Genomic DNA, 57,671 nt, shown 5'->3' with positions numbered 1-57,671 from the left:
GCTACCGAGCACCGCCACGACCGCAATCGCTAACAGAATGCCCGGAAACGCGAACAGCACATCGCAAATACGCATAATCAGCCGGTCCCACCAGCCTTCGTAATAGCCCGCAACCAGCCCAAGCACCGTGCCAAGCGCCGCGCCGATAAAGACGGCGAAAACACCGGCCGCCAGCGAAATTTGCGCCCCGACCAGGACGCGGCTGAAAATATCCCGCCCCAGCGAGTCCACGCCAAACCAGTGCGCCGCCGAAGGACCGTCATTCAGGCGATCGTAATCAAAGTAATTTTCCGCATCGAAAGGCGTTAGCCAGCGGGCGAATATCGCCACCAGGATCAGCAACAGCACAAATATCCCTGCGATCATCGCCACATGCTGACGGCGAAAACGCCGCCAGAATTCATGCCACGGCGTACGCACCCGGTCGGGTTTGACCAGCGGCATGGCATCTAAAACCGCCTGACGGCGCCAGTTAAATAATCGCATCCTTACTTGTACCTGATAGCCGGGTTAATGGCGGCATAGAGCACATCCACCACTAAATTGATAAGAATAAACTCCAGGGAAAACAGCAGCACTTCAGCCTGAATTACCGGATAGTCGCGCATTTCCACTGAATCAACCAGCAATCGCCCCAGTCCGGGCCAGTTAAAGACCTTCTCGACGACAATCGAACCGCCGAGCAGAAAGCCAAACTGCAACCCCATCATGGTCACAACCGGGATCATGGCGTTACGCAGACCGTGTTTCAGCACCACCCAGGTTTCGCTGACCCCTTTCGCGCGCGCAGTGCGCATATAGTCTTCACTGAGGCCATCCACAAACGAAGCTCGGGTAAAGCGCGCCATCACGGCCGCAACGGCGGCGCCAAGCGTGATGGAGGGAAGAATATAGTGCTGCCAGCTATCTGCGCCCACGGTCGGCAACCACCCCAGCTCAACGGAGAATATCTGCATCAGCAGCATCCCCAGCGCGAACGCCGGGAACGAAATCCCGGTTACCGCCAGCGTCATGCTGAGTCTGTCCGGCCAGCGATTACGCCAGACGGCGGCGATAATTCCGGCGGTCATCCCGAACAGTACCGCCCATACCATACTGGTGATGGTCAACCACAGCGTCGGCATAAAGCGGCTGGCAATCTCTGCCGATACCGGACGCCGAGACACCATCGACGTGCCGAAATCACCCTGCAACACGTTAGTCATGTAATGCCAGAACTGGACATGCAACGGCCGATCGAGACCAAGCTGCTGTCGCACCAGTTCAATCACCTGCGCGTCAGCCTCCGGCCCGGCAATCAGCCGCGCCGGATCGCCAGGCAACAGATGAACAAATAAAAACACCAGCACCGCCACAATAAACAGAGTCGGAATCAACCCCAGCAGGCGCTTAAGCACATAATTAAGCATCAGGCTCCCTTTACAAACCTTTTGCCGGATGGCGACGTAAATCCCTTATCCGACCTGCAACGAACTGCGTCGGCAAGCCGGATAAAACCATCGGGCGCGCGTTGCTTACTGCAAATCCGCGTCATCAAAACTGAAGCCAGTGTCCGGCATGATCCAGAAACCCGTCAAATTTTTACTGTGGGCTGAGACCAGTTTCTCCACCACCAGCGGAATCCAGGGGGACTCTTTCCAGAGGGTGTCCTGCGCCTCTTTATACAGGCGCGCTTTCTCCTGCGGATCGTTGGTTTTCAGCGCTGCCGCTAAGTCGTCATCAACCTGCTTGTTGCTGTAGAACGCAGTATTGAACAGCGTTGGCGGCCAGTTTTGCGAGGCAAACAGCGGTGACAACGCCCAGTCCGCCTCCCCCGTGGAAGCCGACCAGCCGGTGTAGAACATCCTCACACCGCTCTCTTTCTGCCCCTTGCCTTCCACTTCTGCCGCACGCTGCCCGGCGTCCATCGCCGTTACCTGCGCCTTAATACCGACCTGCGCCAGCTGCTGTTGCGTAAATTGCAGCACTTTCTGCGCGGTGCTGTGGTTATGAGACGACCACAGCGTGGTGCTAAACCCATTCGGATAGCCCGCCTCTTTCAGCAGTTCGCGCGCTTTCGCCGGATCGTAAGGCCACGGCGCGTAGCTCTGCGCATACGCAATGGCTGGCGGCACCACGCCCGTGGCAGGCGTCGCATAACCGGCAAAGGCCACTTTAACCAGCGCCTGACGGTTGATGGCGTAGTTCAGCGCTTCCCGCACCTTCGGATTATCGAACGGTTTTTGCGTCACGTTCATGCTGATGTAACGCTGCATGATCGACGGGCTGGCAACCAACTGTAGGTTTTTGTTTTTCTCCAGAATTGTCGCCTGCTCGTAAGGGATCGGGAACGCAAATTGCGCTTCCCCGGTTTGCAGCATTGCCGCGCGGGTGTTGTTGTCCGTTACCGGGCGCCAGGTGATCGTATCCAGTTTAGGTAAGCCTTTCTGCCAGTAATCCGCAAATTTCTTCACTTTCACGAAATCAGTCTGGTTCCAGGTATCCAGCTGATACGGCCCGGTGCCGACCGGATGGAAGCCAATGTCCTTACCGTATTTTTCCAGCGCGGCCGGAGAGATCATCGCCGTCGCCGGGTGCGCCAGAATATTGATAAACGCCGAGAACGGTTGTTTCAGCGTAATTTTTACCGTCGTCGGATCGACCGCTTCGGTTTTATCGATGTTTTTATACAGGTTGTAGCGTTTGAGATGGTTTTCTGGATCGCTCGCGCGATCGAGGTTGGCCTTCACCGCCGCTGCGTTAAAGTCGGTGCCGTCCTGGAATTTTACCCCCTGGCGCAGCTTCAGGGTGTAGATCAGGCCATCGTCGGAAACGGTGTAGCTTTCAGCCAGCACATTTTTTAGCTTCATGTCTTTATCAAGACCAAACAGCCCCTGATAAAACGACTTCGCCACCGCCTGCGATAAGGTGTCGTTCGCATCGTACGGATCGAGCGTGGTAAAATTAGAGCCTACCGCTACCACCACATCTTTAGCAGCAAACGCCGGAGATGCCGCCAGTGCAGAAGCGACGCCCAGCGCAACCAGCCAATTACGGGTTACAAATGTTGTCATATTATTCTCCTGAACCCTGCCTGTTTTATGAGATGTTATAAACGCGATAACGCATTTTCTGCCTGCGGGCGCGCGACATAATGCCCCGGCCCGACTAACTGCAATGGAGCGGGCGCGATCTCCTCCCCACGTTTACGGATGTTGCTGGGGATATCGTCCGACAGCAGCACACGCTGCGGCCTGTGCCGGGAAGGATCGGCCACCGGTACTGCCGCCATTAATTTACGGGTATAGGGATGCTGCGGATTTTCAAACACCGCCCGGCGGGGGCCGATTTCCACAATCTGCCCCAGATACATCACCGCCACGCGATGGCTGATGCGCTCCACCACCGCCATATCGTGTGAAATAAACAGATACGCGATGCCCATTTCCCGCTGCAAATCGAGCAACAGATTAATGATCTGCCCGCGAATCGAGACATCCAGCGCGGAGACTGACTCATCGGCGATAATCACTTTTGGATTCAGCGCCAGCGCGCGGGCGATGCAGATACGCTGACGCTGGCCGCCAGAAAACTCATGCGGATAACGCCACGCATGTTCCGGGCGCAATCCTACACGCTCAAGCAACCACGCCACCCGCGACGCGGCCGCCTCGCCTTCCAGCAAACCATGCACCCGCAATGGTTCCATTATGGAGTAACCCACCGTCTGGCGCGGGTCGAGCGAAGCATAAGGGTCCTGAAAAATAAACTGAATATCTCGCCGTAGCGGCTGTAACTTACCGGCAGGAAGCGTGTCGATCCGCCGCCCGTTGAAGGTAATTTCGCCAGCCTGCGACTCCACCAGCCGCAGCAGCGCCCGCCCGGTGGTCGATTTACCGCAGCCGGATTCCCCCACCAGCGAGAGCGTTTCGCCAGGCCAGAGATCAAAGCTGACGTTTTCCACCGCATGCACTTCACGGGTCACGCGGTTAAGAATGCCGCTGCGCAGCGGGAAACGCGTCACCAGGTTGCGCACTTGCAGGATCGGATCGCCTGCCACCACCGTGTCCTGCTCGGTTTGCGGTTCCACACGATCGGGATCGTTCAGTGAAATCAGCGGAAAGCGGCGCGGCAGATCGTGTCCGCTCATCTCGCCTAACTGCGGCACGGCGGCCAGCAGCGCTTTGGTATAAGGGTGCTGCGGCGCGTGGAAAATTTGCTCAACGCTGCCGGTTTCCACCGCTTCGCCCTGATACATCACCAGGACGCGGTCGGCAATATCGGCCACCACGCCCATATCATGGGTGATAAAAATCACCCCCATCGACATATCCTGTTGCAGCACTTTGATCAGTTGCAGGATCTGCGCCTGAATCGTGACGTCCAGCGCGGTGGTCGGTTCATCGGCAATCAGCACCGCCGGGCGGCACGACAACGCCATCGCGATCATCACCCGCTGGCGCATCCCGCCGGAAAGCTGATGCGGGTAACGCGATAAGATGGCCTGCGACTCAGGAATACGCACCTGGTCAAGCATCCGTTTCGCTTCCGCCATCGCCTCTTCGCGGCTCGCCCCCTGATGCAGGCGAATGGACTCGGCAATCTGCTCGCCCACGGTAAATACCGGGTTAAGCGAGGTCATCGGCTCCTGAAAGATCATGGCGATATCCGCGCCGCGCACGCGCTGCATCTGCGCATCGCTTTGCTCTCCCAGTTCAATGACCTGGCGATTACGCCGCCGAAGCAGCATCTGATCGCAGTGAACATCGCCGCCCGCCAGCTCGATCAGACGCATCAACGATAACGCCGTAACGGATTTTCCCGATCCCGATTCACCGACAATCGCCAGCGTTTCGCCTCGCTGAAGCCGAAACGACACATTGCGCACCGCGCTGACGCGTTGCTGCTCCTGCTCGAACGCAATGTTCAAATTTTTGACCGCCAGTACGTCGCTGGCGTCTAATTCGTGACTGTGTGGCACCTGTTGCTCCTCACTCCCGGTAGATCCCCGTCGTTGGCGTATCTCCGGCATATCCCCAGGCGCGATACATGCCTTCGCTGTTAAAAGGTAGGGCGACGTTGCCTTCATGATCGACGGCAATCAGCCCACCGCTGCCGCCCAGCGCAGGCAATTTCTCCATGACCACACGCTCGCAGGCTTCCGCCAGGCTGAGTCCGCCGTAGTCCATCAGCGCGGCGATATCGTAGGCCGCCAATGCGCGGATAAACACCTCGCCCGTTCCGGTACAGGAAACCGCCGCGCTGGCGTTGTTGGCGTAACACCCAGCCCCGACCAGCGGGCTGTCACCTACGCGACCTGGCAGTTTATTCGTCATGCCGCCCGTCGACGTGGCCGCCGCCAGATTACCAAACCGATCCCGCGCCACCGCGCCCACGGTGCCCATTTTGGTGGTTTCATCCAACGGCGCGCCGCTATGGTCGAGCACCGTTTCTCCGGCGTCACGCGCCGCCAGCAGTTGCGCATAGCGCTCAGGCGTGGAGAAAAGATCGGCAGAAACGCGCTCCATCCCCCGGGAAGCCGCAAACGCTTCCGCCCCGTCCCCCACCATCAGCACATGCGGGCTTTGCTCCATCACCAGCCTGGCGGCCAGCACCGGGTTGCGTAAATGGCGAACGCCAGCGACAGCGCCTGCGTTAAGCGTATTGCCGTCCATGACGCAGGCATCCAGCTCGTGGGTGGCGTCGCGCGTGTAAACCGCGCCGATCCCGGCATTAAATAATGGGCACTCTTCCAGCAAACGCACCGCTTCCGTCACCACATCCAGCGCGCTTTCGCCCGCCTCCAGCATTTTCTGTCCTGTTTCGACGATGTCCGACAGCGCCTGAATATAGCGCCGTTCCTGCTCCTGGCTCATCTGTGCGCGCGTAATTGCGCCTGCGCCGCCGTGAATAGCAATGACTGCTTTGCCCATTATTTGTCGTCCGTTAGCGGTGGCACACAACTTTCCCTATAAATATCAGAATTGTTGTGAGTTATTGATTCGATTTTTGAATATAGAAAGATGCAGGCGGCATGTAAAGGTAAAGGGCCAGCCCCTAAGTCTGAGGTGGCATACAGCCTGCCCGCATTTTCTGACATAATAGACAGATTCGATTTTGCCTCGCAGGAGTGTTTTCATGGAATTTACCGCCGGACTGATGCCGCTTGAAACGGCGCTCACCCAGATGTTGTCGCGCATTACGCCACTCACGGCATTCGAAACCCTGCCGCTGGTTCACTGTTTTGGCCGTATCCTGGCAAACGATGTGGTCTCCCCGCTGGACGTTCCGGGATTCGATAACGCTGCAATGGACGGTTACGCGGTGCGTTTGGCGGATCTGACCGCCGGTCAACCGCTGCCGGTGGCGGGGAAAGCCTTTGCCGGGCAACCGTTCCAGGGGGAATGGCCTGCTGGCGCCTGTATCCGCATTATGACCGGCGCGCCGGTGCCTGCGGGGTGTGAGGCGGTGGTCATGCAGGAACAGACGGAGCAAACCGACGAAGGCATCCGCTTTACCGCTGACGTTCGTAGCGGACAAAACATCCGCCGCCGTGGGGAAGACATCACCCATGACGCCGTGGTTTTCCCGGCGGGGACTCGCCTGACCACCGCAGAACTGCCGGTACTGGCTTCGCTGGGCATCGCCGAAGCGCAGGTCGTGCGCAAAGTGCGCGTGGCGCTGTTCTCCACCGGCGATGAACTGCAATTGCCGGGTCAGCCGCTGGGCGACGGGCAAATTTATGACACCAACCGCTTAACCGTACACTTGATGCTTGAGCAGTTAGGCTGCGAGGTGATCAATCTCGGGATCATTCGCGATAACCCACAGCAGCTACGCGCCGCCTTTATCGAAGCCGACAGCCAGGCCGATGTGGTCATCAGCTCTGGCGGCGTTTCAGTGGGCGAGGCGGATTACACCAAAACGATCCTCGAAGAGCTGGGAGAAATCGCGTTCTGGAAACTGGCGATTAAACCGGGCAAACCGTTCGCCTTCGGTAAACTGAGCAACAGCTGGTTCTGCGGTCTGCCGGGCAACCCGGTCTCTGCGGCGCTGACGTTCTATCAGCTCGTGCAGCCGTTGCTGGCGAAACTTAGCGGCAATATCGCCAGCGGTCTGCCAGCGCGCCAGCGCGTGCGTACCGCTTCACGGCTGAAGAAAACGCCGGGCCGTCTTGATTTTCAGCGCGGCATTCTGCAACGCACGGCTGACGGCGAACTGGAAGTCACCACCACGGGACACCAGGGTTCGCATATTTTCAGCTCCTTTAGCATGGGTAACTGTTTTATCGTGCTGGAACGCGATCGCGGTAACGTTGACGCGGGCGAATGGGTGGAAGTCGAGCCGTTTAACGCGCTGTTTGGAGGCCTGTAATGGCGGAACTCAACGACCAGGAGATGATGCGCTACAACCGGCAAATCATTCTACGAGGGTTCGATTTTGAAGGACAGGAAGCGCTAAAGGATGCGCGGGTGCTGGTCGTTGGCCTGGGCGGACTCGGGTGTGCGGCAACGCAGTACCTCGCGGGCGCGGGCGTTGGGCAGCTCACGCTGCTCGACTTTGACACCGTTTCAGTGTCGAACCTGCAACGCCAGACGCTGCACAGCGATGCCACCGTCGGGCAGCCGAAGGTGGATTCGGCGCGCGAGGCGCTGGCGCGCATCAACCCTTATATCACCCTTACACCGATCAACGCCCTGCTGGACGAACCGGCGCTGAATGCGCTTATCGCCGGGCACGATCTGGTGCTGGACTGTACTGACAATGTTGCCATCCGTAATCAGCTTAATGCCGGATGTTTCGCCGCCAAAGTGCCGCTGGTTTCCGGCGCCGCCATCCGTATGGAAGGACAGATCACCGTCTTTACCTGGCAGGAAGGCGAACCCTGCTACCGCTGTCTGAGCCGTCTGTTTGGCGAGAACGCCCTCACCTGCGTGGAAGCGGGCGTTATGGCGCCGCTGATAGGGGTGATCGGTTCATTGCAGGCGATGGAAGCCATCAAATTGCTGGCGCATTACGGTCAACCCGCATCCGGCAAGATTGTGATGTACGACGCGATGACCTGTCAGTTCCGCGAAATGAAATTAATGCGCAATCCGGGTTGCGAGGTATGCGGAGCACAGGTGCCGGATGGCGGCTGACGATGGTTTGTAGGCCCGGCAAGCGCAGCGCCCCGGGCATGTTGCCGGATGGCGGCTACGCCTTATCCGGCCTACGCGTCGCTCAAAGCGACGTTCGTCCGAACGCGCCCTGCCAGTCGTGCTCAAACTTCGCTACTGCGGCATCGACAGCCGGGTAACTGATAAGCTGCTGCGCGACATCCAGCGGCAGGGTGATGGATTCACACCCGGCCAACAGGCAGTCCAGCGCCTGACGCGGCGTTTTAAAACTGGCCGCCAGCACTTTGGCGTGCGGGGCGTGCATTTGCAGTAGCTGCTGCAAATCATTAACCGTCTGAATACCGTTCCCGCCCTGTGCGTCCACGCGGTTAACGTAAGGCGCAACGTAGTCGGCACCCGCCAGCGCGGATAACAGTCCCTGCGCCGCGCCGTAAACCGCCGTCCCCAGCGTCGGAATACCTTCCTCTTTCAACAATTTAATCGCTGCCAGTCCTTCGGCTGTAACCGGCACTTTTACCACGATATCAGGAATAATCGCCCGCAGCTTACGCGCATCGCTGACCATTCCTTGCGCCGTGCTCGCCATTACCTGAGCGAATAAACGCCCCTGCCCGCCCATCGCGACGTGCAATTCCGGGAGTAACACCTCCAACGGTTTTTTACCTGCCGCCACGATACTGGGATTCGTCGTCACTCCTGCCAGCGGGAATATACGCGCCAGCGATTTCACGGCCTCAACGTCAGACGTATCCAGATAGAGTTCCATAACCATTCCTCAAACTGTGAGATTTTGCATAGTTTAAGACTATCACGACAAAACCTCTCTGAGAGTTGACCTGCGTCAACATAACTTTCATTCGAAAGTTATTTAATCTTTATACGAAAGAAAGAGAGGCCGTTTATGATTTTCAATATTCAGCGCTATTCTACCCATGATGGCCCCGGCATTCGCACCGTTGTCTTCCTGAAAGGCTGCTCGCTGGGCTGCCGCTGGTGCCAGAACCCGGAAAGCCGCGCACGCGCCAGAGATCTCTTATACGATGCGCGCCTGTGCCTTGACGGGTGCACGCTGTGCGCGCAAGCCGCGCCAGAGGTGATCGAACGCGCGCTGAACGGCCTGCTTATTCATCGCGAAAAACTGACCGATGCGCATATGGATACCCTCACCCACTGCTGCCCTACTCAGGCGTTAACCGTCTGCGGCGAAACAAAGCGCGTGGAAGAGATCATGGACACCGTACTGCGCGACAAACCGTTTTACGATCGCAGCGGCGGCGGTATAACGCTCTCCGGCGGCGAGCCCTTTATGCAGCCGGAACTGGCCGCCGCGTTGTTCAAAGCCAGCCATGATGCGGGTATCCATACCGCGGTCGAAACCTGTCTGCACGTACCGTGGAAATATATCGAACCTTCCCTGCCGAATGTCGATCTGTTCCTCGCCGATTTAAAACACGTTGCCGAGGCGCCGTTTAAGCAGTGGACCGATGGCAGCGCTTCTCGCGTACTGGAAAACCTGAAAAAGCTCGCTGCCGCCGGTAAAAAAATGATCATCCGCGTGCCGCTCATTCAGGGTTTTAACGCCGATGAAGAGGCGATCAAAGCCATTACCGATTTTGCCGCCGACGAACTGCACGTCGGTGAGATCCATTTTCTGCCCTATCACACGCTGGGCATCAATAAATACCACTTACTCAGTCAGCCCTACTATGCCCCGGACAAACCACTTGATGCGCCCGCGTTGCTTGATTTTGCGCAGCAGTACGCCAGCAGCAAAGGTTTAACCGCGACTTTACGAGGATAATCCCATGACCACACTGAAACTGGATACGCTCAGCGACCGCATCAAAGCGCATAAAACCGCGCTGGTGCACATTGTGAAGCCGCCCGTATGTACGGAGCGCGCGCAGCACTACACCGAGATGTATCAGCAACATCTGGATAAGCCGATTCCGGTTCGTCGCGCGCTGGCGCTGGCGCACCATCTGGCGGAACGCACTATCTGGATCAAACATGACGAACTGATTATCGGCAACCAGGCAAGCGAAGTGCGCGCCGCGCCGATCTTCCCGGAATACACCGTCTCGTGGATTGAAAAAGAGATCGACGATCTGGCCGATCGCCCTGGCGCCGGTTTTGCGGTCAGCGAAGAGAACAAACGCGTTTTACACGCCGTGTGCCCGTGGTGGCGTGGTCAGACGGTACAGGACCGCTGCTACGGCATGTTTACCGATGAGCAAAAAGGTCTGCTGGAAACCGGCATCATTAAAGCCGAGGGCAACATGACCTCCGGCGACGCGCATCTGGCGGTAAACTTCCCGCTGCTGCTGGAAAAAGGTCTTGATGGTCTGCGTGACAAGGTGGCAGAACGCCGTTCGCGCATTAACCTGACCGTACTGGAAGACCTGCACGGCGAGCAGTTCCTGAAAGCGATTGATATCGTACTGGAGGCGGTCAGCCTGCACATCAAACGTTTTGCCGACCTGGCGCGTCAGATGGCGGCGACAGAAAGCCGTGAAAGCCGCCGTGACGAACTGCTGGCGATGGCGGAGAACTGCGATCTCATCGCCCATCAGCCGCCGCAGACGTTCTGGCAGGCGCTGCAACTGTGCTATTTCATCCAGCTGATTTTGCAAATCGAGTCTAACGGCCACTCCGTCTCGTTTGGACGTATGGACCAGTATCTCTGGCCGTATTACCGTCGTGATGTAGAGCAAAACCAGACGCTGGATCGCGAACACGCGATTGAACTGCTGCACAGCTGCTGGCTGAAGCTGCTGGAAGTGAACAAGATCCGCTCCGGCTCTCACTCCAAAGCCTCTGCGGGCAGCCCGCTGTATCAGAACGTCACCATTGGCGGTCAGAGTCTGGTCAACGGTCAGCCGGTGGATGCGGTCAATCCGCTCTCTTACGCTATTCTGGAGTCCTGCGGCCGCCTGCGTTCCACCCAACCGAACCTCAGCGTGCGCTATCACGCCGGAATGAGCAACGACTTCCTCGATGCCTGCGTGCAGGTTATTCGCTGCGGCTTTGGGATGCCCGCGTTCAACAACGACGAAATCGTTATCCCGGAATTTATTAAACTCGGTATCGACCCACAAGACGCTTACGACTACGCGGCCATCGGCTGTATCGAAACCGCCGTGGGTGGCAAATGGGGCTACCGCTGCACCGGCATGAGCTTCATTAACTTTGCCCGCGTGATGCTGGCAGCGCTGGAAGGCGGTCGCGACGCCACCAGCGGTAAGGTCTTCCTGCCGCAGGAAAAGGCGCTCTCCGCCGGTAACTTCACCAGCTTCGATGAAGTGATGGACGCCTGGGATACGCAGATTCGCTACTACACGCGCAAATCGATCGAAATCGAGTACGTGGTTGACACCATGCTGGAAGAGAATGTCCATGACATTCTCTGCTCGGCGCTGGTGGATGATTGCATCGAACGCGCGAAGAGCATCAAGCAAGGCGGCGCGAAATATGACTGGGTTTCCGGGTTGCAGGTCGGTATCGCTAACCTCGGCAACAGCCTGGCGGCGGTGAAAAAGCTGGTCTTTGAACAGGGGGCTATCGGCCAACAGCAGCTTGCCGCCGCACTGGCCGATGACTTTGAAGGCCTCACTCATGAACAGTTACGCCAGCGACTGATCAACGGCGCGCCAAAATACGGTAACGACGATGACACCGTCGATACCCTGCTGGCCCGCGCTTATCAGACCTATATCGACGAGCTGAAGCAGTATCACAACCCGCGTTACGGTCGCGGCCCGACGGGCGGCAACTATTACGCCGGAACCTCGTCCATCTCTGCAAACGTACCGTTTGGCGCGGCAACGATGGCGACGCCGGATGGCCGTAAAGCGCATACCCCGCTGGCGGAAGGGGCAAGCCCGGCTTCCGGTACTGACCATCTCGGTCCAACGGCGGTTATTGGCTCCGTCGGCAAACTGCCTACCGGCTCAATTCTCGGCGGCGTGTTGCTCAACCAGAAGCTGAACCCGGCGACGCTGGAGAACGAATCCGACAAGCAGAAGCTGATGGTACTGCTGCGCACTTTCTTCGAAGTGCATAAAGGCTGGCATATTCAGTACAACATCGTGTCGCGCGAAACGCTGCTGGACGCGAAGAAGCACCCGGATCAGTATCGCGATCTGGTGGTCAGGGTGGCCGGTTATTCCGCCTTCTTTACCGCACTGTCGCCGGATGCGCAGGACGATATCATCGCCCGTACTGAGCATATGTTGTAAAAATATGCCCGGTGGCGCTTCAATTACCAGGCCTACATATTCCCCCGTAGGCCGGATAAGGCGAAGCCGCCACCCGGCTTTCTGACTTTCATTCGAAATTAAATTTGTGCTCCCCGTCACCTTGTTATTAGAATGTTTCAAAACGCAGTGACCCAGGAGCAATGTATGACCGTTAAAGTTATCGTCACTGATATGGACGGAACTTTTCTCGACGACGCCAAAAAGTACGATCACGCACGATTTATGGCGCAGTATCAGGAACTAAAAAAACGCGGCATCGAATTTGTCGTCGCCAGCGGCAATCAGTATTACCAACTTATTTCCTTTTTCCCCGAGCTGAAAGACGAAATTTCCTTCGTCGCGGAAAATGGCGCGCTGGTTTATGAGCATGGCAAGCAGCTGTTTCATGGCGAACTGACCCGGCATGAATCCCGTATTGTGATTGGCGAGCTGTTAAAAGATAAGCAGCTTAATTTTGTCGCCTGCGGCCTGAAAAGCGCTTATGTCAGCGAACATGCGCCGGAATCTTTTGTGGCGCTGATGTCGAAGCACTACCACCGTCTGCAACCCGTGAAGGATTACCAGGACATTGACGATGTTCTGTTTAAGTTTTCACTGAACCTGCCAGACCAGCAGATCCCCTTCGTGGTTGATGCGCTGCATACGTCGCTGGACGGCATTATGAAACCCGTGACCAGCGGCTTCGGCTTCATCGACTTAATCATACCGGGATTACACAAAGCGAACGGCATCAGCCGTCTGTTGAAACGCTGGGATCTTTCGCCGCAAAACGTGGTGGCGATTGGCGACAGCGACAACGATGCGGAAATGCTGAAAATGGCGCGGTACGCTTTCGCGATGGCGAACGCCGCAGACAACATCAAAGCCCTCAGCCGTTATCATACCGATGATAACAACCATCAGGGGGCGTTAAACGTGATTCAGGCCGTACTGGATAACGCCCCGCCTTTTAACGTCTGATTCCAGATACCGGAGCGCTGCTCCGGTTTCCCCCTGCTTTTCCATTCTGCGCACCGCATCAAGTTTTTAAACTTGCATTAACTTATTTATAACTTATATTGTCATTTGTAATTAATTTAAGTTTCGAATGAAAGTAAATGCGAGGTGGTTATGGCTTTAACCTTCACAAGCGATACATTACCGGCCGATCATAAAGCGGCGATCCGGCAGATGAAGCAGGCGTTGCGGGCGCAGCTCGGTGATGTGCATGGCGTTTTTGACAGGCTCAGCGAGGTGATTGCCACACGCGTGGCGGAAATCAATACGCTCAAAGCGCAGGGCGATGCCGTCTGGCCTGCGCTGTCTTACGCGGATATCCAGTCCGGCGCCATCACGACAGCGCAGCGTGAACAGATCAAGCGGCGTGGATGCGCGGTCATTAAGGGCCATTTCCCGCGGGAGCAGGCGCTGGCATGGGATCAATCCATGCTGGATTATCTGGATCGCAACCATTTTGATGAGGTGTACAAAGGTCCCGGCGATAACTTCTTCGGCACGTTAACCGCCTCCCGCCCTGAAATTTATCCGATTTACTGGTCGCAGGCGCAGATGCAGGCTCGTCAGAGCGAAGAGATGGCGAACGTTCAGTCTTTCCTTAATCGGCTGTGGACATTTGAAAGTGACGGCAGACAGTGGTTCAACCCGGATATCAGCGTGATCTACCCGGATCGCATCCGCCGCCGCCCGCCCGGCACCACCTCAAAAGGTCTGGGGGCGCATACCGATTCCGGCGCGCTGGAACGCTGGCTGCTGCCCGCCTATCAACGGGTTTTCGCCAGTATCTTTAACGGCGAGCTGGAAAAGTACGATCCCTGGCATGCCGCCTACCGTACCGAAGTCGAAGAGTATACGGTCGATAACACCACCAAATGCTCGGTTTTCCGCACCTTCCAGGGGTGGACGGCGCTGTCAGATATGCTGCCGGGCCAGGGCTTGCTGCATGTGGTGCCGATTCCAGAAGCGATGGCGTATATCCTGTTACGCCCCCTGCTGGATGACGTTCCTGAAGATGAACTGTGCGGCGTTGCGCCAGGCCGGGTGCTGCCGGTTTCGCAACAATGGCATCCGCTGCTGATTGAGGCATTGACCAGTATTCCGCAACTGGAGGCCGGGGACTCCGTCTGGTGGCATTGCGATGTGATCCACTCCGTCGCGCCGGTGGAAAATCAGCAAGGCTGGGGGAACGTGATGTACATCCCCGCCGCGCCGATGTGTGAGAAAAACCTGGCTTACGCGCACAAGGTCAAAGCCGCGCTGGAAACGGGCGCATCGCCAGGCGATTTCCCGCGTGAAGATTACGAAACAAACTGGGAAGGCCGTTTTACGCTGAGCGATCTGAACGTTCACGGAAAACGCGCGCTGGGCATGAGTTAAGCGTCATACAGCCCTTCCCGTTCGACGGCGGTGCGTCGTTTCCCTGGACGTATCCGCCGCACCGACTCCCGCACCGTTAACGTGCCGTTCAGCAACAGCGTACCGATTGGCGCATTCGGACGAACCAGACGTTGTTGCAGCATATGTACCGCCTCCGTCCCCAGCTCATCGCGCGGCACATGTACTGCTGTTAACGGCACATCCTGAATTTCCGCCAGATTAAAGCCGTCAATACTCATCACCGACACATCCTGCGGCACGCGAAGGCCGCGCTTTTGCAACGCGCTGATGACGCCCGCCGCCATAAAATCACCGCCGACCAAAAACGCCGTCGGCAATGCCTTATCCGGCGTATTCGCCAGCCATTCGCTGACCCGCTGCTCCGCCTCTTTCGCACTGAAACTCGGCGATACCAGTAAATCCCGCTTATCGTTAAATTTCAGATTATGGGTTTGCCAGGCGTCGCGAATGCCGGCCAGACGCAGCTCCATCGTGTAGCGACGCAGACAGAGCACCGTCATCACGTCGCGATGCCCCATTGAAAAAAGATAATCAGCGGCAAGTTCGCCAATGGCGCGGTGATCGGGCGAAACGGCTGGCAAACGCATTCGCTGGTCGCGGCAATTAATCAGTACGCAGGGTTTCCCCACGTCCACCGCCAAATCGTGAATATGCGGATCGTCAATCCCTAACAAAATCGCCGCCTGCGTTTCCGCTTCGTTCATCCGCGCGAGGAAAAGCTGCGCGTCACTGTCCAGCTCCTCAAGCGCGCAATAACGCAGCCGTACTTCATACGCCGTCAGCCCTTTACTCACGTTCTGAATCACGCGGTAGTAAAAGATGTCGGACCGCTCATCAAACGCCCGCTGCGGCGCAAAGACCACCAGACTATTCAGCAACAGCCTGCCTGCCGCCATCCCGTCCATGACGCCCAGCTCCCGCGCGCACTCCAGCACTTTGTTGCGCGCTTTTTCACTGGTATTTGCCTTCCCCGCCAGCACGCGGGAGACGGTGCTGACGGAAAGCTGCGTCCGCGCGGCAATTTCGCTGATTTTGAGCCTTTTATCCATTTTGTGATCTTGCTCCATTTGCTAAATGAAAAAATTTTCATAACGCACAAACAGGGAAATAACTGGCTTAACGTCCATCTTGCCAGAGCGATACCGTTAGTAATGAGAAAACTTGCACAAAATCCACTATTGCCCGCCCATTTTCTCACTTAACCTGAACTTGTCACACAACTTACATACTAGTTGTATAGCAACTAAGAATAAATAAAAAGATAATTTTCAATGAGATAACAAAATTTGTGTGACACCAAAACGTTTGTTTCCCCTACCGTCCGTCTTGTGGAGAAAAGAAATGAGTCAGGACATCAATAACACTGTCGCCGCGAGTAAAACCCGCCGCGTCATCAAAAATTTGCGCTGGTATGTGCTGGTGCTGTTCTTACTGGGTGTGACCGTTAACTACATCACGCGTAACTCGCTGGGTATCCTGGCGCCGGAGCTAAAAGAGAGTCTGGGGATCACCACCGAGCAATACTCCTGGATTGTCGGCGCGTTCCAGATTGCCTACACCATTTTCCAGCCCCTGTGCGGCTGGCTGATCGATGTGATTGGCCTGAAGATTGGCTTTATGGTCTGCGCCGGGATCTGGGCGCTGATGTGTATCTTCCACGCGGGCGCCGGAAGCTGGCTGCATCTGGCGATTTTGCGCTTCTTTATGGGCGCATCTGAAGCGGCCGCTACGCCAGCCAACGCCAAAACCATCGGCGAATGGTTCCCGAAATCAGAGCGTCCGGTCGCGGCGGGCTGGGCAGGCGTCGGCTTCTCAATTGGCGCCATGCTGGCGCCGCCAATCATCTACTTCGCGCACGCCTCATTCGGCTGGCAGGGCGCATTTATGTTTACCGGCGTGCTGGCACTGCTGTGGGTGATCCTGTGGTGGGCGTTCTACCATAACCCGGAACAGCACCCGAACCTGAGTGAAGAGGAGCTGGAGTATATCAAGCAGGATAACGAGCCTCCGGCCGTGAAACTGCCCTTCCTGACCGCGCTGAAAACCGTGTCGAAAAATAAACGTTTCTACGGTATCGCGATCCCGGCCTTTATGGCAGAACCGGCCTGGGCGGTGCTGAGCTTCTGGGTGCCGCTGTATCTGGCGAAGGAACACGGCATGGATCTGAAGCAGATCGCCATGTTTGCCTGGCTGCCGTTCCTCGCCGCCGATCTCGGCAGCGTGGCGAGCGGCTACCTCACCCGCCTGTATACCCGTCTGTTTGGCTGCTCTCGCGTTAACTCCGTGGTGGCAAGCTCCGTGACCGGCGCGTTTCTGATGATTTCTCTCGGCATCGTGGCCATTACCCGCGATCCGTATATCACCATCGTGCTGATCTCCATCGGCGGCTTCGGTCATCAGATCATCTCCTGCATGCTGAGCGCGCTGGTCGTGGAGTCGTTTGATAAAGGCCAGATGGCGACCGTCAACGGAATGCGCGGCTCTGCGGCGTGGATCGCCAGCTTCCTCTTCTCTCTGTTAATTGGCGTTACCGCCGACAAAATCGGCTTTAACCCGCTCTTTATCGCCATGGGGTTCTTTGACCTGATTGGCGCTGTTTTCCTGGTGGCATTTATTGCTGAACGTCGCGCCAAGCGCGCCTGATAGTGGATGTATTGCGTATGAAAACCCTGAAAAACTGGATTGTAGAGAAACAGTCGGCCCATCATCTGGAACTGCTGGTCGATGGTCAACACCATCTGTGCCTGTACGTACTGGAAGAAAATCTGTTTCGCGTGCTGATCAAACGTAAAGGCGAACTGGCATTAGACAGAACCTGGAGTATCGCCCCGGCGCAGGATGTGCCGTGGGAAGGCCGCAGCCGTGAGGATGTCAGCGGCTTTAGCTGCCCGGCCTGGCAACTGACGCAGCAGGATGGCGCGCTGATTGTCGCTACTGAGCAACTGCGCGTGACCGTCCACCAGCCGCTGTGGCTGGAGTGGCACTACCGTGACGAGGCGGGCGACTGGCAGCCGCTGGTCAACGACCGCCCCACCAGCGCCTATCTGCTGAACGCTCACGGCGACGGCGTAGCGCACTATTTAAGCCGCCGTAAAGATGAACGTTTTTACGGTCTGGGCGAGAAAGCGGGCGACCTGCAACGCAACGGCCAACGCTATGAGATGCGCAACCTTGACGCGATGGGCTATAACGCGGTCAGCACCGATCCGCTGTACAAACATATTCCATTCACCATCGCCCGCCGCGATGACGTCAGCTACGGTCTGTTTTACGACAACCTGAGCAGCTGCTGGCTGGATCTGGGCAATGAAATCGACAACTATCACACCGCCTATCGCCGCTGGCAGGCGGAAGCGGGCGATATCGATTACTACATCTTTACCGGCAAGCGTGTGCTGGATGTCACCAAAGCCTTTGTGCGCCTGACGGGGAAAACCCTGTTCGGGCCGAAGTGGAGCCTGGGTTACAGCGGCTCAACCATGCATTACACCGATGCGCCGGACGCGCAAAACCAGCTGATGAACTTTATCCGTCTGTGCAATGAACACGCGATTCCGTGCGATTCGTTCCAGCTTTCATCTGGCTACACCTCCATTAACGGCAAACGCTACGTCTTTAACTGGAACTACAACAAGGTGCCGCAGCCGAAAGTGATGACCCAGGCATTCCACGATGCGGGGTTGAAGCTGGCAGCCAACATTAAACCGTGTCTGTTGCAGGATCACCCGCGCTACAACGAAGTCGCGGAAAGAGGGTTATTTATTCGTGATTCGGAAACCGACGCGCCGGAACGTTCAAGTTTCTGGGATGACGAAGGTTCTAACCTCGACTTCACCAATCCGCAAACCGTCGCCTGGTGGCAGGAAGGCGTCACCACGCAGTTGCTGGAGATGGGGATCGACTCCACCTGGAACGACAACAACGAGTTCGAAGTGTGGGATGGCGAAGCCCGCTGCCACGGCTTTGGCCGCGAAATCGCCATCAAACATATTCGCCCGGTCATGCCGCTGTTGATGATGCGCGCCTCGCTGGAAGCGCAGCAGCGCTTTGCGCCGGAAAAACGCCCGTACCTGATCTCCCGTTCCGGCTGCGCCGGGATGCAGCGTTACGTGCAAACCTGGAGCGGCGATAACCGCACCAGTTGGGATACCCTGCGCTACAACACCCGCATGGGGCTGGGGATGAGTCTGTCCGGGCTGTATAACGTGGGTCACGACGTCGGCGGTTTCTCTGGCGATAAACCGGATGCGGAGCTGTTCGTGCGTTGGGTACAGAACGGCGTGATGCACCCTCGCTTTACCATCCACTCATGGAATGACGATCATACGGTGAATGAGCCGTGGATGTACCCGGGCGTAACGCCGGCGATTCGTAGCGCGATTGAGCTACGTTACCGTCTGCTGCCCTACTTCTACACGCTGCTGTGGCAGGCGCACGCCGACGACGAGCCGATGCTGCGCCCCACTTTCCTCGACCACGAGCACGACGCGCAAACCTTCGCAGAGTGCGACGACTTCCTGCTTGGCCGCGATATTCTGGTGGCAAGCGTGGTGGAACCCGGTCAACGTGAACGCCGCGTCTGGCTGCCGGATAACGAAACCGGCTGGTACGATTTCGATAGCCACGAATGGTTCTCTGGCGGCCAGTGGATCACGCTGAACGCGCCGCTGGAAAAACTGCCGCTGCTGGTACGCGCCGGTGCAGGCCTGCCGCTGAGCGAACGGATCACCCATGTCAGCGCTGAATGCGACGATACCCGCGAGCTGAAACTGTTCCCGGTTAAAGGCGTGGGGACAACGTCCGGTCTGCTGTTTGAAGACGATGGCGAAAGCTGGGGTTATCAGACGGGCAATGCCCTGTGGGTGGAATGGGAGATGGTGTGCGATGGGGCGACCGTCAACCTGAAGATCAACGCGCGTGGCGACTATCGTCCGGCGTGGAACACGTTGCAGGTATCGTTACCGGCGGGGGAAAAACGCACGCTGCGGGTGAATGGCGTTGAAGGGAGTGAGTGGGTGCTCTGAAAATTGCCGGGTGGCGGCTTCGCCTTACCCGGCCTACAAACTGTAGCGTAGGCCCGGTAAGCGTAGCGCCACCGGGCTTTTTTTTAGCCGTCGATCCCTTTACTACGCAGATAATCTTCGTAGTTGCCGCTGAAGTCCACCACGCGCTGCGGCGTAATTTCCAGCACGCGCGTCGCCAGCGAGCTAACAAACTCACGGTCGTGAGAAACGAAAATCAGGGTGCCCTGATACATCTCCAGCGCCATGTTCAGCGATTCGATCGATTCCATATCCAGGTGGTTGGTCGGTTCGTCCATCACCAGGATATTCGGTTTCTGCATCATCAGCTTACCGAACAACATACGCCCTTTTTCACCACCGGAGAGCACCTTCGCCGGTTTTCTGATATCGTCCTGGCTGAACAACAGACGGCCAAGAATGCTGCGTACCGCCTGCTCGTCATCGCCTTCCTGCTTCCACTGACTCATCCATTCAAACACCGTCAGGTCATTTTCGAACTCATATTCGTGATCCTGCGCGTAATACCCAATGCGCGCGTTCTCTGACCATTTCACGGTGCCGTTATCCGGCGCCAGATCGCCCACCAGCGTTTTCAGCAACGTGGATTTACCCACGCCGTTAGTCCCGAGTACCGCAAGCTTTTCGCCCACTTCCAGCAGCAGATTAACGCCCTTGAACAGCGGGCCGTTATCAAAGCCTTTCGCGAGCGCTTCCACTTCCAGCGCGTTACGGAACAGCTTCTTATCCTGTTCAAAACGGATGAACGGGTTCTGACGGCTGGAGGCCTTCACCTCATCAAGCTTAATTTTATCAATCTGACGGGCACGAGACGTTGCCTGGCGAGACTTAGACGCGTTAGCGCTAAAGCGGCTGACGAAAGATTGCAGGTCTGCAATCTGCGCCTTTTTCTTGGCGTTATCGGCCAGCAGGCGTTCACGCGCCTGGGTGGCGGCAGTCATATACTCGTCGTAGTTACCCGGGTAAATGCGCAGTTCGCCGTAATCCAGATCCGCCATATGCGTACACACCATATTCAGGAAGTGACGGTCGTGCGAAATGATGATCATGGTGCTGTCACGTTCGTTCAGTACCTGCTCCAGCCAACGGATCGTGTCGATGTCGAGGTTGTTGGTCGGTTCATCAAGCAGCAGGATATCGGGGTCGGAAAACAGCGCCTGCGCCAGCAGGACACGCAGCTTCCAGCCTGGCGCGACTTCGCTCATCGGGCCGTAGTGCTGCTCAACCGGAATACCCACGCCCAGCAGCAGTTCGCCCGCGCGCGCTTCGGCAGAGTAACCATCCATTTCGCCGTATTTCACTTCCAGATCGGCCACTTTATAGCCATCTTCTTCGCTCATTTCCGGCAGCGCGTAGATGCGGTCGCGTTCCTGTTTCACTTCCCACAGCTCAACATGCCCCATGATCACTGTGTCGAGTACGCTGAACTCTTCGAAGGCAAACTGATCCTGGCGCAGCTTACCGATACGCTCGTTCGGATCGAGAGAGACGTTGCCCAGCGTCGGTTCGAGATCGCCGCCGAGGATTTTCATAAAGGTGGATTTACCGCTACCGTTGGCGCCAATCAGGCCGTAACGGTTGCCGCCGCCAAATTTGACGGAAATATTTTCAAACAGCGGCTTGCTGCCGAACTGCATGGTGACGTTGCTGGAAACTAACACTGGCGTATCCTGAAAAATATGTGACAAACCGCTTATTATGCCACAAGTCTTAAATAAGATCGCGCCTCACGGTAAGCCGCTAAAATTGTCCTCACGGGAAAAAAATGTGATTTCGTACACATCTGAATTCCCACTTAACGGGAATGCACATATAATGCGCTCCCAACATGACAGAATTCTCAACCCAATAGCCTGCCAGGCACTGAATCTCGCATAACATGAATATGAAATTAACAACGTTTTTCGCGGCGGCCCTCGCTGTAGTTGGCTTTTGCAGCACCGCCTCAGCGGTGACTTATCCTTTACCGACCGATGGCAGTCGCGTCGTTGGTCAAAACCAGGTGATCACTATCCCGGAAGGCAATACCCAACCGCTGGAGTATTTTGCGGCTGAATACCAGATGGGGCTGTCTAACATGCTGGAAGCGAACCCGGGTGTTGATACCTTCCTGCCAAAAGGCGGTACGGTGCTGAACATTCCTCAGCAGCTGATCCTGCCGGACACCGTGCATGAAGGCATTGTCATTAACAGTGCGGAAATGCGCCTGTACTACTACCCGAAAGGCACCAACACGGTGATCGTCCTGCCGATTGGTATCGGTCAGTTAGGGAAAGACACGCCAATCAACTGGACAACGAAAGTTGAGCGTAAGAAAGCAGGCCCGACCTGGACGCCGACGGCGAAAATGCATGCCGAATACCGCGCGGCGGGCGAACCGCTGCCTGCCGTCGTGCCGGCTGGCCCGGATAACCCGATGGGTCTGTACGCGCTGTACATTGGTCGTCTGTATGCGATTCATGGCACCAACGCCAACTTCGGTATCGGCCTGCGCGTCAGCCACGGCTGCGTCCGTCTGCGTAACGACGACATCAAGTTCCTGTTTGAAAATGTGCCGGTCGGCACCCGCGTACAGTTTATCGACGAGCCGGTGAAAGCGACCACTGAGCCAGATGGCAGCCGTTACATTGAAGTCCATAACCCTCTGTCTACCACGGAAGCGCAGTTCGAAGGCGGCGAGATCGTACCGATTAACCTGAACAAAAGCGTTCAGAGCGTCACCAGCCAGCCTGATGTCGATCAGTCTGTGGTTGAGCAGGCCGTTCAGAACCGCTCCGGTATGCCGGTTCGTCTGAACTGATCAAAGCAATGTGCCGGGTGGCGACTCTCGCCTTACCCGGCCTACCGCGTCGGCCCGATAAGCGTAGCGCCATCGGGCCATCACTTCAGCAACAACAATCCATATCCCACCAGCGCCGCCCAGAGCAGCATCGGCAACGAATACCAATGAAACCGCCACCAGATACGCCGATCATTTGCCATCCGCAATGCAATCAGATTCGCCAGCGATCCCGGTAGCAAACCAAAACCACCGATATTGACCGCCCAGGCCAGCAACGCGGTCGGCGGAACATAGTTGAGCAATAAAATCGTGGCGGGCACATTGCTGATAAACTGCGACAGACCGAGCGCAGTCAGCCAAAGCCCCGACGCAGAGAGCGTTTCAACATGGCGCAGTACGCCCTGCAACACCGGTAGCTGTATCAATAAATGCACGTCGATAAACATCACTATAAACACCAGCAGCAACGTCCAGTCGACGCTCAATACCACGCGGCGCGCCAGGACGATGAACCCTGCCGCCACAATCGCCAGCCCCCAGAGTTCCTGCTTCAGTTCAAGCGCGGTCAGAAACACGATATACAACCCAGAGCAGCTCCACACCAGGCGCGGTTGCCACTCAGGGGCGCGCGTACCGGTATGGTATTGCAACGCCTGCCCCGGAAAACAAAGGCCGCACAGCACCAACAGCGTCAGCATCATCACGGCGGCAAGCGGCGCCATCTGCCAGACAAAAGCCGCAAATGAAAGACCAGAACGCCCCCACAACAAAATATTTTGCGGATTGCCAATCGGCGTGAGCAGCGAACCGGCGTTGACCGCCAGCGCCTCAAAGATAATCAGCCGGTTTACCGGAATCGCACACAGTCTTTTCAGGGTAATGGTCAGCGGAACGACGATAAACAGCGCCACATCGTTGGTCAGGAACGTTGACAGCACCGCCGCCGCCAGCACCATAAACATTGCCAGACGGCGTTCCGTTTTAAAACGACGAACCATTCTGCGGCCCAGCACATCAAAATATCCGCTCAGCTCAACGCCTTTGGTCAGCAGCATCAAACCGCTCAGCGTAATAATGGTGTGCCAGTCAATTGCCCCCGGCCAGGTGCGGGGAGTAAACGGGACGAACAAACTGAGTCCGGCCCCGACAAGAAGTAATAACAGCAGGAAACGATCGCGTCTTAATGCCCGCAGAAAAGGAAAACTCATTCAGAAGGCGTTCCGTGCTTTTGCGTAAACAGGCGGAAAGCCTCAAGCGTTTCCTGGCTGACATGGTGCTCCATCCCTTCCGCATCGCGGCGTGCGATTTCCGGGCTGACGCCCAGCACCAGTAAAAAGTTTTCCACGATCTGGTGGCGTTCACGGCTTTCCTGCGCCAGCTTCTCGCCTTCTGCGGTCAGGAATACCCCGCGCCAGGGGATCATTTCGATAAGCCCTACCGACGCCAGACGCTTGAGCATCTTGGCGACCGTCGGCTGGGAAACGCCAAGTCGCGCCGCCATATCAACCTGACGCGCTTCACCGACCTCGATAATTAAATCGGAAATCAGCTCAACGTAGTCATCAATCAGTTCACGGCGATGCGCTTCCCTGACCTGGCGGAACCCTTCGACGTGTTCTTCGACATTCACTAATTGCGTCACTTTTTTTGTTGTTGGCGTACCTGCGCGACGACTCATTCTGCTTCCTCGTTACTGTGACGCGTTAATTGCATCTGGCTGGAGTGGGCCCATTGTAAACCAGAGTTGCACAGGCTCAAAAATTTAACGTTTTAGCAATAGCTATATAATATAGCCTGTGCTATATCTGTATGTAATGCAGGCATCCCTCACGGATCGATGGGATCGTAAAGTCAGGAGGTTTCTATGAACGAATTTAAGAGGTGTATGCGCGTGTTTAGCCACTCTCCCTTTAAAGTACGGTTAATGCTGCTGTCCATGCTGTGTGACATGATCAACGGCAAACCCGAGCAGGATCAGCCCTCGTCAAAATAACGCGGCGTCGCGGTACGCCGCTCCATTTTGACGACATCTTCTCGCATCAAGGCGCGCTCGCGCTGGGTTTTATCTCAATACCCTTTCTTTTTGTCGGTTTTGCTGCCCCTTTCGCAAAACATTTTCCTTGTAGTAGTTGACCTTCTTATACACACGCTCTATCGTTGCGCAGCCCTGCATATATTGCGGCTCGCAGATGCGGACCCCATCCCCTCTTCACGCACTTTCCGGCAGGTATTGACCCTTAACGCCAGGGTGAGCACATGGCGTTTTTGCAATAGTGGCATATGAATTTAACCCTCAAAGACTCGCTTATTGCCCGCAGCAGGGCCATTAGCCCGTGGACTGGCTTCTACTTTTTACAGTCGCTGCTGATTAACCTCGCGTCGGGCTACCCGTTTAGCCTGTTCTATACAGCGGCCTTTACCTGCCTATTGCTATTGCTCTGGCGCACCGCGCCGCGCGCGCAAAAGGTGTTGATCGGGCTATGCTCGCTGATCGCCGCCATGTATTTCCCGTTCGGCCAGGCCTACGGCTCGCCAAACTTTAATACGCTGCTGGCGCTGCATTCGACCAACGTGGAAGAGTCCACCGAAATCCTGACCATCTTCCCGTGGTACAACTATCTGGTAGGCCTCTTTATCTTTGCACTGGGCGTGATTGCCGTTCGCCGTAAGCAAGAGACGGAGAAAAAAACCTGGCGCGTTGTGGACAGCGTGTGTCTGCTGTTCAGCGTCATCGCCTTTTTTGTCGCGCCGGTGCAAAACCTGGCGTGGGGCGGCGTGTTTAAATTAAAAGACACCGGCTACCCGGTTTTTCGCTTCGTGAAGGATGTCATCGTCAACAACAATGAGGTGATTGAGGAGCAAGAGCGGATGGCGAAGCTGTCCGGGATGAAGGATACCTGGACGGTCACTGCGGTTAAGCCCCGATACCATACCTACGTGGTGGTGATCGGTGAAAGCGCGCGGCGTGACGCAATGGGCGCATTCGGCGGTCACTGGGATAACACCCCGTTCGCCAGTACCGCCAACGGTTATTTTTTCATGGATTACGTTGCCGCCAGCGGCTCAACGCAAAAATCGCTCGGTTTAACGCTCAACCGCGTGGTCGACAACAAGCCGCAATTCCAGGATAACTTTGTGACGCTGGCCAACCGTGCCGGTTTCCAGACCTGGTGGTTCTCGAATCAGGGGCAAATCGGCGAATACGATACGGCTATCGCCAGCATCGCGAAACGTGCCGATGAAGCGCACTTCCTGAAAAGCGGAGACTTCGAAGCTGACAAGAATACGCGTGACGATGCGCTGTTAAAAATGACCGCTCAGGTACTGGAGACAGAACGCACGCAGCCGCAGTTAATCGTGCTGCACCTGATGGGCTCGCACCCGCAGGCCTGCGATCGCACGCAGGGAAAATACGACGTTTTCGTGCAGTCGAAAGAGACCTCTTGCTACCTGTACACCATGACCCAAACGGACGCGCTGCTGGGAAAACTGTACGCGCAGTTGCGTAACAGCGGCGACAGCTTCTCTATGGTCTACTTCTCAGATCATGGTCTCGCATTTAAAGAGCGCGGGAAAGAGGTGCAGTATCTGGCGCATGACGACAGGTATCAGCAGAATTTTCAGGTGCCGTTTATGGTGCTTTCCAGCGATGACAAAGCGCATCGCGTGATTAAAGCGCGCCGTTCGGCAAATGATTTCTTAGGCTTTTTCTCGCAATGGACGGGGATCAGCGCGAAAGAGATTAAAACCAAATACCGTTTTATCTCTGAGCAGAAAGCCGGGCCGGTCTTCATCACCAACTTCAAGTTGCAGAAGGTGGATTACAACCATCTGGGTACGGATATTTTTAGTACCAAACAGCGCTAACCTGTAGCCGGATAATGTTGTAGGCCTGATAAGACGCCTCAGCGTCGCCATCAGGCATTGCCGGATGGCGGCATAAATACCTTATCCGGCCTACACATCAGACAAAAAAATCCGCCCCGAGGGGCGGATTTTTCATATCACCGAAGTGATTAGAAGCGGTAACCAACACCGGCGATCCAGGTGCCGACGTCCACGTTACGGATACGGCTCTGCTCATAAGAGAAGTCCAGCGCAACGTTTTCGATCGGGTTGAACTGCAAACCGGCACCGTAGGAGAAACCGTAGTCGCTGGTGTCGTGTTTGTCAGCCGGAGTGGCAGCAGTCTGGAATTTACCGTAACCCACACCAACAACACCGTAGATGCTTGCCCAGTCGTTCAGACGGTAAGCAGGACCGGCGGTGAGGCCGTAGTACTGAGTTTTGTTGTAATCGCCAGCACCGTTAGTACGATCTTTTTCTGTGTAGGTGAAGGAACCGATTACGCCCAGCGGGTTGTTGTCCTGCTCGTAGCGATACTTCAGGTTAAAACCGTTCATTTTGTTCGCTGCGCCCTGAGCATCGCTCTGAGCGTAACCACCCGTAACGGTAGAAGTAGCAGCTACAGCAGTACCTGCGGAAATAGCCAGAACAGCGGCCAGTGCTGAAAGACATGCAATTTTTTTCATAACCACCTCAAATGTGCTTCAAGTAAATCCTAAGTTATAAATATATCAAAAATTGATGAGAAACTCTTTGCGATTCGCGATGTCTAACGGGTCTTTTCGTGTAACAGAACATTTCCATAACCCGCTATCTCTTTCAAATAACATCACTTTTCCGGTGAAGCGCACCATTATTACGCGCACAATATGGTACATTCATCCAGATAATTCCTAATTACGCAGTTTATTAATCCATCAATTCATCGATATTTTACGGATTCTCCGGGATTTTTTTTCAACGAATACTCAACCGTCAGAGGTTATTTCTATTACACTGCCTTTTTTACTTCTATTGACATTAATTGACAGGAGAAAGGATGCCGGGGTCGTCACGTAAGCCAGTCTGGCTGCCTATTTTGGTTTTGCTCATTGCGATGTCCTCTATTCAGAGCGGAGCCTCGCTGGCGAAATCGCTGTTCCCTCTCGTCGGGGCGCCGGGCGTTACCGCACTGCGTCTGGCATTAGGCACGCTAATCCTGATTGCGTTCTTTAAGCCCTGGCGTCTGCGCTTTGCCAGAGAACAGCGGCTGCCGCTCCTGTTTTACGGTCTGTCGCTTGGCGGGATGAACTACCTGTTTTACCTGTCGATTCAGACGGTGCCGCTCGGCATCGCCGTTGCGCTGGAGTTCACCGGGCCGCTGGCGGTCGCGCTGTTCTCGTCCAGACGGCCTGTCGATTTCATCTGGGTTGTGCTGGCCGTGCTTGGACTCTGGTTCCTGTTGCCGCTTGGTCAGGGCGTATCGCATGTTGATTTAACGGGTGCCGCGCTGGCGCTCGGCGCAGGCGCCTGCTGGGCTATCTATATTCTGACCGGGCAGCGGGCGGGTGAAGAACACGGCCCCGCGACCGTGGCGGTAGGCTCGCTCATTGCGGCGATCGTTTTCGTTCCGGTTGGCGCGCTACAGGCGGGAGAGGCATTATGGCACTGGTCGATTCTCCCACTGGGTCTGGCTGTCGCCGTGCTGTCAACGGCGCTGCCCTACTCGCTGGAAATGATCGCGCTGACGCGACTGCCCACGCGAACGTTTGGGACGCTGATGAGCATGGAGCCCGCGCTGGCTGCCGTTTCGGGGATGATTTTCCTGGGAGAAACGCTGACGCTGGTGCAGCTTCTGGCCCTGGCCGCCATCATTGCCGCCTCGATGGGGTCCACGCTCACCATCCGGCGGGAAACGAAAATTCAGCAAGTCGACATTAATTAACGTTACAATTCTGCATGATTTGCATAATCATGCAGAATATTGCTTTTATCCTTCTCATTATTATTATCTCCGCTATTTTTCTGCTGCCTGCAAACCTATTTATGTTTATCGCTCATAGTGAATGAGAATTATTAACATGCTGACGCTTAATTTAATAACATATTGATTTTTAATCATTTTCAATATTAAACACTTTCTGCGCTATTAAAGTGATAGGCACAGACAGAAAAGCAAAATGAAAAACCGGTGCTATACTTAGTTTCGTTAATTACCTGGGACACAAAACATCAAGAGGATATGAGATTATGAGTACCGCTAAACTGGTAAAAACGAAAGCGTCTAATCTGCTTTATACCCGCAACGATGTATCAGACAGCGATAAGAAAGCGACGGTTGAGTTGCTGAATCGTCAGGTGATCCAGTTCATTGACCTGTCACTGATCACTAAGCAGGCTCACTGGAATATGCGCGGTGCTAACTTTATTGCCGTACATGAGATGCTGGATGGCTTCCGTACAGCGCTGACCGACCACCTTGATACCATGGCAGAACGTGCCGTACAGCTGGGTGGCGTGGCATTAGGGACAACGCAAGTGATTAACAGCAAAACACCGCTGAAAAGCTACCCGCTGGATATCCATAGCGTTCAGGATCACCTGAAAGAGCTGGCGGATCGTTACTCTGTTGTCGCCAATGACGTCCGTAAAGCCATCAGCGAAGCCAAAGACGAAGACACTGCTGATATCTTTACCGCTGCTTCCCGCGACCTCGATAAATTCCTGTGGTTCATCGAAGCCAACATCGAATAAGCAGCATGATAAGTAAGACCTATGAACCCTCGCTTCGGCGGGGGTTTTGCACTTTTATAGTGCATCAAATTTCTTCCGCCCTGCCGTAAAGTAAAATATTTGTAATAATCACCTCACACAATCGTTAACGAGAGATTGTTTTAGCAACAATTTTTGCGCTAAATAGTCATACCGTTTGCACCCGATTCGGTCTGCACTAAATTAGTGCCCCAAAACGGTGCAATCCGTCAGTTTTGCCACGCTTATTGTGCATTAAAATGAAACGCCTTCTTTTTAAAACAATGAGTTGCATAATTGGCACGATTCTTTCATTACGCCATATGTTCTCGCAGGGGATCGCCCCGTGGATATAAAAGGAAATGCTATGAAGTCTGTATTAAAAGTTTCACTGGCTGCACTTACCCTGGCTTTTGCGGTGTCTTCTCACGCCGCGGATAAGAAACTCGTCGTGGCAACCGACACGGCGTTCGTTCCGTTTGAATTCAAACAGGGCGACAAATACGTTGGCTTTGATGTGGATCTGTGGGCCGCTGTCGCGAAAGAGCTGAATCTGGACTACACCCTGAAACCGATGGATTTCAGCGGCATCATCCCGGCGCTGCAAACCAAAAACGTCGACCTGGCGCTGGCAGGCATCACGATCACCGACGAACGTAAAAAAGCGATCGACTTCTCTGACGGCTATTACAAAAGCGGTCTGTTGGTCATGGTGAAAGCCAATAACAACGATGTGAAAAGCGTGAAAGACCTCGACGGCAAAGTGGTTGCGGTGAAGAGCGGCACCGGTTCTGTCGATTACGCGAAAGCAAACATCAAAACCAAAGATCTGCGTCAGTTCCCGAACATCGATAACGCCTACATGGAACTGGGCACCAACCGCGCAGACGCCGTTCTGCACGATACGCCAAACATCCTCTATTTCATCAAAACCGCGGGCAATGGTCAGTTCAAAGCGGTAGGTGAGTCTCTGGAAGCGCAGCAATACGGCATCGCGTTCCCGAAAGGCAGCGACGAACTGCGTGAGAAAGTGAACGGCGCGCTGAAAACGCTGCGTGAAAACGGCACCTATAACGAAATCTACAAAAAATGGTTCGGTACTGAACCTAAATAATAACGCTGTATTTTAGCTCGTTACGCCCGGTGGCGCTTACGCTTACCGGGCGTACAGGCCTTTGAGTATTTTCACCACGGTAACAGGAACAATTTATGGAGTTTGACTGGAGTGCCATCTGGCCCGCCATCCCGCTGTTGATTGAAGGCGCCAAAATGACCCTGTGGATTTCAATCCTTGGTCTGGCTGGCGGCCTGGTCATCGGGCTGCTTGCGGGTTTTGCGCGCACCTTTGGTGGTTGGATCGCCAACCACATTGCGCTGGTCTTTATCGAAGTGATTCGCGGTACGCCTATCGTTGTGCAGGTGATGTTTATCTACTTCGCGCTGCCGATGGCGTTTAACGATCTGCGAATTGATCCCTTCAGCGCCGCCGTTGTCACCATCATGATTAACTCGGGCGCGTACATTGCAGAAATCACGCGCGGTGCGGTGCTGTCTATCCACAAAGGTTTTCGCGAAGCGGGCCTGGCGTTAGGGCTGTCTCGCGGCGAAACCATTCGCCACGTTATTTTACCGCTCGCGCTGCGCCGTATGCTGCCGCCGCTCGGTAATCAGTGGATTATCAGCATCAAAGATACCTCGCTGTTTATTGTTATCGGCGTCGCTGAACTGACTCGTCAGGGGCAGGAAATCATCGCCGGTAACTTCCGCGCGCTGGAAATCTGGAGTGCCGTTGCGGTGTTCTATCTGATCATTACGCTGGTGCTGAGCTTCATTCTGCGTCGTCTGGAAAGAAGGATGAAAATCCTGTGATTGAATTTAAAAACGTCTCCAAGCATTTTGGGCCAACCCAGGTGCTGCACAATATTGATCTGAACATCAAACAGGGTGAAGTGGTGGTCATCATCGGGCCATCCGGCTCCGGGAAGTCCACTCTGCTGCGCTGCATCAACAAACTGGAAGAGATCACGTCCGGCGAGTTGATTGTTGATGGTCTGAAAGTGAACGATCCGAAGGTGGATGAGCGGTTAATCCGTCAGGAAGCCGGCATGGTGTTCCAGCAGTTCTATCTCTTCCCGCATCTGACGGCGCTGGAAAACGTCATGTTCGGGCCGCTGCGCGTGCGCGGCGCGAAGAAAGAAGATGCCGAAAAGCAGGCCAAAGAGTTATTAGCGAAAGTCGGGCTGGCAGAGCGCGCGCATCACTACCCTTCCGAACTTTCCGGCGGTCAGCAGCAGCGTGTGGCGATTGCCCGCGCGCTGGCGGTGAAGCCGAAAATGATGCTGTTTGACGAACCGACCTCCGCGCTGGACCCGGAACTGCGTCACGAAGTGCTGAAAGTCATGCAGGATCTGGCGGAAGAAGGGATGACAATGGTCATTGTGACCCACGAAATCGGCTTTGCCGAGAAAGTGGCCTCCCGTCTGATCTTCATCGACAAAGGGCGCATTGCGGAAGACGGTAATCCGCAAACCCTGATTGAAAATCCGCCCAGCCAGCGTTTGCAGGAGTTCTTGCAGCACGTTTCCTGAGGCACGCCCCTCCCTTCCGCCCGGAAGGGAGGGTTTCCCCGGAATCCTCCCATTTCAAATCCCTCCCCTTTAAGCATCTATACTTATCTTTTTGCTTATATTTCTCACAGGAGGAGTCATGCGGCGGATCCTGTTCATCCTCTTTTTACTGCTGGGCGCCCCCGCGCATGCGGTCGCGATCCCCGGCGTCACAACGGACGCCTCAGGCAGTCAGGAGGCCGCGTCTGCGGCTGAACCCGATGTCGAACAAAAGAAAGCCGCCTACGCAGCGCTGGCGGATGTGCTGGAGAACGAGACCTCTCGCAAGGAGCTCATCGACCAGCTACGAAAAGTCGCCGCCACGCCGCCGCCAGAGCCCGTCCCTACGATAACGCCGCCCACGGTTACGGAAGAAAAAACGGTGCTGGAGAACGTAACCGACATCAGCCGGCGTTACGGAGAAGCCCTCTCCGGGCGCTTTGCCCAGCTTTATCGTAACATCACCGACTCGCCGCATAAGCCGTTTAACACGCAGACATTTACCAATGCCCTGACCCACTTCCTGATGCTGGCGGCCTCGGTGTTTGTCTTTTACTGGCTGATACGGCTTTGCGCGCTGCCGCTGTATCGCAAAATGGGTCAGTGGGCGCGCGCAAAAAATCGTGACCGCAGCAACTGGCTACAGCTTCCCGCAATGATTATCGGCGCATTTATCATCGATCTGCTCCTGCTGGCGCTGACCCTGTTTGTCGGGCAGATACTGAGCGACAGAATGAACGCCGGTAGCCGAACCATCGCCTTTCAACAAAGTCTGTTCCTGAACGCGTTTGCCCTGATTGAGTTTTTCAAAGCCATTCTGCGTCTGATCTTTTGCCCTAACGTAGCGGAGTTGCGTCCGTTCACGATTCAGGACGCCAGCGCGCGCTACTGGAATCGCCGTCTGAGTTCGCTCAGTAGCCTGATCGGCTATGGTCTGATCGTCGCCGTGCCGATTATCTCCAACCAGGTCAACGTCCAGGTCGGCGCGATGGCGAACGTCATCATCATGCTGTGCATTACACTGTGGGCGCTGTATCTGATCTTCAAAAACAAAAAAGAGATCACCCAGCATCTGCTGAATCTCGCGGAACGGTCGCTGGCCTTTTTCAGTCTGTTTATTCGCGCCTTCGCGCTGGTGTGGCACTGGCTGGCCAGCGCCTATTTTATCGTGCTGTTTTTCTTCTCATTATTCGACCCGGGCAACAGCCTGAAGTTTATGATGGGCGCGACGGTACGCAGCCTGCTCATTATCGGTGTCGCCGCGTTTGTTTCCGGCATGTTCTCACGCTGGATAGCCAAAACCATTACGCTGTCGCCCCCTACGCAGCGCAACTACCCTGAGCTGCAAAAACGGCTGAACGGCTGGCTGTCAACCGCCCTGAAAGCCGCGCGAATCCTGACGGTTTGCGTGGCGATCATGCTGTTGCTCAACGCCTGGGGGTTATTCGACTTCTGGAACTGGCTGCACAACGGCGCGGGAGAGAAAACCGTCGATATTCTGATCCGCATTGCGCTGATCCTCTTTTTCTCTGCGGTCGGATGGACCATCCTCGCCAGCCTGATTGAGAACCGCCTGGCGTCAGATATTCACGGCCGCCCCTTGCCCAGCGCGCGTACCCGAACCCTGCTTACGCTGTTTCGTAACGCCCTGGCGGTGATCATCAGTACAATCACAATCATGATCGTGCTGTCGGAGATTGGCGTGAACATTGCCCCCTTACTGGCCGGCGCCGGGGCGCTGGGGCTGGCGATTTCGTTCGGTTCGCAAACGCTGGTGAAAGATATAATTACCGGCGTATTCATCCAGTTTGAAAATGGGATGAATACCGGCGATCTGGTGACTATCGGCCCGCTGACCGGTACGGTGGAACGAATGTCGATTCGCTCGGTAGGCGTGCGTCAGGATACCGGGGCGTACCACATTATTCCGTGGTCTTCGATTACTACCTTCGCGAACTTTGTGCGCGGCATTGGTTCGGTCGTGGCTAACTATGACGTGGATCGCCATGAAGATGCGGATAAAGCCAATCAGGCATTGAAGGACGCGGTGGCTGCGGTGATGGAGAGGGAAGATATTCGCGGGTTGATTATCGGAGAACCGTCATTCTCCGGGATCGTCGGGCTGACCAATACCGCCTTTACGCTGCGGGTCTCCTTTACCACCTTGCCCTTAAAACAGTGGACGGTACGCTTCGCGCTCGACAGCCAGGTGAAAAAACATTTTGATCTGGCAGGCGTTCGCGCGCCAGTGCAAACGTATCAGGTACTGCCCGCACCGACGATCAGTCAGGCGCCAGCGACAGCCCCCTTGCCGCCGAGCGAACCCACGCTTTAGCGCTTACGCGCCATAAAACGGCGACGCTGATCGTCATCCATAAAGGTCCAGGCAATAAAGCGGCTCTGCTTTTGCCCCTGGGCCATCTCCTTTTTGACCACTTTTACCGCCCCGACGTCCGTCAGTGCGCGGTATAGCGGCGGCAAATTTTCGCCGCGCGACACTAACGTGGTGAACCACATCACCTGGCGGCCAAAGGCCTGGCTTTCCGCGATCATCGTTTTGATAAACGCCACTTCCCCGCCTTCGCACCAGAGTTCCTGCTGCTGGCCGCCAAAATTCAGGGCATCATTTTTATCCTGCCCAAGATTGCGACGTTTGCGCTCGCTTCCCGCACGGGCAGAAGCCGCCGAATCGTGGAACGGCGGATTGCACAGCGTGGCGTCATACTGTTCATTCTTATGAATGATGCCGTTGAAGATTGCCGCAGGATCTTTCTGCCGACGCAGACGAATCGATCGGGTTAATCCTGGGTTGCCGCTGATGATCGCCTGGGCGCTGGCCAGCGCCTGTGCATGGACTTCGCTGCCGGTAAAGCGCCAGCCGTATTCATGCACGCCGATAAGCGGGTAAATGCAGTTCGCTCCTGTCCCCACATCCAGCACGCTCGCATCCGCCGGAATCGCGCCTGTGGTTTCGCCCAGCAGATCCGCCAGATGGTGAATATAATCGGCGCGGCCTGGCACCGGCGGGCACAGAAAGCCTTCGGGAATATCCCAGTTTGCCACCTGATAGAAATACGCCAGCAGCGCTTTATTGAGCGCCTTAACTGCCAGAGGATTCGCGAAATCAACGCTTTGCTCACCCGCAGGCGTACGGGTAAGAAATTGCGCCAGTTCTGGCGTGACCTGGCATAACGTCGCGAGATCGTAACGATGATGATGGCGATTACGTGGGTGCAATCCCGGTTTCTGGGCAGACATGGCATTCTCCTTTTAGCAGCGGCGTAAGATACTCGCATAACGCAACGCGGTAAACAAACCTGACGGAGAAAGCCCGCTTATACCGCAGACGAACACGGGTCGCTCCGCAGGCTTAGCGACAAAATCCTGGAAAATCAATAATCTGTATGTCATTGATTTGTCAATATTCGTCAAAAAATATCGTTCAAAAAACAAGCGCATCATAATCAATTTTTTGCGTTAATTTTGCGTCATCAACGTCCTAAACTTATGAGGCACCACCTGTTGTTTCTAAGAGGATGCCGTTATGAAAAAATGCCTCACCGTACTGGCTGCTGCTCTGCTCACTGGCATGAGTTTTAGTGCATTCGCCGCGCAGCCGCTTAGCAGCTCAGAAGCAGGCCAGCTCAGACCCGCCGGAACCGTCTCAGCAACGGGCGCGACGACGCTGAGCGAACTTGAAAATAAACTGGCAGAAAAAGCGCGTGAACAAGGCGCCAAAGGTTTTGTCGTCAATTCTGCCGGTGGCGATAACCAAATGTATGGCACTGCCACTATCTACAAATAACCCCCTACCAGGTAACTGCATTCCCACCGAATGCAGTTTTCCTTAGCATGGAAAACGTCCCCCCGTCTTTTTCATTCGCTGATGTTTTTCGCTGACTGATATACCGGCCTGCTTCTGCGCTATTGACTGTACGATTTTTGACCCCATATTCACTACACTTACCGTGTGGAATAAAGGGGGAGGAACAGGTATATGGCATCCGGGTGGGCGAACGACGACGCCGTTAATGAACAAATCAACAATACTATTGAAGATGCTGTCGCCCGCGTTCGCGGCGAAATTCCTCAAGGCGAAAGCCTGTATGAATGTGAAGAGTGCGGCGATCCTATCCCGAAAGCGCGGCGTAAAGCCGTTCCGGGAGTAAGGCTATGCATTGCCTGCCAGCAGGAGAAAGATTTACATAACTCAACATTCTCAGGATATAATCGCAGGGGATCGAAAGATAGCCAGTTACGCTAACTTTTCTTTACGTAAAACAACAGCGTAAGCATGTTCTTTTACTCTCATGCTTTTTCACCTTCTGCGTGGCAAAATGTGCCGTTACTCTCTCTTCTGTAAAGTGAAACGGCAAGAAGCGTAAATCCATGTTTTGAATTTATTAATAATCAATAAGTTATTTGTCATTCAAATTATTTGATGGATGACGTCAATTCTATTCGATTTTATCTCCCGCAAAAAACCGTGATACTTATCACATCGACGGAACAACGTCTTACTACACAAGAATAACCTGCGAGAGATTAATCATGAAAAATATCAAATATGCTGTTGCTGCTATCGCTCTGTCTACCCTGTCATTTGGCGTTTTCGCTGCCGAGCCGGTAACGGCTTCCCAGGCGCAAAGCATGAATAAAATCGGTGTTGTTTCTGCGGAAGGCGCCACCACTCTGGATGGCCTGGAAGCGAAACTGGCTGAGAAAGCGGCAGCTGCCGGCGCAACCGGTTATAGCATCACTTCCGCAACCAACAACAACAAAATGAGCGGCACTGCTGTTATCTACAAATAATTTCACGCGTTTCTGTTATACCCGTCTGTTTGCCGACAGACACACTGCTCCAACCCTCATTGAACCTGTGTTACCCTTGTTCGCCCGTCCGCCACTGGACGGGCTTTTTTTTTGCCTGACGCTTAAAAATGCTGCGCTACCCGCGCAAGCCCTTCCGTTAACGTCGCCGCTTCTCCCGTAGCCACCAGGCAGCACGCCATCTGAATTTTCAAGGAAGCCGGTATCGGCTCGCTTCCCGCCAGGCAGCGCTCAATCCAGCGGGCGGTGGTTTCCGGGTCTTTTGCCGCAGGCAGCGGCACCGGCTCGTCGGGCATCTCACTCTGGCGATCCTGAAGCACCTGCACGCCGGAACGGTCGATCAGGCTGATTTGCGGGCAACGCTGTGGATTGGCATACACCTCCCCTTCCGTGCCGTGCATCAGCAAACCGCGCCCGCCGATGTCGGCAAAAAATTTCGCGACGCGCGGAACGTACTCCGGGTGCGAGACGCTGGACAACCGCAAGGCGGCATCTTCCGCAAACGGCGTCGCTAACTTCGCCAGCGTGTGCGCGCTGTTACGCACGCCCAGCCGCCAGCGCATTGCCAGCTGTTTTTCCAGCGGCGGGCACAGCGTACCAACAGGAATAAACACCGGCTCGTGCCCATCCAGTTTCGCCTGGGCCTGACCGGCGTGCAGCGTCGGCGCAATCCCCATCAGTTCGAAAATGGTCTCCGTCAGTACGCGCGTCGGATCTTCGCTTACGCCATGTACCACCACCGGAAAGCCCAGTTTATGCAGCAGAATCGCCAGCAACGGCGTCAGGTTCGCCTGTTTGCGCGCCCCGTTGTAGCTGGGGATGACAATCGGCATCGGTTTGGCGACCGGCGGCGTAAGCGTAATCGTGTGGTTCTGCATGGCTTCATAAAAGCCCAGCATCTCCGCTTCGCCTTCCCCTTTAATACGCAACGCGATCAACACGCCGCCCATTTCCAGTTCGGGCACATCGCCATTCAACATATGGGTATACAGGCCGCGCGCGGTATCCTGATCCAGGTCGCGGGCATGATTTTTACCTCGGCCGACCTCTTTGATGATTTTGCGATAATCCATGACATTCTCCACTGCGACATTTTTTTAACAATATAGCCCCTCTGGAGACCCGGCCGTTAGTTTTTTATCTCAGCCATCAATCACCTGTTTTTGTAGTAATTATTAAAACGCAAGCATTAGTTCAAATATTTGTGATTTTTATACACGATTCTAATCCGTAAACAATCTGATTAAATATCTGGCGAAGAGTTATTGAAGGTCCACGGTGAAAACGTCCAGGCTGGTTTTCACCACTTATACACCAGGATTTATGATGAACAAGGTTGCTTTAGGTTTATTCATCGCTGCAACAGTAGGATGTTCCGCATCCGCATTTGCGGCAACAAATGGCGAAGGTCAGATTAACTTTACGGGTGAAATCATTGACTCCGCTTGTCAGGTCGTTAATGGGTTAAGTAATCCGCTAAATGTCGAGTTGGGCAGAGTGTCTAAAACCGTATTTTCTGGCGCAGGCTCTACCAGCACACCAACGAAATTCGATATTCAGCTAAAAGACTGCCCGGAAACGGTGACCTCTGCCGCCATTAATTTTGGCGGTACGCCGGATACGGATAACAGCACGACCCTGGCATTAACGCCAGACACGGAGACGGCTACCGGTGTGGCAATTCAGTTGCTCGACTCGTCAGAGCAACCCGTCAGCTTATATACCCCTTCCCGTCAATATCCACTGACGGCAGGAAGCACGGTAAACGATCTGGAATTTGCAGCGCGTTATATTCAGACTCAGGCTGCCGTTACGGCCGGCCCGGCAAATTCCGTATCTACCTTTACCGTTATCTATAACTGATATTATCCATCCGAAGATATTAGCCCTTTCTTCAGGGCTAATATCTTTTATTCATGCTGAGAAATATTTATGCGTCACGGTTATTTACTGAGCACTCTTTTTCTGGTAGCAGCAACAGCGCATGCTGGCGTTATTATTAACGGCACCCGTCTTGTTTACCAGGGAGACAAAAAGGAATCCTCGCTTGGTCTTTCAAACCCAGATTCAACGGACTATCTGGTACAATCCTGGGTCGATTCCGGCAGTAAAAATCCGGGCAACACCCCCTTTCTGATTACGCCGCCGCTGTTTCGCCTGAATGCGAAAGAAGACAACGTTCTGCGGGTTATTCGCACAGGCGGCAATCTGCCTGAGGATCGTGAATCGCTGTACTGGCTGAATATCAAGGCTATTCCATCCTCAAAACACGTTGAGGGGGTAAATACCCTGCAAATCGCGATCAACACGCGTATTAAATTATTGTATCGCCCATCCTCCGTGAAAGGTAAGCCAGAAGAGGTTGCTGACAAACTGGAATGGCATCGTGAAGGTCACGATCTGGTCGTCAATAACCCGACGCCGTTTTATATGAATTTCCAGAGCGTGATGATTAATGGTCATAAAATCAGTAAAGCGACCTGGGCAGTACCTGAAACGGCAACCCACATGGCTCTGCCCGCCAATACTGACGGTGACACCGTGACCTATTCCATTATTACTGATTACGGCAGCATCAGCCGAACCTGGTCTAAGCCTGTCCATTAAGATAACGGCGCACAGGCAATTAAAATAATCATGTACCGCGATAAGAAGCCGTTTTCCTGCAAATTATTCACACTGCTGCCCCTGCTATGTGGCCTGGCAGTGTTCTGTTTTGCGCAGCAAACGCGAGCAGATGATTATTTTAACCCGGCGCTCCTGGATATTGATAATCCCCGACAGGAAAAAACCGATTTATCGGTATATGAAAAAGGTCCAGGACAAGCACCAGGAAAATACCAGGTATCAATCTTTATTGATAATAATAAAGTCGACACCCGCGATGTCACATTTAAATTACAGAAAGATGTTAAGGGCAACCGTTCACTCCAGCCCTGTTTCAGCCTGGATGATTTAAAGAGTCTCGGCATTAAAACGAAGGCGTTTCCGAAGCTCATGGCACAAGGAAAATGTGCAGATTTAAGCGCCATCCCCGCCGCCTCCGCCACGTTTCGCGTGCGCAACCAGCAGCTATTGCTCAGTATTCCTCAGTCAGCGCTGGGCCAGATTCCGCGCGGTTATATCGACCCAAAAACGTTCGATGAAGGCATTACCGCCGGTCTACTGAACTACAGCGCCAACGCCAGTCAGAGCGACGTCCGCCGACAGGGTGAACAGGATAACAGCAGCCAGTATGTCAACCTGCGTCCCGGGTTCAACATCGGCGCCTGGCGCGTGCGCAATTACTCAACCTGGAATCGTAACGTCACGGGCCATGACGAACAGCAGAAATTCTCGTCTGTTTATACCTACGCGCAGCGCGATATCGTGGCGATGAAAAGCGATCTCACGGTAGGGCAAAGCGCCTCTCCGGCGGACGTGTTCGACAGCGTGCCTTATACCGGCATACAACTCAATTCCGACAGCGACATGCTGCCGGATAGCGAAAAAGGCTATGCGCCGATTATCCGTGGCACCGCACACAGTAACGCCCTGGTGATGGTTCGTCAGAACGGCTACGTCATTTATCAGAACACCGTAGCGCCAGGCGCATTTGAAATTAACGATCTCTACCCGACGGGCAGCAGCGGCGACTTGCAGGTCACCGTCAAAGAGACGGACGGCAGCGAAAGCCATTTCGTGGTGCCCTACGCCTCCGTACCCGTGTTGCAGCGTGAAAAAAACCTGCGCTATAGCGTAACTGCCGGTCGCTATCGCGCCTATGACAAAGACGTCGAGCAAACTCCATTTGCTCAGGGGAGCGCAATCTATGGCCTACCTTATGGTTTTACCGCCTATGGCGGCGTACAGCAAAGCCGCCATTACCAGTCGCAGGCGATCGGCACCGGGAAAAACCTGGGGGATTTAGGCGCGTTTTCTGTCGACGTCACGCGGGCCAAAGCATTGCTGAAACAGCAGCAGGCCAGCACAGGGCAGTCATGGCGCGTGCGTTACAGCAAAGATTTTGCAGGCGCCGGCACCAACTTTTCCCTGGCCGGGTATCGCTATAACAGTAAGGGTTTTTACACCCTGGAAGACACAATGGAGTCCTATACCCGCGCCAGCGACTGGTCCGCCCCGCAGCAGCGCCGAGCGCGTACCGAAGCCACTGTCGATCAGACGCTCGGCGAGAGCTGGGGGTCTTTTACGCTGAGTCTGGTCAAAGAGACCTACTGGAGCCAGCGCCAGGATATGACCTCCATGAGCCTCAGCTACAACAACAGCTGGCATGGCGTGAGCTATAGCCTGAGTTACAGCATGAACAAAAACACCAGCGACAGCGATGAAAACGGTGAGTCCGTTACCCATGACAACCAGTTCGCGCTGAGCGTTTCGGTTCCACTCGACCACTGGATGCACAACACCTGGGCGACGTACAACCTGAACAACAGTCAAGACGGCGCCACGCAAAACATTGGCCTTAACGGTACCGCTCTGGCCGAAGACAACCTGAACTGGAATATCCAGGAAGGCGTGAGCAATACCGGAAGCGGCAACTCAACCAGTATGAATGCCGATTACAAAGGAACCTATGGCGAAGTGAGCGGCGGCGTCAGCCAGGACAGCCATCAACGGAGCGTTAATATGGGTCTGCAAGGCGGCGTTGTGGCGCACGCCAACGGCATCACTCTGACGCAACCGCTCGGTGAAACCATCGCGCTGGTGAAAGCACCGGGAACACATGGCACACACATTACCAATCAGACCGGCGTCAAAACCGATTTTCGCGGCTATACCGTTGTGCCATTTGTATCAGCCTACCGCCACAACACGATTGCCCTGGACACAGAAACACTGCCAGACGATGCCGACGTAACCCATGCCGCGCGAATAGTAACCCCAACGCGCGGCGCGGTAGTCCGCGCCAGTTTTAACACCCGCGTGGGCAGCAGGGTTTTAATGATGCTCACGCAAAACGGTAAGCCGTTGCCCTTTGGCGCAACCGTCACCACCGACGATAAAGACAGCGAGTTTATTGTTGGCAACGGCGGTCAGACTTATCTCTCCGGTTTACCTCAGCACGGAACGCTCTTCGTGTCGTGGGGTCAGAATGCCAGCGAACACTGCATCGCAGAGTACACGCTAACGGATGAGAGACATAAAACCAGCATCATTAACGCTGCCGCGCAGTGTCATTGATTCACCATGCAGACTCAACATTATGCAAATGATTAAACAGTGTTTTTTCCTCCTGATTTTGGCCAGCGCAGCCTTGTTTATGCCGCATGCAAAGGCGGCCTGCACAACGCCGGATATGCCCAAAATGATCAACGTGGCATCTGTTTCCGTACCGACGACGCTGGCGATTGGTGAGACCATTCCAGGAACAGAGCAAACCGTACACGTTGCCGGACAGTGCGATCAAAGTATTGATAGCGGTCTGGAAATTGTCTCCTGCTATTACGGAACAGGCGCTGAGATACCAGGCCTGAGAGGGGTGTACGACTCCGGGGTGCCCGGCGTTGGCATCGCGCTGATGAACGAGCAAGGCCAGCGGATCAGCGGCGCAGGCGGCGTACAGTGTGATTCACGCGGCACGCCGATCGGTTATGTATCCAGCGATGGGCAGCAGTCATTTAACTTCAACGTCACGCTTGAGCTGGTGAAAACCGGCAGTGACGTGACCTCCGGTACACTGGTGCAGGCGCAAACAGAGTTTGGGATTGGCGTGTTTGGTCACGAAGGTATCGGGAGTCCTAACCACATTGCCTATGCCGGCAATGTGGATCTCGAAACCGTAACCTGCTCCGTGTTACCGAAAAACCTGACCGTCAATCTGGGCGACTTTCCGATCAGTGATTTTATGGGAGTAGGCACCCTCTCGATGCCAGCACAGAATTTTAACGTTACGGTCAACTGTAATTCCACCGTGCAGCCTGAAGTGAAGATCACCAGTGCGAATGGCTACGAATCGGGTTTTGCCGGCGTGATGAAACTGACTCAGCAAAGCGGGATGGCGACCGGCGTCGGCGTCAGAATGCTGTTTGATGGCAATATCGCCACCTTCGACAACTACGTCAACACGCAAAGCGAGGCAAAAGCCAACGAAACGCTGGATATTCCGTTCCAGGTCCGCTATGAGCAAATCAGCGACGACGTTACGCCAGGCCCGGCAAATACCGTCGCCACGATTACGCTGGCCTATAAGTGATCGCGATGAAAAAAATGGTTTTCTTACTCACCGCGGGTCTGATGACGTATGCCTGCGCAGATGATATCCAGGTGCAAATGGTGGGTAACATCTATGCCAACACCTGCTCCGTGGACAGCGCCAGTAAAGATTTAACCGTCGATTTGGGGCAGGCGTCATCCAGTGATTTCAAAGACGTAGGCGATACCGGCGAATGGAAAGCGTTTTCCCTGGAAGTAACGCATTGCCCAAAAACACTCACGCTGACCAACGCGTTTTTTTACGGACAGGCCGATAGCGTACACCCGACCAAATTTGCCAACAGCGGCAGCGCGAAAGGGCTTGCGCTGGAGCTGGCCGATCGGCAGGACAATATTCTCATCGCCCCGCAGGCAAGCTTTAACGTGCTGATCAACCAAAGCGATCACACAGCAACTTTCCCGTTAGCCGCCCGCTATTACGCCACATCCATGCCCGTCAGCGCGGGCTCGTTCGATAGCGTCATACAGGTCACGTTTACCTATCAGTAGGAGCGCGCCCCTTCGCACGGATGCTTTTTTTACGCCCGGCAACCACTTTTGTCGGGCGTTTTTTTACCTCCGGCACTTCCGGGCGTTCAATCGGAAATACCGGGAGCGCATTCAGCAAACGCTGCCCGTAGCTTTTGGTTAACAGACGCTTGTCGTAAATCACCACCTCTCCCCAGCAGCCGTGGCTACGAATCAAACGGCCCACCTGCTGAATCAGGTTAAACGACGCGCTTGGCAGGCTCTGCACTTCAAACGGGTAGCGATTCAGGCTTTTCAGCCACTCGCCTTCGGTGATCACCACCGGGCTGTCGATGGGAGGAAACGCAATCTTGTGAATATGCACCTGAGTCAGCAGGTCGCCTTTCAGATCCAACCCCTCGGCAAAAGATTGCAGGCCAATCAGCACGCTGCGCTCGCCGTTCGCCACCCGCTTACGGTGCAGTTCCACCAGGCGATAGCGCGGCTGATCGCCCTGAACCAGCAGCAAAAGACGCAAATCGGTCACATGCCCCAGAAAGCGCTGCATCGCCCGTCCGCTGGCAAACAAAACCAACATGCCGTGGTGTTTTTTGCTTTCCAGCGCCTGACGAAAATAGGCCGCCATCTCCGCAATATGCTGCTCTTCGTTATCAATCAACGGTTCATAGCGCATTTGTGGAATGACAATTTTACCCTGCTCCACATGATTAAAGGGGGAGTCCAGCGCCACAAAGCGATCGCCCGCTTTCTCCTTCAGGCCGCTCATCTCCTGCAAGCGCGAGAAGCTGTTAAGCGAACGCAGGGTCGCCGACGTTACAATAATATGCGGCACGCTGCGCCAGAGCAGCCTTTCAAGCTGATCGCTGACGCGAATGCCCACACAGTGGAACCAGACGTGTATCTGCCCATCGCGCGCCTCCCGCGTGGCCCACTTTGAGACCGGCGCACCGGAAGACTGCGCCAGCGACGCCAGCCGCCAGAGCTTGCTTTGCGCCTCAAACATGCCCAGCGCGCGGTTCATCTGCAAAATCACCCGGTGCAGGCGCACAATATCGTGCGAGCCGGTTTTCTCGCTGAGATCGTTAAGGAACAGCTCCGCCAGCCCACGCAACATTTCCGTCAGCTTCGCCAGCCGCTGGCAGATCGCCATGATCTCATCCGGTAACTCGCCCATCGCAAAGCGGTGCTCAGCGTCCTGCGTCGCAGGCATATACAGATTCAGGATGTTGTTGAGCGAGGCAATCAGCTCGTACAACTCTTCGCAGTGCGCATTCAGGCGCTCAGGATTCGCCAGCGGCGGCGTGGTTTTCGGGCGGAACTGTTCCAGGCAGGTCGCCACCAGCTTAGTGAACAGATCCAGTTGCAGGCGATACCAGGGGGCGGAGATCTCAGCGCTCATCTCCAGCGCGTCGCGCGCGACATCCGGCAGATGGTGGCCTTCGTCCAGCACCAGCAGAAGATTTTTCGGCTCCGGCAGCACCGCTTCGCTCTCCATCGCCGCCATCACCAGCGCATGGTTTGCCACCACCACTTCAGCTTCCTGAATTTCCCGTCGGGCGACAAAAAAAGGGCATTCACGGTAGTAATGGCAATTGCGGTTCAGGCAACTGGCTTTATCGGTGCTCAGGCGCTTCCAGAGCGCGTCGTCAATGGCGATATCGGTATGATCGCGCAACCCGTCCCACTTGTAGCTGTCAAGATCGCCCTTTAGCCTGGCGCAGCGCTTTTGCTCTTCCTGGTTATTCGGCGTCAGTTCGTCATCCAGAAACGCGAGCAGATCCTGTTGATTCGGTTCGCTGCTGGCCAGCGCTGCCAGATTACGCGGGCAAACGTAGCGCCCACGACCAAACGCGGCGGTAAACCGCAAGTCAGGAATGATTTTGCGCAGCAGCGGGAGATCTTTGCTGTAGATCTGATCCTGCAACGCCACGTTGGCGGTGCTCACCACCAGCGTTTTTTGTTCTTCGCGGGCGATAGCAATACCGGGAATAAGGTAAGAGAGGGTTTTCCCGACCCCGGTCGGCGCCTCAATCGCCAGATGACGCCCTTCTTCACCCGCCAGCGTTTTGGCGACATCGGCAATCATCTGCCGCTGCGGCGCACGGGGGATAAAGTCGGGGATCTGCTCCTGAAGCGCCTTATACCAGGCGGCGATTTGCGCTTTAAGCGCAGCGGTCAATGCCATGAGAAAACCTGAAATACTGTATAAACAGCCACTATTGTGGCACTTTCTGCCGCGGGTCGCAAAAAGAAAAGCCCGACCTTTCGGCCGGGCTCGCAATTAATCCGCCAGTCTGCGCGGGCGGCGCGGCGGACGCGGTTTATCGCCGCCTGGCTTACCTTCTCCGCTGCGCGGTTTGGCTTTCGGCGCCCCGCCATCATTGCGACGCGGTTGCTGGGCACGGCCTGCTCCGCCCTGTCCCTGACCCTGGCCTCGGCCGCGACCACCGCCGCCACGCTGCTGCTGGCGACCGTTCTGAATCGGCTCCGCTTTAATTGACGGGTCTGGTTCATAACCCGGCGTGGTGATGCGCGGGATCTCTTTTTTCAGCAGCTTCTCGATATCGCGCAGCAGTTTGTGTTCATCAACGCAGACCAGCGATAACGCTTCGCCGGTCGCGGCGGCACGGCCGGTACGGCCGATACGGTGCACGTAATCTTCCGGGACGTTTGGCAGCTCATAGTTCACCACATGCGGCAGCTCTTCGATATCCAGCCCGCGCGCCGCGATGTCGGTCGCCACCAGGACGCGGATATCGCCGGATTTGAAATCAGCCAGTGCGCGGGTACGCGCGCCCTGAGATTTATTACCGTGGATCGCCGCACTGCGAATGCCGTCTTTATTCAGCTGTTCCGCCAGATGGTTGGCGCCGTGTTTGGTACGGGTAAAGACCAGCACCTGCTGCCAGTTGCCTTTGCCAATCATCTGCGACAACAGTTCGCGCTTGCGTTTTTTATCCACGAAATGAACGTGCTGGGTCACCTGCTCAGAAGCGGTATTACGGCGCGCCACTTCAATTTCCAGCGGGTTATGCAACAGCTTTTCAGCAAGCGCTTTAATGTCATCGGAGAATGTGGCGGAGAACAGCAGGTTCTGGCGCTTCGGCGGCAGTTTTGCCAGCACGCGGCGAATATCGTGGATAAAGCCCATGTCGAGCATACGGTCAGCTTCATCCAGCACCAGAATCTCAATCTGATCCAGCTTCACCGCGTTTTGATGTTCCAGGTCGAGCAAACGCCCCGGCGTTGCCACCAGCACGTCAACGCCGCCGCGCAGTTTCATCATCTGCGGGTTAATGCTGACGCCGCCAAACACGACCAGAGAGCGAATGTTCAGGTATTTACTGTAATCCCGGACGTTCTCGCCAATTTGCGCCGCCAGCTCACGGGTCGGCGTCAGAATCAACGCGCGTACCGGGCGACGGCCTTTCGCGTGCGGCTGCTGCGTGATCAGATGTTGTAACAGCGGCAGCGTAAAACCGGCTGTTTTACCCGTCCCCGTCTGGGCGCTGGCCATCAGGTCGCGGCCTTCCAGCACCGCAGGGATCGCCTGCTGCTGAATAGGGGTAGGTTCACGGTAACCCTGCTCGGCAATCGCGCGCAAAATATCAGGATTCAACCCAAGGGAATCAAAAGACATAACTACTCCGAACCGCCCCGACCGTTACCGGTGTAGTTTTCAGGGAGATACTCACAAGAGGGATGACAAAAACCACAATGTCATGAAGGGGCGGAGTGTAGCAGTTTTTGTGACATACCGCATAAATTATCCCCGTGACTGGAAAAAACAAAATAAACCACCACACTGGACAAGAACAATTATCGGTCATAATCTTAATCAATCGATTGATTAAGAATTGGGTTGCGCGATGAATACCCCAACCATGACGACGAAAGGCGAACAGGCCAAAAGCCAGCTTATCGCCGCTGCGCTGGCGCAGTTTGGCGAATACGGCCTCCATGCCACCACGCGCGACATTGCCGCCCAGGCCGGACAAAATATCGCCGCCATCACTTACTACTTTGGCTCCAAAGAGGATTTATACCTCGCCTGCGCCCAGTGGATAGCCGATTTCATCGGCGCCCAGTTTCGCCCTCATGCCGAGGAAGCGGAACGACTGTTCGCCCAGCCGCAGCCCGATCGCGCCGCAATGCGCGAGCTGATCCTGCGCGCCTGCAAAAATATGATCATGCTGTTGACCCAGGACGACACGGTTAACCTGAGCAAATTTATTTCGCGCGAGCAGCTCTCCCCGACGGCGGCTTACCAACGGGTGCACGATCAGGTTCTCAACCCCCTTCACACGCATCTGACGCGCCTGATTGCGGGGTATACCGGCCGCGATCCGGGAGATACGCAAACCATTCTCCACACGCACGCGCTGCTGGGCGAAGTGCTGGCCTTCCGCCTGGGGAAAGAAACCATTTTGCTGCGTACCGGCTGGTCAACGTTTGATGAAGAGAAAACAGAACAGATTTACCAGACGATCACCTGTCATATCGATCTCATTCTGCAAGGCTTAACGCAAAGGAGTCAGGAGCAATGAAAAAACCTGTCGTTATCGCACTGGCTGTCGCGGCGCTGGCCGCCGTGCTTGCCGGTGGTACATGGTGGTATCAGAGTCGGCAGGATAACGGGCTGACGCTCTACGGCAATGTGGATATTCGCACCGTCAATATGAGTTTTCGCGTCGGAGGCCGGCTGGCTTCGCTGGCCGTTGACGAAGGCGACGCCATTACGTCCGGGCAGGTATTGGGCCTGCTGGATAAAGCCCCGTACGAGAACGCGTTGATGCAGGCTAAAGCAGGCGTCTCCGTCGCCCAGGCGCAGTATGATCTGATGCTCGCGGGGTATCGCGATGAAGAGATAGCCCAGGCTGCTGCTGCCGTGAAACAGGCGCAGGCCGCATTTGACTATGCGCAGAACTTTTATCAGCGCCAGCAGGGATTGTGGAAAAGCCGCACGATTTCCGCCAACGACCTGGAGAACGCCCGCTCATCCCGCGATCAGGCGCAGGCGCAGCTGAAATCCGCACAGGACAAATTGAGCCAGTACCGTACCGGTAACCGCCAGCAGGATATCGCCCAGGCAAAAGCCAGCCTCGAACAGGCGCAGGCGCAGCTGGCGCAATCAGAACTCGATTTACAGGATACAACGCTGATCGCCCCCTCTGACGGTACGCTGTTAACCCGCGCGGTAGAGCCCGGCAGTATGCTCAACGCAGGCAGCACCGTGCTGACGCTGTCGCTGACTCGTCCGGTATGGGTTCGCGCCTACGTGGATGAACGCAACCTCAGCCAGGCGCAGCCCGGCCGCGAAATTTTACTCTACACCGATGGCCGCCCTGACAAGCCTTACCACGGCAAAATCGGCTTCGTATCGCCGACCGCTGAATTCACCCCGAAAACCGTTGAAACGCCGGATCTGCGCACAGACCTGGTCTATCGACTGCGCATTGTGGTGACTGACGCGGACGATGCGCTGCGCCAGGGAATGCCGGTGACGCTGACGTTCAGCGACGAGGCGCGGCATGAATGACGCCGTCATTACGTTAAACGGCCTGGTGAAGCGCTTCGCCGGAATGGAAAAACCGGCGGTCGCCCCACTCGACTGTACGATCCACGCCGGTTATGTCACGGGTCTGGTCGGGCCGGATGGCGCAGGCAAAACCACGCTGATGCGGATGCTGGCAGGGCTGCTCAAGCCCGATAGCGGCAGCGCGTCGGTGATCGGGTTCGATCCGATCAAAAACGACAGTGAATTGCATGCGGTACTCGGTTACATGCCGCAAAAATTTGGTCTGTATGAAGATCTGACCGTGATGGAGAATCTCAATCTCTATGCGGACTTACGCAGCGTAACGGGCGAGGAGCGGCAAAAAACGTTTGCCCGTCTGCTGGAATTTACCGCCCTCGGCCCCTTCACCAAACGGCTGGCAGGCAAGCTCTCGGGCGGGATGAAACAAAAACTCGGGCTGGCCTGTACGCTGGTCGGCGAGCCGAAAGTGCTGCTGCTTGACGAACCGGGCGTCGGCGTTGACCCCATCTCCCGTCGCGAGCTGTGGCAAATGGTGCATGAACTGGCGGGTGACGGCATGCTTATCCTGTGGAGTACGTCATACCTGGACGAAGCCGAACAGTGTCGCGACGTGCTACTGATGAACGAAGGAGAGCTGCTGTATCAGGGCGAACCGACTAAGCTGACGCAGACCATGGCAGGACGCAGTTTCCTAATGAGCAGCCCGCAGGAGAATAACCGCAAGCTCCTGCAACGCGCGTTGAAACTGCCGCAGGTCAGCGACGGTATGATTCAGGGGAAATCGGTACGGCTGATCTTGAAAAAAGAGGCTACCGCAGAGGATATCCGCCGGGCCGAAGGGATGCCGGAGATAACGATTAACGACACCACACCGCGCTTTGAAGATGCCTTTATCGACCTGCTTGGCGGCGCGGGTACGTCGGAGTCTCCGCTCGGCGCGATCCTGCATACCGTTGACGGCACGCCGGGTGAGACGGTCATTGAGGCCAAAGAACTGACCAAAAAATTCGGTGACTTCGCCGCCACCGACCACGTTAACTTCGCCGTTGAGCGCGGAGAAATCTTCGGTTTGCTCGGCCCCAACGGCGCGGGGAAATCCACCACGTTCAAGATGATGTGCGGTTTGCTGGTGCCAACTTCCGGCAAAGCGCTGGTGCTGGATATGGATTTGAAAGTCAGCTCCGGCAAGGCGCGCCAGCATTTAGGGTATATGGCGCAAAAATTTTCCCTGTACGGCAACCTGACGGTAGAGCAAAACCTGCGCTTTTTCTCCGGGGTTTATGGCCTGCGAGGCCGGGCGCAAAACGAAAAAATCACCCGCATGAGCGAAGCCTTCGGCCTGAAAAGCATCGCCTCTCATGCGACGGATGCGCTGCCGCTCGGTTTTAAACAGCGTCTGGCGCTGGCCTGTTCGCTGATGCATGAGCCCGACATTCTGTTTCTCGACGAACCCACCTCCGGCGTCGATCCCCTCACCCGCCGTGAGTTCTGGCTGCACATCAACAGCATGGTAGAAAAAGGGGTCACGGTGATGGTCACCACCCACTTTATGGACGAAGCGGAATACTGCGACCGTATCGGGCTGGTTTATCGCGGCAAGCTGATCGCCAGCGGGACGCCGGACGATCTGAAAGCGCAGGCGGCAGACGACGACACGCCGGACCCGACGATGGAGCAGGCCTTTATCACGCTCATTCACGACTGGGATAAGGAGCATACTCATGAGTAACGCCCTGCTCTCCTGGCGGCGCGTACGCGCGCTGTGTGTGAAAGAGACGCGTCAGATTATCCGCGATCCCAGTAGCTGGCTGATCGCCGTGGTGATCCCATTGCTGTTGCTGTTTATTTTTGGCTACGGGATTAACCTCGACTCCAGCAAGCTGCGGGTCGGCATTCTGCTCGAACAACAGAGCGAGGAGGCGCTGGATTTCACCCACGCTATGACCGGTTCGCCGTATATCGACGCCACCATCAGCGATAGCCGCCATGAGCTTATTGAGAAAATGCAGGCCGGGCGCATTCGCGGGCTGGTAGTGATCCCGGTCGATTTTGCGCAAAAGATGGCGCGAGAGAATGACACCGCGCCGATACAGGTTATTACCGACGGCAGCGAACCGAACACCGCCAACTTCGTGCAGGGTTACGTGGAGGGGGTCTGGCAGATCTGGCAAATGCAGCGGGCTGAAGATCGTGGGGAAGAATTTGAACCGCTGATCGACGTGCAGACCCGCTACTGGTTTAACCCGGCGGCCATCAGCCAGCACTTTATCATTCCCGGCGCGGTCACCATTATCATGACGGTGATTGGCGCCATTCTCACTTCGCTGGTGGTTGCACGCGAGTGGGAGCGCGGGACGATGGAGGCCCTGCTCTCGACCGAGGTGACGCGCGCAGAATTGTTGCTGTGCAAACTGATCCCCTACTACTTCCTCGGCATGCTGGCGATGCTGCTGTGTATGCTGGTGTCGGTGTTTATTCTTGGCGTGCCCTGGCGCGGCTCGCTGGTGATTCTGTTTCTTATCACCAGCCTGTTTCTGCTCAGTACGCTGGGAATGGGACTGCTGATTTCCACCATTACCCGTAACCAGTTTAACGCCGCGCAGGTCGCGCTGAACGCCGCTTTTTTACCGTCGATTATGCTGTCAGGCTTTATTTTCCAGATAGACAGTATGCCTGCCGTCATCCGCGCGGTGACTTACATTATTCCGGCGCGCTATTTCGTCAGCACCCTGCAAAGCCTGTTTCTGGCGGGGAACATCCCCATTGTGTTGATCGTTAATACGTTATTTTTAATCGCTTCGGCAGCCATGTTTATCGGCCTGACGTGGATGAAGACCAAACGCCGGCTGGATTAAATTTTCCGCCTGATGGCGCTTCGTTTATCAGGCCTACGACCACATATTTTGTAGGCCGAATAAGGCGTTTACGCCGCCATCCGGCAAAGACGTTAAGTTTGTAGGCCGGATAAGGCATTTACGCCGCCATCCGGCAAAGACATTAAGTTTGTAGGCCGGATAAGGCGTTTACGCCGCCATCCGGCGAAGACGTTAAGTTTGTAGGCCGGATAAGGCGTTTACGCCGCCATCCGGCATGGCATAAGGGAGAGAAACATGTTTCATCGCCTGTGGACATTAATCCGCAAAGAGCTGCAATCGCTGTTACGCGAGCCGCAGACCCGCGCGATCCTGATCTTACCGGTGCTGATCCAGGTGCTGCTGTTTCCCTTTGCCGCCACGCTGGAAGTGACCAATGCCACCATTGCCATTTATAACGAAGATAATGGCAAACATGCCGTCGAGCTGACGCAACGGTTCGCGCGCGCCAAAGCGTTTACCCATATCCTGCTGCTGAAAAGCCCGCAGGAAATCCAGCCGACGATCGACACGCAAAAAGCGTTGCTGCTGGTGCGCTTTCCGGCCGATTTTTCCCGTCACCTGGATAACCTCCAGCCCGCGCCGCTACAGCTCATTCTTGATGGCCGTAACTCCAACAGCGCGCAAATCGCCGCCAATTATCTCCAGCAGATCGTCAAGGATTATCAGCAGGAGCTGATAGAGGGCAAACCCAAGCCCAACAACAGCGAGCTGGTGGTGCGCAACTGGTACAACCCGAATCTGGACTATAAGTGGTTTGTGGTGCCGTCCCTGATCGCCATGATCACCACGATAGGCGTCATGATCGTCACCTCGCTTTCCGTTGCCCGCGAGCGTGAACAGGGTACGCTGGATCAACTGCTGGTTTCCCCTCTCACTACCTGGCAAATTTTCATCGGTAAAGCGGTGCCCGCGCTGATTGTCGCCACTTTTCAGGCCACAATCGTACTGGCTATTGGCATCTGGGCGTACCACATCCCCTTTGCCGGTTCGCTGGCGCTGTTCTACTTCACAATGGTGATTTACGGGCTGTCGCTGGTTGGATTTGGCTTGTTAATCTCGTCACTCTGCTCCACCCAACAGCAGGCTTTCATCGGCGTATTCGTCTTTATGATGCCTGCTATCCTGCTATCGGGATATGTTTCTCCGGTCGAGAACATGCCGGTATGGCTACAAAATCTGACGTGGATAAACCCTATCCGCCATTTTACGGACATCACCAAGCAGATTTATTTGAAAGATGCGAGTCTGAAGATCGTCTGGGGGAGTTTGTGGCCGCTACTGGTGATCACGGCCACAACGGGGTCAGCGGCGTATGCGATGTTTAGACGCAAAGTGATGTAGCTTTTTCTCCTTCGCCAGCAGCGAAACCACAGCAGGCCCGGCAAGGATCGCCAGCCCAGCCAGCGCCAGCAGCAGGTTGTTGTGCAGTACGCGGGACAGCAGCCACAGGGCAATCATCGCGGCGCCGAAATACCAGGTGGTCGTCAGCTCTTCCAGCACATCCGCAACGTCGCGCCAGCGCTGTTCGTGGTGGCGTTGTAACGCCAGCATCAGCAGCACCGTTACGCCATAAAGCACGCATAATCCCAGGCCGACGCGGACTAAAGCGCCGCTCATCCAGCCCATTACCAGCAGCGCCACTACCAGTAAATGCAACATTATCTGCCAGCAACTAAGACCCGTTGCGACACGAACACGTTGTTGCCACCTCATGGCTTTTTCTCCTGAAGGATTTTTATCTAATTATTCAGAGTACCGAACTTTACGGAAAATTCCGTAAGACCGCATCTTTTTGTGACGACGACTACACTATTTCAATCAGGATAGTGACGCGGACAGGAAGAAAATGATCCAACAAACGCGAAATTTTTCATTCAAAGTGCTCACAATTAACACGCATAAGGGTTTTACCGCCTTTAATAAGCGCTTTATTCTGCCGGAGCTGCGCGACGCCGTCAGAACCGTCAGCGCGGATATTGTCTGCCTACAGGAAGTGATGGGCGCGCATGAAGTTCATCCGCTGCACGTCGAGAACTGGCCTGATACCACCCATTACGAATTTCTTGCCGACACCATGTGGAGCGATTTCGCCTATGGTCGTAATGCCGTCTACCCGGAAGGGCATCACGGCAACGCGGTACTGTCGCGCTATCCGATTGAACACTATGAAAATCGCGATGTCTCCGTCGGCGGCAGTGAAAAACGCGGCGTGCTGTATTGCCGTATTGTTCCGCCGATGCTGGCTCAGCCAATTCATGTGATGTGCGTGCATCTCGGCTTACGGGAAGGCCACCGCCAGGCGCAGCTGGATATGCTGGTTGAATGGGTTAACGCCCTTCCCGAATCCGAACCCGTGGTGGTCGCCGGGGATTTCAACGACTGGCGGCAGAAAGCCAACTATCCGTTAAAAGCGTCTGCGGGGCTGGAGGAGATTTTCACCCGCGCACATGGCCGCCCGGCGCGCACCTTTCCGGTCAGGCTGCCGATACTGCGACTCGATCGTATATACGTCAAGAATGCCAATGCCAGCTCTCCTGCGGCGTTGCCGTTGCGTAACTGGCGACATTTATCTGACCATGCCCCTCTTAGCGCGGAGATACATCTATGAAATGTGGATGGCGTGAAGGCAATCAGATTCAGCTACTGGAAAACGGCGACCAGTTCTATCCCGCCGTGTTTGACGCCATCGCGCAGGCACAGCAGAGGATCATCCTGGAAACCTTCATCTGGTTTGAAGATGACGTAGGTAAGCAGCTACACGCGGCGCTGCTTAAAGCGGCCAGACGCGGCGTAAAAGCGGAAGTGCTGTTAGACGGCTACGGCTCACCTGACCTCAGCGAGGCGTTTGTCGGGGAGCTGACCGCAGCAGGGATAATCTTCCGCTATTACGATCCGCGTCCTCCCCTGTTCGGCATGCGCACCAACCTCTTTCGCCGTATGCACCGTAAAATCGTGGTTATTGACGATCGGGTCGCGTTTGTCGGCGGGCTGAATTACTCCGCAGAACATATGTCCGATTACGGCCCGGAAGCCAAACAGGATTACGCCGTTCGCGTCGAGGGGCCAGTCGTGGAGGATATTTTGCAGTTTGAGCTGGAAAACCTGCCGGGGCAAAGCGCCGCGCGCCGCTGGTGGCGACGCCATCATCGCGCCGAAGAAAACCGGAAACCCGGCGAAGCGCAGGTGCTGTTTATCTGGCGCGATAATGATGAACATCGCAACGATATTGAACGTCACTATCTGAAGATGCTTACGCAGGCGAAACGTGAAGTGATTATCGCCAATGCCTATTTCTTTCCCGGCTATCGCCTGCTGCATGCCATGCGCAAAGCCGCCCGACGCGGCGTGCGGGTAAAACTGGTAATCCAGGGGGAACCCGATATGCCCATCGTCAAAGTCGGCGCGCGTCTGCTGTACAACTATCTGGTGAAAGGCGGCGTCCATGTCTATGAATATCGCCGTCGCCCGCTGCACGGCAAAGTGGCGTTGATGGACGATCACTGGGCGACCGTCGGCTCCAGCAACCTCGATCCGCTCAGTCTGTCGCTTAACCTTGAAGCAAACGTCATTATTCATGACCGCACGTTTAACCAGACGCTGCGCGACAACCTGAACGCCATTATCGCCAATGATTGCAAGCAGGTGGACGAGTCTATGCTGCCGAAGCGCACCTGGTGGAATCTGAGCAAAAGCGTGCTGGCGTTCCACTTCCTGCGCCACTTCCCGGCGCTGGTCGGTTGGCTGCCGGCGCACACGCCGCATCTGGCGCAGGTTGAACCGCCCGCCCAACCGACGATGGAAACGCAGGATCGGGTCGAAGCGGAAAACACGGGGGTGAAGCCCTGATGTCAACATCACACCCGCGATGGCGGCTGGCGAAAAAGATCCTCACCTGGCTGTTTTTTATCGCGGTGATTGTCCTGCTGGTCATTTATGCCGGAAAGGTCAACTGGGAAGATGTCTGGACGGTGATCCGGGATTACAACCGGATTGCGCTGTTGAGCGCGGTTGGACTGGTGATTGTCAGCTACCTTCTTTACGGCTGCTACGATCTGCTGGGACGCTTTTACTGCGGCCACAAGCTGGCGAAGCGGCAGGTCATTCTGGTGTCGTTTATCTGTTACGCCTTCAATCTGACGTTAAGCACCTGGGTCGGCGGAATCGGTATGCGCTACCGTCTGTACTCCCGCCTCGGCTTACCGGGGAGCACCATCACGCGTATTTTTTCGCTGAGCATTACCACCAACTGGCTGGGCTATATTCTGCTGGGCGGAATTATTTTTACCTTCGGCGTCGTGCAACTCCCGGCCCACTGGTATATCGATGAAAATACGCTGCGCATTCTCGGTATTGTGTTGTTGCTGGTGATAGCCGTCTACCTGTGGTTTTGCGCCTTTGCAAAACGGCGTCATATCACGATTAAAGGCCAAAAGCTGATGCTTCCGTCATGGAAATTCGCCCTCGCGCAGATGGGGATTTCCAGCGCTAACTGGATGGTGATGGGCGCCATTATCTGGCTGCTGATGGGGCAAGACGTTAATTATTTCTTTGTACTTGGCGTGCTGCTGGTGAGCAGTATTGCCGGAGTGATCGTGCATATCCCGGCCGGGATCGGCGTTCTGGAAGCCGTGTTTATGGCGCTGCTGGCGGGTGAGCATACGTCGCAAGGCACCATTATCGCCGCCCTGCTCGCCTGGCGTGTGCTCTATTATTTTATTCCGCTATTGCTGGCGTTGATTTGCTATCTGCTGCTGGAAAGTCGGGCAAAGAAGCTGCGGGCGAAAAACGAGAAAGCCTTAGCGAAGTGACGGGTTATTTGCTGCTTATCAGGTGTATTACCGGCCTAACCTGTAGGCCGGATACAGCGTTCACGCCAATTAACGGCGATTACCGAAAATACGCAGCAGCATCAGGAACAGGTTGATGAAGTCCAGATACAGCGTTAACGCGCCGAGAATCGAGTATTTCCGCAGCGTCGAGCTGTCACGAACATCAATCTGCTCGCCAATGTTTTTCAGCTTCTGCGTGTCATAGGCGGTCAGGCCGACAAAGACAACCACCCCGATATAGGTCACCGCCCACATCAACGCTTCGCTTTTGAGCCAGAAGTTGACCAACGATGCCAGAATGATACCAATCAGCGCCATAAACAGCATGCTGCCCCAGCCGCTGAGATCGCGTTTCGTGGTGTAGCCATACAGGCTCATCACGCCAAACATCCCGCCGGTCACGACAAACGTGCTGGCGATAGACGAATAGGTATAAACGATAAAAATGCTCGACAGCGTCAGGCCCGTCAGCGCCGAATAGAGCATAAACAGCGTGGTCGCCATCCCGGCGCTAAGTTTTTGCACCATTGCCGACAGCGCAATAACCAGCGCAAGCTGGGCGATAATCAAGCCAAAGAAGGTGATTTTGCTGGAAAAGACAAACATCATCACCGCAGGCGTATTCGCCGCATACCAGGCGATAAATGCGGTCAGCAGCAGCCCAACCGTCATCCAGCCATATACCTGCGCCATATACGTTTGCAGGCCGGAACGGGTCTGTACGATAGAATCGGATCGTGGGAATCGGTCCATGATGATCTCCTGATTAAAAGTGATACCCCTGAATAAGGGTATCACATTCTGCTACCAGCGTTTTGCCGCCTGCCGATCGCTATCGCGCGCTTCCACCCAGCGGTCGCCTTCCGGCGTCGCTTCACGCTTCCAGAACGGCGCGCGGGTTTTCAGATAATCCATAATGAATTGCCCGGCCTCGAACGCGCTGCTGCGGTGCGCGCTGGTTACGCCGACAAAGACAATCTCATCGCCCGGCCACAGTTCACCAATGCGATGGATCACCGTCACGCGCCCCAGCGGCCAGCGCGAGCGCGCCTCGTCCACGATATCCGCCAGCGCTTTTTCCGTCATCCCCGGGTAATGTTCCAGCGTCAGCGCTTTAACGCTGTCGCCCAGATTATGATTGCGGACTTTACCGGTAAA

Annotated in this window: 51 protein-coding genes (2 of these 51 running past the window's edge); 33 read left to right on the top strand and 18 right to left on the bottom strand. The window is 55.4% G+C overall.

The annotated features are described in order from the left end of the window. From gsiD to iaaA, 5 genes are all read right to left on the bottom strand, one after another. Positions 1–486: the 5' portion of a glutathione ABC transporter permease GsiD gene (gsiD, locus tag OGX75_RS18020; RefSeq protein ID WP_012133126.1), read on the bottom strand. 426 nt of this gene lie to the left of the window's left edge; 486 of the gene's 912 nt are visible here — the first part of the coding sequence; the start codon lies at positions 484–486; its stop codon lies beyond the left edge, outside the window. Positions 487–488: 2 nt separating this feature from the next. After that, positions 489–1,409: a glutathione ABC transporter permease GsiC gene (gene gsiC / locus OGX75_RS18015; protein WP_286451383.1), complete on the bottom strand. Its 921-nt coding sequence runs from the start codon at positions 1,407–1,409 to the stop codon at positions 489–491. Positions 1,410–1,514: 105 nt separating this feature from the next. Continuing rightward, positions 1,515–3,053 carry a glutathione ABC transporter substrate-binding protein GsiB gene (gene gsiB, locus OGX75_RS18010; RefSeq protein WP_047457921.1) on the bottom strand — a complete coding sequence of 513 codons (1,539 nt, stop codon included), beginning with the start codon at positions 3,051–3,053 and terminating at the stop codon, positions 1,515–1,517. A gap of 35 nt (positions 3,054–3,088) precedes the next feature. After that, positions 3,089–4,960 (bottom strand): glutathione ABC transporter ATP-binding protein GsiA, encoded by a 1,872-nt coding sequence (gene gsiA / locus OGX75_RS18005; RefSeq protein WP_286451384.1) that lies wholly within the window; start codon positions 4,958–4,960, stop codon positions 3,089–3,091. A 10-nt stretch (positions 4,961–4,970) separates the two neighbouring features. Next, entirely contained in the window at positions 4,971–5,912 is a 942-nt protein-coding gene (iaaA, locus tag OGX75_RS18000) for a beta-aspartyl-peptidase (RefSeq protein ID WP_286451385.1), read from the bottom strand. Between the two features lie 205 nt (positions 5,913–6,117). On the opposite strand from iaaA, the gene moeA reads away from it, so the two are divergent. Together moeA and moeB are read left to right on the top strand one after the other, a co-directional pair. Next, positions 6,118–7,353 (top strand): molybdopterin molybdotransferase MoeA, encoded by a 1,236-nt coding sequence (gene moeA / locus OGX75_RS17995; protein ID WP_115609457.1) that lies wholly within the window; start codon positions 6,118–6,120, stop codon positions 7,351–7,353. Further along, positions 7,353–8,120, top strand: coding sequence for a molybdopterin-synthase adenylyltransferase MoeB (gene moeB / locus OGX75_RS17990; protein WP_286451386.1), 768 nt, complete (start codon positions 7,353–7,355; stop codon positions 8,118–8,120). Before moeA ends, moeB begins: the two co-directional genes overlap by 1 nt. A gap of 82 nt (positions 8,121–8,202) precedes the next feature. Here the strand turns inward: moeB and fsa are convergent, their stop codons facing one another. Next, entirely contained in the window at positions 8,203–8,865 is a 663-nt protein-coding gene (fsa, locus tag OGX75_RS17985; protein WP_286451387.1) for a fructose-6-phosphate aldolase, read from the bottom strand. Between the two features lie 135 nt (positions 8,866–9,000). Between fsa and OGX75_RS17980 the strand changes: the two genes are divergently transcribed. The 4 genes from OGX75_RS17980 to OGX75_RS17965 all read left to right on the top strand — a co-directional run bounded on the left by OGX75_RS17980 (position 9,001) and on the right by OGX75_RS17965 (position 14,731). Continuing rightward, the gene (locus OGX75_RS17980; RefSeq protein WP_060815912.1) at positions 9,001–9,900 is read left to right on the top strand and encodes a glycyl-radical enzyme activating protein; all 900 of its coding nucleotides are present in this window, start codon (positions 9,001–9,003) and stop codon (positions 9,898–9,900) included. 4 nt (positions 9,901–9,904) lie between these two features. Further along, the gene (locus OGX75_RS17975; RefSeq protein ID WP_049010111.1) at positions 9,905–12,337 is read left to right on the top strand and encodes a glycyl radical protein; all 2,433 of its coding nucleotides are present in this window, start codon (positions 9,905–9,907) and stop codon (positions 12,335–12,337) included. A 165-nt stretch (positions 12,338–12,502) separates the two neighbouring features. Further along, positions 12,503–13,318 carry a Cof-type HAD-IIB family hydrolase gene (locus OGX75_RS17970; RefSeq protein ID WP_110494504.1) on the top strand — a complete coding sequence of 272 codons (816 nt, stop codon included), beginning with the start codon at positions 12,503–12,505 and terminating at the stop codon, positions 13,316–13,318. Positions 13,319–13,468: 150 nt separating this feature from the next. After that, the gene (locus tag OGX75_RS17965; RefSeq protein ID WP_286451388.1) at positions 13,469–14,731 is read left to right on the top strand and encodes a DUF1479 domain-containing protein; all 1,263 of its coding nucleotides are present in this window, start codon (positions 13,469–13,471) and stop codon (positions 14,729–14,731) included. Here OGX75_RS17965 and OGX75_RS17960 read toward each other — a convergent pair. Beyond that, a complete protein-coding gene (locus OGX75_RS17960; protein ID WP_024130506.1) occupies positions 14,728–15,801 on the bottom strand; it encodes a LacI family DNA-binding transcriptional regulator in 1,074 nt (357 codons plus the stop codon). The genes OGX75_RS17965 and OGX75_RS17960 overlap by 4 nt on opposite strands. Before the next feature lie 292 nt (positions 15,802–16,093). On the opposite strand from OGX75_RS17960, the gene OGX75_RS17955 reads away from it, so the two are divergent. Both OGX75_RS17955 and OGX75_RS17950 read left to right on the top strand, forming a co-directional pair. Next, entirely contained in the window at positions 16,094–17,395 is a 1,302-nt protein-coding gene (locus tag OGX75_RS17955) for an MFS transporter (protein ID WP_012133145.1), read from the top strand. A gap of 17 nt (positions 17,396–17,412) precedes the next feature. Further along, a complete protein-coding gene (locus tag OGX75_RS17950; RefSeq protein ID WP_286451389.1) occupies positions 17,413–19,776 on the top strand; it encodes a glycoside hydrolase family 31 protein in 2,364 nt (787 codons plus the stop codon). Positions 19,777–19,859: 83 nt separating this feature from the next. Here OGX75_RS17950 and OGX75_RS17945 read toward each other — a convergent pair whose 3' ends face one another. Beyond that, entirely contained in the window at positions 19,860–21,455 is a 1,596-nt protein-coding gene (locus OGX75_RS17945; protein WP_047457942.1) for an ABC-F family ATPase, read from the bottom strand. Between the two features lie 218 nt (positions 21,456–21,673). On the opposite strand from OGX75_RS17945, the gene ldtB reads away from it, so the two are divergent. Next, positions 21,674–22,594 (top strand): L,D-transpeptidase, encoded by a 921-nt coding sequence (gene ldtB, locus OGX75_RS17940; RefSeq protein WP_012133148.1) that lies wholly within the window; start codon positions 21,674–21,676, stop codon positions 22,592–22,594. An 80-nt stretch (positions 22,595–22,674) separates the two neighbouring features. Here ldtB and OGX75_RS17935 read toward each other — a convergent pair whose 3' ends face one another. Together OGX75_RS17935 and mntR are read right to left on the bottom strand one after the other, a co-directional pair. Continuing rightward, positions 22,675–23,784, bottom strand: coding sequence for an anion transporter (locus OGX75_RS17935; RefSeq protein ID WP_286451390.1), 1,110 nt, complete (start codon positions 23,782–23,784; stop codon positions 22,675–22,677). Beyond that, a complete protein-coding gene (mntR, locus tag OGX75_RS17930) occupies positions 23,781–24,254 on the bottom strand; it encodes a manganese-binding transcriptional regulator MntR (RefSeq protein ID WP_012133150.1) in 474 nt (157 codons plus the stop codon). The genes OGX75_RS17935 and mntR overlap by 4 nt, the downstream gene beginning before the upstream one ends. A 186-nt stretch (positions 24,255–24,440) precedes the next feature. Between mntR and mntS the strand changes: the two genes are divergently transcribed. Next, positions 24,441–24,569: a manganase accumulation protein MntS gene (gene mntS, locus OGX75_RS17925; RefSeq protein WP_047457949.1), complete on the top strand. Its 129-nt coding sequence runs from the start codon at positions 24,441–24,443 to the stop codon at positions 24,567–24,569. 287 nt (positions 24,570–24,856) lie between these two features. Continuing rightward, positions 24,857–26,443 carry a phosphoethanolamine transferase gene (locus OGX75_RS17920; RefSeq protein ID WP_286451391.1) on the top strand — a complete coding sequence of 529 codons (1,587 nt, stop codon included), beginning with the start codon at positions 24,857–24,859 and terminating at the stop codon, positions 26,441–26,443. A 149-nt stretch (positions 26,444–26,592) separates the two neighbouring features. Here OGX75_RS17920 and ompX read toward each other — a convergent pair whose 3' ends face one another. Continuing rightward, positions 26,593–27,108 (bottom strand): outer membrane protein OmpX, encoded by a 516-nt coding sequence (gene ompX, locus OGX75_RS17915; protein WP_012133153.1) that lies wholly within the window; start codon positions 27,106–27,108, stop codon positions 26,593–26,595. Between the two features lie 353 nt (positions 27,109–27,461). On the opposite strand from ompX, the gene rhtA reads away from it, so the two are divergent. From rhtA to ybiO, 6 genes are all read left to right on the top strand, one after another. Beyond that, positions 27,462–28,346 carry a threonine/homoserine exporter RhtA gene (rhtA, locus tag OGX75_RS17910; protein ID WP_012133156.1) on the top strand — a complete coding sequence of 295 codons (885 nt, stop codon included), beginning with the start codon at positions 27,462–27,464 and terminating at the stop codon, positions 28,344–28,346. A gap of 305 nt (positions 28,347–28,651) precedes the next feature. Continuing rightward, the gene (gene dps, locus OGX75_RS17905; protein WP_012133159.1) at positions 28,652–29,155 is read left to right on the top strand and encodes a DNA starvation/stationary phase protection protein Dps; all 504 of its coding nucleotides are present in this window, start codon (positions 28,652–28,654) and stop codon (positions 29,153–29,155) included. Between the two features lie 364 nt (positions 29,156–29,519). After that, positions 29,520–30,266, top strand: a complete 747-nt coding sequence (gene glnH / locus OGX75_RS17900) for a glutamine ABC transporter substrate-binding protein GlnH (protein WP_012133160.1) — start codon at positions 29,520–29,522, stop codon at positions 30,264–30,266. 95 nt (positions 30,267–30,361) lie between these two features. After that, entirely contained in the window at positions 30,362–31,021 is a 660-nt protein-coding gene (gene glnP / locus OGX75_RS17895; protein ID WP_049011142.1) for a glutamine ABC transporter permease GlnP, read from the top strand. After that, positions 31,018–31,740 carry a glutamine ABC transporter ATP-binding protein GlnQ gene (gene glnQ / locus OGX75_RS17890; RefSeq protein WP_012133163.1) on the top strand — a complete coding sequence of 241 codons (723 nt, stop codon included), beginning with the start codon at positions 31,018–31,020 and terminating at the stop codon, positions 31,738–31,740. Before glnP ends, glnQ begins: the two co-directional genes overlap by 4 nt. A 118-nt stretch (positions 31,741–31,858) precedes the next feature. Beyond that, entirely contained in the window at positions 31,859–34,093 is a 2,235-nt protein-coding gene (gene ybiO, locus OGX75_RS17885) for a mechanosensitive channel protein (RefSeq protein WP_286451392.1), read from the top strand. On the opposite strand, the gene rlmF is transcribed toward ybiO, so the two are convergent. Further along, complete coding sequence (gene rlmF, locus OGX75_RS17880; RefSeq protein ID WP_047457955.1) at positions 34,090–35,016, bottom strand: 23S rRNA (adenine(1618)-N(6))-methyltransferase RlmF; 927 nt, start codon at positions 35,014–35,016, stop codon at positions 34,090–34,092. The genes ybiO and rlmF overlap by 4 nt on opposite strands. A gap of 286 nt (positions 35,017–35,302) precedes the next feature. On the opposite strand from rlmF, the gene mcbA reads away from it, so the two are divergent. From mcbA to ybiJ, 3 genes are all read left to right on the top strand, one after another. Then, on the top strand, positions 35,303–35,563 hold the full coding sequence (mcbA, locus tag OGX75_RS17875; RefSeq protein WP_012133167.1) for a DUF1471 family periplasmic protein McbA: 261 nt from the start codon (positions 35,303–35,305) through the stop codon (positions 35,561–35,563). 192 nt (positions 35,564–35,755) lie between these two features. Next, a complete protein-coding gene (locus OGX75_RS17870) occupies positions 35,756–36,022 on the top strand; it encodes a DksA/TraR family C4-type zinc finger protein (RefSeq protein WP_275166469.1) in 267 nt (88 codons plus the stop codon). Positions 36,023–36,309: 287 nt separating this feature from the next. Next, the gene (gene ybiJ, locus OGX75_RS17865; RefSeq protein ID WP_012133170.1) at positions 36,310–36,570 is read left to right on the top strand and encodes a DUF1471 family protein YbiJ; all 261 of its coding nucleotides are present in this window, start codon (positions 36,310–36,312) and stop codon (positions 36,568–36,570) included. 122 nt (positions 36,571–36,692) lie between these two features. Here ybiJ and ybiB read toward each other — a convergent pair whose 3' ends face one another. Continuing rightward, positions 36,693–37,661 (bottom strand): DNA-binding protein YbiB, encoded by a 969-nt coding sequence (ybiB, locus tag OGX75_RS17860; RefSeq protein ID WP_012133171.1) that lies wholly within the window; start codon positions 37,659–37,661, stop codon positions 36,693–36,695. Between the two features lie 253 nt (positions 37,662–37,914). On the opposite strand from ybiB, the gene OGX75_RS17855 reads away from it, so the two are divergent. The 5 genes from OGX75_RS17855 (at position 37,915) to OGX75_RS17835 (ending at position 43,290) form a co-directional block, all read left to right on the top strand. After that, positions 37,915–38,451 (top strand): fimbrial protein, encoded by a 537-nt coding sequence (locus OGX75_RS17855; RefSeq protein WP_047457960.1) that lies wholly within the window; start codon positions 37,915–37,917, stop codon positions 38,449–38,451. A 69-nt stretch (positions 38,452–38,520) separates the two neighbouring features. Continuing rightward, entirely contained in the window at positions 38,521–39,195 is a 675-nt protein-coding gene (locus OGX75_RS17850) for a fimbrial biogenesis chaperone (protein ID WP_199971389.1), read from the top strand. A gap of 30 nt (positions 39,196–39,225) precedes the next feature. Continuing rightward, positions 39,226–41,769, top strand: coding sequence for a fimbria/pilus outer membrane usher protein (locus OGX75_RS17845; RefSeq protein WP_286451394.1), 2,544 nt, complete (start codon positions 39,226–39,228; stop codon positions 41,767–41,769). Between the two features lie 22 nt (positions 41,770–41,791). Further along, positions 41,792–42,781, top strand: coding sequence for a fimbrial protein (locus OGX75_RS17840; protein WP_049011137.1), 990 nt, complete (start codon positions 41,792–41,794; stop codon positions 42,779–42,781). Positions 42,782–42,786: 5 nt separating this feature from the next. Then, on the top strand, positions 42,787–43,290 hold the full coding sequence (locus OGX75_RS17835; RefSeq protein ID WP_286451395.1) for a fimbrial protein: 504 nt from the start codon (positions 42,787–42,789) through the stop codon (positions 43,288–43,290). Here the strand turns inward: OGX75_RS17835 and dinG are convergent. Beyond that, positions 43,277–45,454: an ATP-dependent DNA helicase DinG gene (gene dinG, locus OGX75_RS17830; RefSeq protein WP_286451396.1), complete on the bottom strand. Its 2,178-nt coding sequence runs from the start codon at positions 45,452–45,454 to the stop codon at positions 43,277–43,279. The genes OGX75_RS17835 and dinG overlap by 14 nt on opposite strands. 96 nt (positions 45,455–45,550) lie before the next feature. Beyond that, positions 45,551–46,909 carry an ATP-dependent RNA helicase RhlE gene (rhlE, locus tag OGX75_RS17825; protein WP_047457973.1) on the bottom strand — a complete coding sequence of 453 codons (1,359 nt, stop codon included), beginning with the start codon at positions 46,907–46,909 and terminating at the stop codon, positions 45,551–45,553. Between the two features lie 229 nt (positions 46,910–47,138). Here rhlE and cecR point away from each other — a divergent pair, with 229 nt between their 5' ends. From cecR to OGX75_RS17800, 5 genes are all read left to right on the top strand, one after another. Then, positions 47,139–47,816, top strand: coding sequence for a transcriptional regulator CecR (gene cecR / locus OGX75_RS17820; RefSeq protein WP_071259642.1), 678 nt, complete (start codon positions 47,139–47,141; stop codon positions 47,814–47,816). After that, entirely contained in the window at positions 47,813–48,808 is a 996-nt protein-coding gene (gene hlyD / locus OGX75_RS17815) for a secretion protein HlyD (RefSeq protein WP_049011132.1), read from the top strand. The genes cecR and hlyD overlap by 4 nt, the downstream gene beginning before the upstream one ends. Next, entirely contained in the window at positions 48,801–50,537 is a 1,737-nt protein-coding gene (locus OGX75_RS17810) for an ATP-binding cassette domain-containing protein (RefSeq protein ID WP_012133182.1), read from the top strand. Before hlyD ends, OGX75_RS17810 begins: the two co-directional genes overlap by 8 nt. Continuing rightward, positions 50,530–51,663 carry an ABC transporter permease gene (locus tag OGX75_RS17805; RefSeq protein WP_012133183.1) on the top strand — a complete coding sequence of 378 codons (1,134 nt, stop codon included), beginning with the start codon at positions 50,530–50,532 and terminating at the stop codon, positions 51,661–51,663. The genes OGX75_RS17810 and OGX75_RS17805 overlap by 8 nt, the downstream gene beginning before the upstream one ends. 255 nt (positions 51,664–51,918) lie before the next feature. After that, a complete protein-coding gene (locus OGX75_RS17800; RefSeq protein ID WP_012133184.1) occupies positions 51,919–53,025 on the top strand; it encodes an ABC transporter permease in 1,107 nt (368 codons plus the stop codon). On the opposite strand, the gene OGX75_RS17795 is transcribed toward OGX75_RS17800, so the two are convergent. Further along, positions 52,987–53,397, bottom strand: coding sequence for a YbhQ family protein (locus OGX75_RS17795; RefSeq protein WP_024130510.1), 411 nt, complete (start codon positions 53,395–53,397; stop codon positions 52,987–52,989). The genes OGX75_RS17800 and OGX75_RS17795 overlap by 39 nt on opposite strands. Positions 53,398–53,530: 133 nt before the next feature. Between OGX75_RS17795 and OGX75_RS17790 the strand changes: the two genes are divergently transcribed. From OGX75_RS17790 to OGX75_RS17780, 3 genes are read left to right on the top strand one after another with little or no spacing between them, the layout of a single operon-like run. Beyond that, positions 53,531–54,292 carry an endonuclease/exonuclease/phosphatase family protein gene (locus OGX75_RS17790; RefSeq protein ID WP_012133186.1) on the top strand — a complete coding sequence of 254 codons (762 nt, stop codon included), beginning with the start codon at positions 53,531–53,533 and terminating at the stop codon, positions 54,290–54,292. Further along, entirely contained in the window at positions 54,289–55,530 is a 1,242-nt protein-coding gene (clsB, locus tag OGX75_RS17785) for a cardiolipin synthase ClsB (RefSeq protein ID WP_012133187.1), read from the top strand. Before OGX75_RS17790 ends, clsB begins: the two co-directional genes overlap by 4 nt. Further along, entirely contained in the window at positions 55,530–56,492 is a 963-nt protein-coding gene (locus OGX75_RS17780) for a lysylphosphatidylglycerol synthase domain-containing protein (RefSeq protein WP_286451397.1), read from the top strand. The genes clsB and OGX75_RS17780 overlap by 1 nt, the downstream gene beginning before the upstream one ends. A 69-nt stretch (positions 56,493–56,561) precedes the next feature. Here OGX75_RS17780 and OGX75_RS17775 read toward each other — a convergent pair whose 3' ends face one another. Together OGX75_RS17775 and moaE are read right to left on the bottom strand one after the other, a co-directional pair. Next, entirely contained in the window at positions 56,562–57,266 is a 705-nt protein-coding gene (locus OGX75_RS17775; protein ID WP_024130511.1) for a Bax inhibitor-1/YccA family protein, read from the bottom strand. Between the two features lie 51 nt (positions 57,267–57,317). Continuing rightward, a protein-coding gene (gene moaE / locus OGX75_RS17770; protein ID WP_012133190.1) for a molybdopterin synthase catalytic subunit MoaE crosses the window boundary here: on the bottom strand, positions 57,318–57,671 show its 3' portion. It continues 99 nt past the right edge of the window; 354 of the gene's 453 nt are visible here — the last part of the coding sequence; the start codon falls outside the window, past its right edge; the stop codon is at positions 57,318–57,320.

It is taken from the genome of Citrobacter sp. CK199 (assembly GCF_030333285.1).
Classification (GTDB): domain Bacteria; phylum Pseudomonadota; class Gammaproteobacteria; order Enterobacterales; family Enterobacteriaceae; genus Citrobacter_B; species Citrobacter_B koseri.
Note: the sequence above shows the minus strand (reverse complement) of the source record. Positions and strands in the feature narration are given on the sequence as shown.

Bases quoted from the DNA above. Each gene is read 5' to 3' on its own strand.
- OGX75_RS17965 (WP_286451388.1), top strand. From the start codon at position 13,469: ATGGCTTTAACCTTCACAAGCGATACATTACCGGCCGATCATAAAGCG.
- clsB (WP_012133187.1), top strand. From the start codon at position 54,289: ATGAAATGTGGATGGCGTGAAGGCAATCAGATTCAGCTACTGGAAAAC.
- ompX (WP_012133153.1), bottom strand. From the start codon at position 27,108: ATGAAAAAAATTGCATGTCTTTCAGCACTGGCCGCTGTTCTGGCTATT.
- OGX75_RS17790 (WP_012133186.1), top strand. From the start codon at position 53,531: ATGATCCAACAAACGCGAAATTTTTCATTCAAAGTGCTCACAATTAAC.
- OGX75_RS17795 (WP_024130510.1), bottom strand. From the start codon at position 53,397: ATGAGGTGGCAACAACGTGTTCGTGTCGCAACGGGTCTTAGTTGCTGG.
- OGX75_RS17980 (WP_060815912.1), top strand. From the start codon at position 9,001: ATGATTTTCAATATTCAGCGCTATTCTACCCATGATGGCCCCGGCATT.
- OGX75_RS17955 (WP_012133145.1), top strand. From the start codon at position 16,094: ATGAGTCAGGACATCAATAACACTGTCGCCGCGAGTAAAACCCGCCGC.
- ybiO (WP_286451392.1), top strand. From the start codon at position 31,859: ATGCGGCGGATCCTGTTCATCCTCTTTTTACTGCTGGGCGCCCCCGCG.
- rlmF (WP_047457955.1), bottom strand. From the start codon at position 35,016: ATGTCTGCCCAGAAACCGGGATTGCACCCACGTAATCGCCATCATCAT.
- mntS (WP_047457949.1), top strand. From the start codon at position 24,441: ATGAACGAATTTAAGAGGTGTATGCGCGTGTTTAGCCACTCTCCCTTT.
- hlyD (WP_049011132.1), top strand. From the start codon at position 47,813: ATGAAAAAACCTGTCGTTATCGCACTGGCTGTCGCGGCGCTGGCCGCC.
- OGX75_RS17835 (WP_286451395.1), top strand. From the start codon at position 42,787: ATGAAAAAAATGGTTTTCTTACTCACCGCGGGTCTGATGACGTATGCC.
- rhlE (WP_047457973.1), bottom strand. From the start codon at position 46,909: ATGTCTTTTGATTCCCTTGGGTTGAATCCTGATATTTTGCGCGCGATT.
- iaaA (WP_286451385.1), bottom strand. From the start codon at position 5,912: ATGGGCAAAGCAGTCATTGCTATTCACGGCGGCGCAGGCGCAATTACG.
- rhtA (WP_012133156.1), top strand. From the start codon at position 27,462: ATGCCGGGGTCGTCACGTAAGCCAGTCTGGCTGCCTATTTTGGTTTTG.
- mntR (WP_012133150.1), bottom strand. From the start codon at position 24,254: ATGAGTCGTCGCGCAGGTACGCCAACAACAAAAAAAGTGACGCAATTA.
- dps (WP_012133159.1), top strand. From the start codon at position 28,652: ATGAGTACCGCTAAACTGGTAAAAACGAAAGCGTCTAATCTGCTTTAT.
- dinG (WP_286451396.1), bottom strand. From the start codon at position 45,454: ATGGCATTGACCGCTGCGCTTAAAGCGCAAATCGCCGCCTGGTATAAG.
- ybiJ (WP_012133170.1), top strand. From the start codon at position 36,310: ATGAAAAATATCAAATATGCTGTTGCTGCTATCGCTCTGTCTACCCTG.
- glnP (WP_049011142.1), top strand. From the start codon at position 30,362: ATGGAGTTTGACTGGAGTGCCATCTGGCCCGCCATCCCGCTGTTGATT.
- gsiB (WP_047457921.1), bottom strand. From the start codon at position 3,053: ATGACAACATTTGTAACCCGTAATTGGCTGGTTGCGCTGGGCGTCGCT.
- OGX75_RS17870 (WP_275166469.1), top strand. From the start codon at position 35,756: ATGGCATCCGGGTGGGCGAACGACGACGCCGTTAATGAACAAATCAAC.
- OGX75_RS17855 (WP_047457960.1), top strand. From the start codon at position 37,915: ATGAACAAGGTTGCTTTAGGTTTATTCATCGCTGCAACAGTAGGATGT.
- OGX75_RS17805 (WP_012133183.1), top strand. From the start codon at position 50,530: ATGAGTAACGCCCTGCTCTCCTGGCGGCGCGTACGCGCGCTGTGTGTG.
- OGX75_RS17950 (WP_286451389.1), top strand. From the start codon at position 17,413: ATGAAAACCCTGAAAAACTGGATTGTAGAGAAACAGTCGGCCCATCAT.
- moeB (WP_286451386.1), top strand. From the start codon at position 7,353: ATGGCGGAACTCAACGACCAGGAGATGATGCGCTACAACCGGCAAATC.
- OGX75_RS17920 (WP_286451391.1), top strand. From the start codon at position 24,857: ATGAATTTAACCCTCAAAGACTCGCTTATTGCCCGCAGCAGGGCCATT.
- OGX75_RS17850 (WP_199971389.1), top strand. From the start codon at position 38,521: ATGCGTCACGGTTATTTACTGAGCACTCTTTTTCTGGTAGCAGCAACA.
- ybiB (WP_012133171.1), bottom strand. From the start codon at position 37,661: ATGGATTATCGCAAAATCATCAAAGAGGTCGGCCGAGGTAAAAATCAT.
- mcbA (WP_012133167.1), top strand. From the start codon at position 35,303: ATGAAAAAATGCCTCACCGTACTGGCTGCTGCTCTGCTCACTGGCATG.
- OGX75_RS17970 (WP_110494504.1), top strand. From the start codon at position 12,503: ATGACCGTTAAAGTTATCGTCACTGATATGGACGGAACTTTTCTCGAC.
- OGX75_RS17780 (WP_286451397.1), top strand. From the start codon at position 55,530: ATGTCAACATCACACCCGCGATGGCGGCTGGCGAAAAAGATCCTCACC.
- OGX75_RS17975 (WP_049010111.1), top strand. From the start codon at position 9,905: ATGACCACACTGAAACTGGATACGCTCAGCGACCGCATCAAAGCGCAT.
- OGX75_RS17840 (WP_049011137.1), top strand. From the start codon at position 41,792: ATGCAAATGATTAAACAGTGTTTTTTCCTCCTGATTTTGGCCAGCGCA.
- ldtB (WP_012133148.1), top strand. From the start codon at position 21,674: ATGAATATGAAATTAACAACGTTTTTCGCGGCGGCCCTCGCTGTAGTT.
- OGX75_RS17800 (WP_012133184.1), top strand. From the start codon at position 51,919: ATGTTTCATCGCCTGTGGACATTAATCCGCAAAGAGCTGCAATCGCTG.
- cecR (WP_071259642.1), top strand. From the start codon at position 47,139: ATGAATACCCCAACCATGACGACGAAAGGCGAACAGGCCAAAAGCCAG.
- moeA (WP_115609457.1), top strand. From the start codon at position 6,118: ATGGAATTTACCGCCGGACTGATGCCGCTTGAAACGGCGCTCACCCAG.
- gsiC (WP_286451383.1), bottom strand. From the start codon at position 1,409: ATGCTTAATTATGTGCTTAAGCGCCTGCTGGGGTTGATTCCGACTCTG.
- OGX75_RS17845 (WP_286451394.1), top strand. From the start codon at position 39,226: ATGTACCGCGATAAGAAGCCGTTTTCCTGCAAATTATTCACACTGCTG.
- OGX75_RS17810 (WP_012133182.1), top strand. From the start codon at position 48,801: ATGAATGACGCCGTCATTACGTTAAACGGCCTGGTGAAGCGCTTCGCC.
- OGX75_RS17960 (WP_024130506.1), bottom strand. From the start codon at position 15,801: ATGGATAAAAGGCTCAAAATCAGCGAAATTGCCGCGCGGACGCAGCTT.
- OGX75_RS17775 (WP_024130511.1), bottom strand. From the start codon at position 57,266: ATGGACCGATTCCCACGATCCGATTCTATCGTACAGACCCGTTCCGGC.
- glnH (WP_012133160.1), top strand. From the start codon at position 29,520: ATGAAGTCTGTATTAAAAGTTTCACTGGCTGCACTTACCCTGGCTTTT.
- fsa (WP_286451387.1), bottom strand. From the start codon at position 8,865: ATGGAACTCTATCTGGATACGTCTGACGTTGAGGCCGTGAAATCGCTG.
- OGX75_RS17935 (WP_286451390.1), bottom strand. From the start codon at position 23,784: ATGAGTTTTCCTTTTCTGCGGGCATTAAGACGCGATCGTTTCCTGCTG.